The sequence below is a fragment of the Thauera mechernichensis genome (assembly GCF_029588855.1).
In the GTDB taxonomy this organism is placed as follows: Bacteria; Pseudomonadota; Gammaproteobacteria; order Burkholderiales; family Rhodocyclaceae; genus Thauera; species Thauera mechernichensis.
The window spans coordinates 1-48128 of sequence record NZ_JARQZE010000023.1; the positions used below are offsets into that span (position 1 = coordinate 1).

A 48128-nucleotide genomic window follows, 5' to 3' on the forward strand; every position below is an offset into this window, starting at 1 on the left:
TGCTGTTCGCCAAGCGCGCCGAGAAGAAGTACGGCGTGCCCGCGCGCGAGATCCTGGTCGAGATGGGCCGACGCGGCATGGTCGGCGGCCAGGAAGACATGATCGAGGATACGGCGCTCAACCTGGCGCGCGCACGACAGGCATAGCGCGGAGTCCGCAACGGCCATGCACGACACGTCCCCGTCTGCGCCCGCCCCCTTGTCCGCGTGGCGCACGCATGGCCTGCTGTTCCTGCTCGCCTTCCTGTACGCCGACAACTTCATCGGCCGCCAGATCGTCGCGGTGATGATCGAGCCGATCCGGCTCGAGTTCGGCGCCAGCGACACCTCCATGGGCCTGATCTCCGGCCTCGCCTTTGCCGCCGTGTTCGCCGTGCTGGGCCTGCCGGCGGGGCGTCTTGCCGACCGCATGTCGCGCACCCGGCTGCTCGCCCTGTCCAGCCTGTGCTGGGGCGTCGCCACCATCCTGTGCGCACTGTCGGGCAACTTCGTGCTGCTGGTCGCCGCCAGGATGCTGGTGGCGGCAGTCGAGGCCCCCGCCGCACCGGCCGCCCTGTCGCTGATCGCGGATCTGTACCCGCCGCAGCGCCGCGCCTTCGCCATCAGCTGCTTCACCGCCGCCCCCACCTTCGCCGCCATCCTGGCGCTGAGCCTCGGCGCCTGGCTGGTTGACCAGTACGGCTGGCGCACGACCTTCGTCATCGTCGGTACCCCAGCCTTGCTGATCTCTGCCTTGCTTGCCTTCGGTGCGCGCGAACCGGTGCGCGGGGCCTGGGACGGCAGCGCCCGGGTCGAACTCTCCACCAGCCTGCTGGCCACCGTCGGGCAGCTGTGGGCGAACAGGCCGGTACGCTACCTGATCCTCGCCGGTGCGGTGGCAACCCTGGGCGGCAACGCGTTCGGCATGTGGAATGCAAGTTTCCTGGTGCGCTCGCACGGCCTGGAGCTGCGCCACGCAGGGCTGCTGACCGGACTGATCGGCGGCACCGCCGCCGGCCTCGGCGTGCTGTTCAGCGGCTGGCTGACCGACCACCTGGGCAAGCGCGACGCGCGCTGGCGCTTCCGCATCCCGCTCGTCGGCCATGTCGTCGGCATTGCTACGCTCGCCGCCTACCTGAGCTGGCCGACGGACGTGCTGACCTCGATCGCAGGCGTGCCGGTTCCCACGGCGATGCTGTGGTGCGGTATCAACGGCTTCTTCATGGTGTGGTGGCTGGGGCCGTCCTTCAGCATGCTGACAAGCCTGGTCGCCCCGGCCAACCGCGCCGTGGCGATGGCCCTGCAGACCATGCTCAGCACCCTGTGCGGCGTCGGCCTGGGCCCGGTGCTCACCGGCGCCCTCAGCGACCTGCTGCAGCCGGCCTTCGGTGTCGAGTCGCTGCGTTACGCGATGTTCCTGAGCTGCACCGCCACCAGCGTGGCGATCGTGCTGTTCCTGGTCATGCGCACAGCGCTGCTGCGCGAGCAGCCTGCGCAGGCCGTCATGACGACGGCCTGACAGCCTACACGGCCAGATCGTCGAAGGCCGCGTACACGGCCTTCAGCCAGCTCTTGACGCGCTGGCGCTCGAGCATGCCCAAGGCATCATCGCCCGCACGCCGGTTCATCGCCGCCCAGAAGCTGGCATCCTGGCGATCGATCTTGCGCATGCTGGCTTCGTGCAGTTCCGGCAGGTTGATCACACGGGCCCCCATGGCTTGTGCGGCAGCAAGCTCGGCCGATGCATCGAGCTGGGAAAAGTCGCTGCCACGGCCATGGTTCTTGACCACCACATAGCGCGGACCTTCGCCGTAGGTGTCGAGCAGCGCGCCCAGCAGGTCGACAGAATCCTTGCCGGCATCGGCCAGGTGCCAGAAGTTGACCTGCACGCCGAGTTCGGCAAGCAGTTCCAGCAGTTCGGACGTCTTGATCCAGCGCGCCAGCGGTGCGGCCGTCTGTGCTGCAAGATCGACAATCACACTGTGGCCGATGCCCTCTTCTGGTGCGTCCTCGAACGGCAGCGCGATCTGGTCCAGCCCCTCGTAGCGGTCCACCACCACGGGGGCGGCATAGTCGGCGTAGAAACGGGCGAAGGTCGTGTGCGAGCGATCGGTATCGAAGCCGGTGAAGGGCCGGCCCTTGTCGATGTAGTACTGGGCCAGGGCGCGAGCAACAACCGACTTGCCCACGCCGCCCTTTTCGCCGCCGATGAAGTTGAGGGAACGCATTGTGTGTCCTGAGTGAATTACGCGGTGCTCCGCTTGCTGGCAAAGGCGCCATGCCAACGGCTACAAGCAACGATCGGGCCACAATGAGAGCATCGCAAGGATGGGGCAGCGAAGCGACTTCAGCCCCACGCGCACAGGACACGATTTCCGTACGGATCAACGCAAAGCAAAATGGGCCAGGTCCGTTAAGACCTGACCCATTGAATTCTCTGGCGCGCCCGAGACGATTCGAACGTCCGACCCCTGCCTTCGGAGGGCAGTACTCTATCCAGCTGAGCTACGGGCGCGCGGTGTGCGTGGAAAGACGTCCACGCAAGGCCGGGAAGCATAGCCGCGTTTGCAGGCAAAGTCCATGCCGCACTGCCACAATGGTTTTTACACAGCTATAATCGCGGCTTTAGATCTCGTCTTGCGCCACCAGTCAAAGGACCCAAGCATGTCGAACCAACGCAACCAGCGCCCCGTCCGCCTCGCAATGCCTGTCGTCGCCATGGTCGCAGCCGCGCTGCTGGCGGGCTGTGGCAAGCAGAGCTCCGTCGATCCGGAGCTCACGGCGACCCTGATCCAGCCCGTCGCCCGCGTCGAGATCCAGGCGGTCACGATTACCCCGGGGACGCGGACCGGCGAGCAGATCTACAAGTCGATCTGCGCAGCCTGCCACGACTCGGGCGCCGTGGGCGCACCGAAGACGGGTGACGCCGCTGGCTGGAGCGATCGTCTCGGCCTGGGCTTCGAGGGCCTGACCGCCTCGGCCATCGCCGGCAAGGGTGCGATGCCCGCACGCGGCGGCGGCAGCGACCTGACCGATACCGAAGTCGCACGCGCAGTGGCCTATCTGGCCAACACGGTCGGCGCCGGCTACACCGAGCCGCCGGTCGAGCAGTAAGACCCGCAGCGGCACCCGACTCGGGACACGCACCGCAGCAACTGAAAGGGCAGCCTCGCGCTGCCCTTTTTTGTTGATGTCGCTGCGCGCGCAGCCGGTTCAGGCCTTGCCGTCGCGGTTCTCGAACATCGCCATCAGGTTGGCCAGCCGCGCCTTTCCCTCTTCTTTCGACACCGGCTGGGCGGTCTTGCGGTCGTTCATCTTGATGTCGCCGCCCATCTCCGCGATGAAGCGGCTCGGCTCGCAAGGGCGGAACTCCTTGCCCGACTTGCGCCGCTCGCACCAGGTGATGTTGAGGCTGCGCTGGGCGCGGGTGATGCCCACATACATGAGCCGGCGCTCTTCCTCGACCTTGTCCTCGTCGATGCTGCTCTGGTGGGGCAGCAGGCCTTCCTCGACGCCAACCAGGAAGACGTGGGGAAACTCCAGGCCCTTGGAGGCGTGAAGGGTGGCCATCTGGACGCCGTCGAAGTCGGGGTCTTCCTTGTCGAGCATGGACATCAGCGCGATGGTCTGGGTGAGCTCGAGCAGGTTCTTGCCGTCCTCCTCACCCTTGCGGCCCAGCCAGCCGACGAAGTCGCGCACGTTGCTCCACTTGGATTCGGCCTCGCGCGTGTCGCAGTGCTCGAACAGCCAGGCCTCGTAGCGGATGGCGGCCAACAAGTCTTCGAGCAATTGCGCCGCGGGCTCGCGCGGGGCACGGTACTGCAGGCGGTTGATGTAGGCGGCAAACTCCTGCACGCCCTGCAGTTGTTTGGCGTTGAGGTGCTGGGTCAGCCCTTCCTCGAACACTGCGGCGAACAGGCTGGACTGGCGATGCCCGGCATAGGCGCCGAGCGCCTCGATGGTGGCGGCACCGATGCCACGGCGCGGGGTGGTGATGGCGCGGATGAAGGCGAGGTCGTCGTCTTCATTGACCAGCAGGCGCAGCCAGGCGATCAGGTCGCGGATCTCGGCCTTGTCGAAGAAGCTCTGCCCGCCCGACATCACATACGGGATGCGGTGGTTGCGCAACTGCTGCTCGATGATGCGCGCCTGATGGTTGCCGCGGTAGAGGATGGCGTAGTCCTTGAAGCGGGTGCGGTGCTCGAACTTGTGCGCGGTGATCTTGGTCGCCACCCATTCGGCCTCATGCTCGGCGTCGCGGCAGTTGGTGACGACGATCTGCTCGCCCTGGCCGTGCTCGGACCACAGGCGCTTGTCGAAGAGCTTCTCGTTGTTGGCGATGACGGTGTTGGCGGCCTCGAGGATGCGGCGCGAGGAGCGGTAGTTCTGCTCCAGCTTGATGACCCTGAGCTTGGGATAGTCCTGCTGCAGCAGCTTCAGGTTCTCCACATCCGCGCCGCGCCAGGCGTAGATGGCCTGGTCGTCGTCGCCGACCGCGGTGAAGGCGCCGCGCACGCCTGACAGCAACCTCAGCAGCCGGTACTGGGCACGGTTGGTGTCCTGGTATTCGTCCACGAGCAGATAGCGCAGCTTGTTCTGCCAGCGCTCGCGCACCTCGGGGTGCTCGTCGAACAGGCGCACCGGCAGCGAGATGAGGTCGTCGAAGTCCACTGCCTGGTAGGCGCGCAGGGTGCGCTCGTATTCCTTGTAGAGCTTGGCGGCGACCGAAGCGATCTCGCTGTCGGCGAGCTGCGCCGCCTCCTCGGGCGTGATCATCGCGTTCTTCCACGACGAGATCTGCCACTGCATCTGCTTGGCGATGCCCTTGTCGTTGTCGCCGGCAACGTCCGACACGATCTGCACGGTGTCCGAAGCATCGAGGATGGAGAACTGCGGCTTCAGCCCGCAGTGCTTCGCCTCCTGGCGGATGATGCGCACACCGAGCGCATGGAAGGTGCATACCGTAAGCCCGCCCGGCGCCCGCCCGCCCATGATGTGGGCGACGCGTTCCTGCATCTCCTTGGCGGCCTTGTTGGTGAAGGTGATGGCGGCGATGTTGGACGGGTTGAGCCCGCACTCGTTGATCAGATGCGCGATCTTGTGCGTGATCACCCGCGTCTTGCCACTGCCGGCGCCGGCCAGCACCAGGCAGGGGCCGTCGAGATAGCGGATCGCTTCGCGCTGGGGCGCGTTGAGGAGGGCGGACATCGTGGCGGCACGGCAAAAAACGAAGCCACCCGGGCGGGTGGCGGAGGCCAATTCTAGCCGATCGCACCCGCCAAGAGCGCCATCGTTACAGATCGAGCGGGACGATCACGTCAAACAGGCACCAAACCTCGGCCAGCCACGCGCCCGGGTCGACAAACGGCTTGTCGAACCCGCATGATCCCGTACTGTCGTACCCAGGGCGGCGTTCCGCTGCCATCTACAGCCCTCCATCATCACCAGCCACTGCCCATGCCCACGACCCGCGCCGTGCTGTTCGCCGCCCTCTCCGCAGCGGCCCTGCTCACCCTGCCACCGCCCGCCGAAGCCCAGCGCGCCGGCAACGTCGGTGGCTGCGACATCCGCCGCGGCACCCTGTGCACCAACATGAACCTGAACGGCGCCGAGCTACCCGGGGTGAATCTCGCCAACTCGCAGTTCACCCGATCGGACCTGTCAGGCGCCAACCTGCGCGGCGCCACGCTCAACGAGGCGAACTTCTCGCAGGCCGAGATGGGCGCGATCGCCCTCGACGGGGCCTCGATGCTGCGCACCAACCTGCGCGGCGCCCGCCTGGGCGATGCCAGCCTCAAGGAGGCGAACCTGCGCAACGCCATCCTGCAGAACGCCGATCTACACGGTGCGGACTTCAGCGCGGCGCAGCTTGGTGGCGCCGACCTGACCAATGCCCGGGCGGAGGGCGCCCGCTTCGACGGCGCCGACCTGCAGCGCGCCAACCTGCGCGCGGCCAAGCTGTCGGGCGCGTCTTTCGCAGGCGCCAACCTGCAGGGCGCCAACTTCACCCGCGCCCAGCTCACCAACGCCGACCTGAGCGGGGCCAACATCGAGCAGGCGATCTTCCTCAACGCCCAGACCGACGGCTGCAAGGGTTGCCCGTGAGCAAGCGAGGAACGACCACCGCGCTGAGCGGGGGACAACTCAGTCGAGCGTGAACTCGAAGGTGCTGACCACGCGCAAACGCTTGCCGATGGTGCGCGAGCTGTCCATCTCCGAGCCGTCGTCGTCGAGGATGCGGATCGTGCCCTGGTTGGCACTGCGCAAGGCACCGAGCCTTGCGCCAGCATCAGCGGCAAACTTGCGTGCCTGTTCGCGGGCGCTGAGGGTGGCCTCCTCGAGCAGCATCGGCTTGACGTCGTTGAAGCCGCGCAGCTGATACAGCGGCGCGCCGTCGCCGCCTTCTCCGCCAAGCTGGATGCCGGCCTCGATGAGCGGATCGACCCGGTTCGACGACGCCGCCACCAGGTCTACGCGCGCCGACTTGACCACCACCTGTCCGCGGCCGTTGAAGCGCAGGGCAACCTGATCGGGACCATACTCGCGCGCGAGCAGGTCCTGCACCTGCAGGGGGCGGGCGTCGATCTCGTCGTCGGTGAAACCCTGCGCGCGCAGGAAGGCGAGCACGCGCTCACGATCGGCGGTGAGTGCCTGCTGCACGCGTCCGAAGTCGTTGTCGGCGCGGCGGAAGGCGAGGGTCCACACCGCAAAGTCGCTCTTGACGTCGCGCTCGGCGAGACCCTTTACGGTGATGGTGCGCTCGGCCATGCGAAAGCGCTCGATGCCCTTTGCCACCTGCATGCCGGCAAAGCCAATGCCGATGGCCAGGATCAGCGCCGGGAGGACCCCGATCCGGCTGTCGGCCATGATTACACCACGCCTGCGCCGTGCGCCTGCTGGTCGGCCCAGTAGCTCGAACGCACCATCGGACCGCAGGCGGCGTTCTTGAAGCCCATCTTCAGCGCTTCGGTTTCGAACATCTTGAAGGTGTCTGGATGCACGTAGCGCAGCACCGGCAGGTGGCCACCGGAGGGTTGCAGGTACTGGCCGATGGTGAGCATCTCGACGTCGTGGGCGCGCATGTCGCGCATGACCTCGAGGATCTCGTCGTCGGTCTCGCCCAGGCCCACCATGAGCCCGGACTTGGTCGGCACCTCGGGATGACGGGCCTTGAACTCCTTGAGCAGCTTGAGCGAGTAGGCGTAGTCCGAGCCGGGGCGCGCCTGCTTGTAGAGCCGCGGCACGGTCTCGAGGTTGTGGTTCATGACGTCGGGCGGGGCGGCGTCGAAGATGTCGAGTGCGATCTCCATGCGGCCGCGGAAGTCCGGCACCAGCACCTCGATGGTGGTCTTGGGCGACACCGCACGCGTCTCGCGGATGCAGTCGACGAAGTGCTGGGCGCCGCCGTCGCGCAGGTCGTCGCGGTCCACCGAGGTGATGACGACGTAGTTCAGGCGCATCGCGGCGATGGTGCGGGCCAGGTCGGTCGGCTCGTTCGGATTGAGCGGGTCGGGACGGCCGTGGCCGACGTCGCAGAACGGGCAGCGCCGCGTACAGATGTCGCCCATGATCATGAAGGTGGCCGTGCCCTTGCCGAAGCATTCATGGATGTTCGGGCACGAGGCTTCCTCGCATACGGTATGGAGCTTGTGCTCGCGCAGCGTTTCCTTGATCTCGTTGAAGCGCTCGGCTTCCTGGCCGGCACCGAGCTTGATGCGGATCCAGTCGGGCTTCTTGAGGCGTTCGGCGGGGACGATCTTGATCGGGATGCGGGCGGTCTTGTCTGCGCCGCGCTGCTTGCGCACTGGGGTTTCCATGGTCGCTGTTCTCTGTGGGTTCGGCGTGGGACGCGCTGGGGGAGCGGGAGATTATGAACCGGAGCGCGTCGCTTAGACAGCCTGCTCGGCGCGATGTGCAGTATCGGCGGCGCCAGCGGTATCCGCCAACGGCGGCAGCAGACGCTGCAGATGAGCGAGCAGGACTTCGCCGACCTCCTCCACGCTGGCCTCGATGCCGAAATCGCGCATGCGGATCGTCTTCAGGCCTTCGTAGCCGCAAGGGTTGATCCAGCCAAAGGGGGCGAGGTCGGCATCGACGTTGATGGCGAGGCCGTGGTAACTGCAGCCGTTTCTGACCCGCAGGCCAAGCGCGGCGATCTTGTCGCCTGCGACGTACACACCGGGCGCGCCGTCCTTGCGCTCGGCATGCAAGCCATAACCGGCCAGAGTGTCGATGATGGCCTGCTCCATCAGGTGCACCAGTTCGCGCACCTTGAGCCGGCGCCGGTGCAGGTCCAGCAACAGGTAGGCTACCAGCTGGCCGGGACCGTGGTAGGTGATCTGCCCGCCGCGGTCGATGTGCACCAGCGGGATGGCGGCCGGATTCTGCAGCAGATGCTCGGGCTTGCCCGCCTGGCCCAGGGTGTACACCGGCGGGTGCTGCAACAGCCAGATCTCGTCGGGGGTGTCGGCGCCGCGTTCGGCAGTGAACACGCGCATGGCCTCGAGCGCCGGCGCGTACTCCACCAGGCCGAGGCGCTTGACGATCACAGCACCACCTTGACCATCGGGTGCGAGGTGAGCTCGCGGTACAGGGCGTCGACCTGCGCCTGGGACACGGCACGGAAGGTGCAGGTCACGGCCAGGTAGTTGCCCTTGCTCGAGGGCCGCATCTCGGCACCTGCGGGGTCGAAGTCGGGCGCATGGCGCAGCACGACATCGGTGACCGCCTGGGCAAAGCCATCCACGCGCGCACCCATCACCTTGATGGGGAAGCTGCAGGGGTATTCGATCAGGGTCTGGCGCGTCTGCGCGCCGGGAGCGTCAGCCATTTCGCATCACCGTAAGCTTGAAGTCCTGGTACCAGGCGTACATCTGGCGGCCCATCGGGCCAGGCTCGCCGCTGCCCACCGGGCGGCCGTCGAGCGTGGTGATGGGCAGCACCTCCTTGGTGGAGGAGGTCATCCACAACTCATCGGCGCTGCGCACCTCGGCTTCAAGCACCTCGCGCACCTCATGCCGCATGCCGCGGCTGCGGGCGAGTTCAAGCACCACGTCGTAGGTAATGCCGGGCAGCATGAGGTGGCTCTTGGGCGGCACCAGCAGCACACCGTCCTTGCACACGAAGATGCTGGAGGCGGCACCTTCGGTGAGGAAACTGTCGCGGAACAGCACGGTCTCCGCGCAGCCATTGTCGATCGCGTGCTGGCGCAGCAGACAGTTGGCCAGCATCGATACGGTCTTGAGGTCGCAGCGCAGCCAGCGGATGTCGGCCGCGCTCACCGCCGCGACACCGCGCGCGAGCTGCTCGGCGCCCGGCGTGACCAGCGGCTCGCTCATCAGGAAGACGGTGGGCTGGACTTCGGGGCCGGGGAAGGCGTGGTTGCGCTTGCTGTCGGCGCCGCGCGTCACCTGCAGGTAGACCGACTGGTCCTCCCACGGGTTGCGGGCGACGATCTCGCCGATGATCGCCTTCCAAGCCTGTGCCGTATGGGGGTTGTTCAACCGCATCGCCGCCAGCGTGCTGGCCAGGCGGGTGATGTGCTCATCGACGCGGAAGGGCCGCCGCGAGTACACCGGGATGACCTCGTAGGCGCCATCGCCGAACAGGAAGCCGCGGTCCATCGGCGACACACGCGCCTCGGCAAGCGGGAGGTACTGGCCATTGACGAAAGCCGTCACCATCGTGGGGTCTCCAACTGAGAGGCTCGCGCCGATCACAGGCGCTTGAACAACATCACGATCGCATCCCACAGGCGACCGAAGAAACCGGCCACCGGCACGTCCTGGAGGGCAAGCACAGGGTACTGGCCGATCTGCTCGCCATCGATCCGCAGCGACAGCACGCCCACCTCCTGGCCCTTCTCGATCGGCGCGACGAGCGGCTGGCGGCTCTCCAGCGTGACCTGGATCTTGTCGGCCGATTCCTTGGGCAGCGACATCACGAAGTCGGTTGTGAAGCCCACCGGCAGCTCGTTCACCTTGCCCTTCCAGACGCGGAACTGCGACAGCGCCTCCTCGGCCTTGTAGAGCTTGACCGTGTCGTAGAACTGGAAGCCGAAATTGAGCAGCTTGAGCGACTCCTGCGCGCGCACGGTGTCCGAGGCGGCGCCGAGCACGACCGCCACCAGGCGGCGGGGGCCGCGCTCGGCAGTGGACACCAGGCAGTAGCCGGCCGTGCTGGTGTGGCCGGTCTTCATGCCATCGACGGTGGGGTCCATGTACAGCAGGCGGTTGCGGTTGGGCTGGCGGATGTTGTTGTAGGTGAACTCCTTCATCGAGTACAGGCTGAAGTACTCGGGGAAGTCGCGGATGATCGCGCTCGCCAGCAGGGCAAGGTCGTTCGCGGTGGTGTAGAGCTGCGGATCGGGCAGGCCGGTGGAGTTGGTGAAGTTGGTGTTGCGCATGCCCAGGCGCTGGGCCTCGCGATTCATGAGCGCCGCGAAGGCCTCCTCGCTGCCGGCGATCAGCTCGGAGATGGCGACGCAGGCGTCGTTGCCCGACTGCACGATGATGCCCTTGATCAGCTCATCGACCGTGACCTCCTTGCGCGGCTCGATGAACATGCGCGAGCCCTCCATGCGCCATGCACGCTCGGACACCGGCACCACCTGGTCGGCGCTGATCGTGCCCGCCTTGAGCGCCGAGAAGGTGAGATAGGCCGTCATCAGCTTGGTGAGCGAGGCCGGCTCGATGCGGGTGTCCGCATCTTTGGCGACCAGGGTCTGGCCGGTGGCGTGGTCCGCCAGGACCCAGGCGTTGGCGGCCAGCACCGGCGGCGGCACGGACTGCGCAAGTGCAGTCAACGAAAACAGCGAGACAAGAACGGCGATCAGAAAACGCATGACGAAACCCGGGGAATGGAAGAAGGAAGACGCGGGGCGGCACGAGCGGCTCGGCGCGGGGCCCTGTCGGCCCCACTGGCTGGCCAGCCCCGGCGCAGCGGCCCAATTATAGGCGCCGGTCGATGACAGACCCAAAACGAAAGGCTTTGTTGCATCCCGCCTGCCGCGCTGGCTCAGCGCACCACCACGAAGGGCTTGAGCTTGAGCAGGCTGCCCATGCGCTCGGCGGCGCTGCGTGCCGCATCGACCGACTCGTAGGGACCGGCATGGAGCCGGAAGCGTTCGCCGTCGGCGAGCAGCTCGAAGCGCTCGGCCAGCGCCGCCGCCCTGCCCTGCACGGTGTCGCGGAAACCCTCGGCGTTGGCGTAGGACGCGAAGGCGCCGAGCTGCAGGAAGATGCCGCCGCTGGCCGATGCGATGGGCGGCACCAGCCCGCCGGCGCCATCGGCCGTTGCGAGTGCGGCGGACGTCGGCGCCGGCGCTGTGCTGCCCTGCATGTCGACCGCTGACGCGGCCGGCGCGGGCAGGGGCTCGAGCGCACGTGCGGCCAGCGCCGGTTCGCCGGCAGCGACCACGCCCTCGTCGGCGCGCGCAGCGAGCGGCGGTACCGGCCGCGTGCTCGCCACCAGGGGAGCCTCGTCGGGCAGGATCTGCTCGACCTCCACCTGCGCGCTGCCGGCGTTGATATAGCCCAGACGGTGCGCAGCAGCGTACGACAGGTCGATGACACGGCCGCGCAGGAAGGGGCCGCGGTCATTGACCCGCACCACCACCGAACGCCCGTTGTCGAGATGGGTGACGCGCACGTAGCTCGGGATCGGCAGCGTCGGGTGCGCAGCGGTCATGGCGTACATGTCGTAAGGCTCGCCGCTTGAGGTCGGCCGGCCGTGGAAGCGCCGCCCGTACCAGCTCGCGTGGCCGCGCTGGCGGAAAGGGCGCACTTCGGTCACCGGCACGAAGCTCTGCCCCATCACGTGGTAAGGCCTGTTGGCAAAGCGGTGCAGAGGCTCCGCGCGAGGCTCGGCATCAGGGATGTTGTCGAGGTCGTCGGGCAACACGTCGTCGGGACCGTCGTCCAGGTAATAGCCTCCGCCACGCGTCGCGCGCGCCGGTGCTGGCGCGCGCGCAGCCGGCTGCGTCGTCGGCGCGCTGGCGACCGGTTCGTCGCCCTGTCTGGGGGTCGAGCCGCAACCGGAGAGCAGGCCGGCGAACAGGGCCAGGCAAAACGACAGGGGCAGGAGCCGGCTGCCGGCAGCGTGCACGGCACCGGCAGGGGAGGTCGAAGGCGTCGGATTCATCTTTCCGTCCGAAGGTCAGGTCTTGTCTGCAAAGCGGCTGCGCTGGATGCTCATCAGGATACCGATGCCCAGACAGAGCGTGACCAGTGCAGTTCCGCCATAACTGATGAAGGGCAGTGGCACGCCCACCACGGGCAGGATGCCGCTGACCATGCCCATGTTCACGAAGGCGTAGGTAAACAGGATCATCGTGATTGCGCCGGCCAGCAGCCGCGTCGCATGGGTCGGCGCGTTGGCGGCAATGTGAAAGCCGCGCAGCAGCATAAGCACGTACACGACGAGCAGGGCCACCGCACCGATCAGGCCGAACTCCTCGGCGAGCACGGCGAAGATGAAGTCGGTATGGCGCTCGGGCAGGAAGGCGAGGTGGGTCTGGGTGCCATCCATCCAACCCTTGCCCATGAGGCCGCCCGAGCCGATCGCGATCGTCGACTGGATGATGTGGAAGCCCTTGCCGAGCGGGTCGCGGGTGGGGTCGAGCAGGGTGCACACACGCTGCTTCTGGTACTCGCGCAGCACCTGCCAGTCCACTTCGGGCTGGCACAGCGTGTCGCCGAAGGCGACGATCGAGCCCAGGCCGATCACGCCGGCGACCACCAGCGGAATGATCAGCTTCCACGACAGCCCGGCGAAGAAGATCACGAAGATACCCGAGGCCGCCACCAGCAGGCTGGTACCCAGGTCGGGCTGGATCACGATCAGCGCCACAGGGACCACGAGCAATGCCGCCGCCACGAAAAAATCCAGCGCCCGCGTCTGGGCCTCGCGCTGCTGGAAGAACCAGGCCAGCATCAACGGCATGGCGATCTTCATCAGTTCCGAGGGCTGGATACGTGCCACGCCCAGGTCCAGCCAGCGCTGCGCACCCTTCGACACCTCGCCGAACAGGTCCACCGCGATCAGCAGCAACACGCCCAGCACGTAGAGTGGCACCGCCAGCGCGAGCAGGCGCTGCGGCTTGAGCAGCGCCAACGCCCACATGCCCAGCAGCGCGATGGCGAAATGGGTGAGTTGCGAATCGACACGCTCGGGCGAGGCGCTCTGCATCAGGATGTGGGCGCTCGCCAGCAGCACGGCGAGCAGCACCAGCAGCACCGGGTCGAGCGGGCGAACGGCGGCGCGCAGCAGCGCGAACGGATTGAAGCGGGTCTCGTTCATCGCGTCACCCTCGTCGGCTGCCCAGGCACCAATGCTGCCTGCGGCACGGCGGGCGCAGCAGGTTCGCGCGGCGGCGGATCACCCTCGCCGGTACGCGCCGGCGCTGTGCCATTGGCCGCATCCTCGGACTCGGTGGCGTTGTCGTCTTCCGCTGCAGGCGCACCTGCGCGCTGGTCGAGCAGGTAGTAGTCGATCACCTGGCGGGCAATGGGTGCAGCCGACTGCGAGCCGAAGCCGCCGTTCTCGACCAGCACGGCAAGCGCGATCTTGGGGTTCTCGGCGGGCGCGTAGGCGACGAACCAGGAGTGGTCGCGCAGGCGCTCGCGCACGTTCTTCTCGACATAGCGCTGGCCGCGCAGCGAGAACACCTGGGCGGTACCGGTCTTGCCGCCAACGCTGTAGGGCGCACCCTGGAAGGCCCGCCGCCCGGTGCCGCTCTTGTTTACATCCACCATGGCGTCCAGCACGGCCTTGAGATGCGCCTGCTTGAGCGGGATCTCGCGCAGCGGCTCGGGCTCGATCGCCCGCCGCTCGCCGGTACGCGAATCGACCACGTACTTGACCACGTGCGGGCGGAACAGCTTGCCGTCATTGACCAGGGCTGCCATCGCGTTGGCGAGCTGCAGCGGCGTGAAGGCGTTGTAGCCCTGGCCGATGCCGACCGAGATGGTCTCGCCCGCGTACCAGCGCTGTTGCTCGGGCTTGCGGAAGCGGTTGCGCTTCCATTCCGGGGACGGCAGTACACCGATGGCTTCGCCCGGCAGGTCGATGCCGGTGCGGTCACCGAAGCCGAAGGGCGCCATGAAGCTGGCGATGCCCTCGATGCCGAGCTCGTTGGCGAGCTGGTAGTAGTAGGTGTTGCACGACACCACGATCGACTTGTGCAGGTCGACCATGCCGTGGCCGCCGATCTTGTCATCCATGAAGCGATGGCCGCCGAAGTTGAAATAACCGACGTCGTGGATTGCCTGCCTCGCCGTGCGCTTGCCGGTTTCCAGCCCGGCCAGCGCCATGAAGGGCTTGAAGGTGGAGCCTGGCGGATAGGTGGAGTAGATGGCGCGGTGCAGCAGGGGATGGTCGGGCGACTCGTTGAGCGCGCGCCAGTCCTGCGTGGAGATGCCATCGACGAAGAGGTTGGGGTCGTAGGTCGGCATCGATACCAGGGCGAGCACGCCGCCGGTGGAGGGCTCGATCGCCACCAGCGCACCGCGGCGGTCGCCGAAGGCAGTCTCGGCCACCCGCTGCAACTCGATGTCCAGGGTAAGCTCGAGATCGTTGCCCGAACTGGCCGGGGTGTGGGACAGCGCGCGCACCGCACGCCCGCTGGCGTTGACTTCGACCTGCTCGACGCCGGTGGTGCCATGCAGCTCGGCCTCGTAGGACTGCTCCAGGCCGGCCTTGCCGATGTGCAGGGTGCCGCGATAGTTGGCGGTCTGGCCGCGCTCCTCGATGCGCTCGACGTCGCGCTCGTTGATGCGGCCGATGTAGCCCACCACATGCGCCGCGGTCGTGCCCTGGGGGTAGTCGCGCAGCAGGCGGGCACGCACATCCACCCCGGGCAGGCGGTAGCGCTGAGACACCACACGCGCCACCTCCTCGTCGGTGAGCCGGCTGCGCACCGGCACGCTCTCGAAGTTGCGGCTCTCCTCGAACAGCTTGCGGAAGCGGCGCAGGTCGCGGGGCTCGATCGGCACCAGGGTGGAAAGCTCGGCCAGCGTCCCCTCGAGGTCGCGCACCTCGGAAGGCATGATCTCCAGCGTGTAGGTGGCGTAGTTGCGCGCCAGCACGACGCCGTTGCGGTCGACAATGGTGCCGCGGTGCGGCACCACCGGCAGCAGCGCGATGCGGTTGTCTTCGGCGCGGGTCAGGAAGTAGTCGTGACGCTGGACCTGCAGGAAGTGGAAGCGTGCCGCGAGCAGGCCGAGGCAGATGAGGACGAACACGGCCGCCACCACTACACGCAGCCTGAAGCGGGCAAGATCGGCGGCCGGTGTGCGAAACTCGGTCATCGGCGCCCCGCCTCAGATGGGGCGATTGTCATCGCGCTCCACCGGCTGGTATTGCGGCAGCAGCAGCAGGAAGGACAGCGGCGCCCACAGCAGCGCACTGCTGAAGCTCGACAGGAAATAGGACCAGCCGGGGAACTCCCCTCCCGCCAGCAGGCGTACCGCCATCATCAGGAGCTGCGCCAGCAGCAGCAGGGGCAGCACATGCAGCGCCTGCTGCCACGACGGGAACCACAGCACGCGGCGCGCCAGAGTGTTGGCAAGGTAGGCGAGCACCACGTAGGCCAGCGCATGCTGGCCCATGGCCGCGCCCAGGCCGACATCGACCAGCAGGCCAAACACGAAGCCCACGCCCATGCCGATGCGCAGCGGCTCGCGCACACACCAGAAGGCGAGCACCAGCGCCACCCAGTCGGGCAGGCCGGGGGTGCGGCCAGTCGGGATGTATTCGAGGCCCAGTGCCGCGAACAGGCTCAGGTAAACGAACCAGAGCTTGACCGGCAGCAGGATGCGGCTGGAGCGGTTGGTCGGCTGCATGGCTCAGCGCCTCCCTTCGGGCTCGGAGGCCGGGGGCGGAGGCGGATACGCCGCACGCCCCACCACCAGCACCTGCACACTGCGCTCGATGGCGGCGAGCGGTTCGCAGTCGATGCGGGCAAAGGCATCGGCCTCGCGATTGACGCTGAGCACCTTCGCCACCGGCAGGCCCGGCACATAGACGCCGTCCAGGCCGGACGTCACCAGCTGGTCGCCGGGCTGGATATCGACGTCGGCCAGCACATGGCGCATCTCCAGGCTGCCGCGACCGGTGCCGTAGAGCACGCCGCGCACGCCGTTGCGCACCACGCTCACCGGAATCGACTGGCGACGGTCGGTGAGCAGCGTCACCTCGGACTGGATCGGATGCACACGCGTGACCTGCCCGATGACGCCCTGGGCATCGACCACCGCCAGCCCCGGCTCCACGCCCTGCTGCGCGCCGCGATCGAGGATGACCTTGCGTGCGAAGGGGTCGGGTGCGTTGTAGAGGATGTCGGCTGCGACGCTGCGTACGGCGATGCGCTGCGACATCTCGAGCAGGCCGCGCAGCTCGGCGTTCTCGCGCTCGAGATGGTCGAAGCGCAACAGGCGCTCACCGACGTCGAGCTGGTGGCGGCGCAGCTCGGCGTTCTCGAGCTGGACGTCGATCAGGGTGCCGAAGTAGCGCGCGGCATTGCGCACCACGTCGGCCGGCGTGGAAGCCGCCATCTGCAGCGGATAGGTGATCACCGACAGGCCGTTGCGCACCACCTCGAGGTAGCGGAAGCGCAGGTCGGCCACCAGCAGCACCAGGCACAGGGCGACGAACATGAACAGGCGCGCCAGGGGGGCCAGGCCGCGCTTGAAGATCGGAGGAGGCTGATGGCCGACGAAAGACATCCGCTAGAAACCAGGGCCGTCAGGTTGAGGCGCGAAGCCGGGCCCCGGCGCGCAGGCCGGGGCGGGGCATCACTCGGAGGTGAAGATGGAAGCGAGCTGGTCCATCTTGTCGAGCGCCATGCCGCAGCCGCGGGCGACGCAGGTCAGCGGCTCCTCGGCCACGACCACCGGCAGGCCGGTCTCTTCCATCAGCAGGCGGTCGAGGTCGCGCACCAGGGCGCCGCCGCCGGTGAGCATCATGCCGCGCTCGGCGATGTCGGCACCGAGTTCGGGCGGGGTCTGCTCGAGGCCGATCTTGACCGCGGACACGATCTGGTTCATCGGCTCGGTGAGCGCCTCGAGGATCTCGTTGGACGAGATGGTGAAGCTGCGCGGAATGCCCTCGGCCAGGTTGCGGCCCTTGACCTCCATCTCGCGCACCTCGGAACCGGGGAAGGCGGAGCCGATTTCCTTCTTGATGTTCTCGGCGGTGGTCTCGCCGATGAGCATGCCGTAGTTGCGGCGGATGTAATTGACGATGGCTTCGTCGAACTTGTCGCCACCGACACGCACGCTGCCTGCATAGACCATGCCGCCGAGCGAGATCACGCCGACCTCGGTGGTGCCGCCGCCGATGTCGACCACCATCGAGCCGGTGGCGTCCGACACCGGCAGGCCGGCGCCGATCGCCGCCGCCATGGGCTCCTCGATCAGGAATACCTGCGAGGCGCCGGCCGCCAGGGCCGCGTCGCGGATCGCGCGGCGCTCGACCTGGGTCGAACCGCAGGGCACGCAGATGATGATGCGCGGACTGGGCGACAGCAGGCGCGAGTCGTGCACCTTCTTGATGAACTGCTTGATCATCTGCTCGGTGACGACGAAATCGGCGATCACGCCGTCCTTCATCGGCCGGATGGCAGTGATGTTGCCGGGCGTCTTGCCGAGCATGAGCTTGGCCTGGTGACCGACCGCCTGGATGGAGCGCTTGGCGTTGGGCCCGCCCTCGGTGCGGATCGCCACCACCGAGGGTTCGTCGAGGACGATGCCCTTGCCGCGCACGTAGATCAGGGTGTTGGCGGTGCCGAGATCGATCGCGAGATCGTTGGAGAAGTAGGAGCGGAGAAAACCGAACATGAATGGTTCCGAAACCGGTGGAGTGGTCGAGCCGCGTGCCGCATCGCCTGAATCCCGCAGCAACACGAAACCCCGCCCGTGCTGCAATGCAGTGCAGCCCCAGGCGGGGCAAAGATGATTATGATAACCTACAAACCTTTGTGGATTCAGCAGGTTTTGTTACCTCATGTCGCTGTCCAATGATCAAGTCGGGCACATCGCCCGCCTCGCGCGCATCGCGCTCTCCGACGCCGAACTGGACGCCACCCGTGCCAAGCTGAACGGGATCTTCGAGCTCATCGAGCAGATGCAGGCGGTCGACACCAAAGGGGTCGAGCCGATGAGCCATCCGCAGGAGCTCGCCACCCGCCTGCGCCCCGACCTCGTCACCGAGCCAGACCGCCGCGACGCCTTCCAGAAGGTCGCACCGCAGACCGAAGCCGGCCTCTATCTGGTGCCGAAAGTCATCGAATGACCCGCCCCGCGGTCCTGCCCCCGTCGTTGGCCGCCACCGCGGCATCCACCTGCCCGCCCAGACCATGATCAACGCCTCCCTTCCGGAACTGCGCCGCGCACTCGATACGCGGCAGCTCTCCGCCGTCGAGCTTGCAAGCCTGTTCCTCGACCGCATCGACGCACACAACCCGGGCCTCAATGCCTTCATCACCGTCGACCGCGACGGTGCGCTCGCCGCGGCCCGTGCCGCCGACGAACGCATCGCTGCCGGTACGGCCGGCGCCCTCACCGGCATCCCGCTCGCGCACAAGGACGTGTTCTGCACCGAAGGCGTGCTGACCACCTGCGGCTCGAAGATGCTCGGCAATTTCGTCAGCCCTTACGACGCCCACGTCGTCAGCCTGCTCAAGGCCGCCGGCGCCGTGTGCCTGGGCAAGGCCAACATGGACGAATTCGCGATGGGTTCGTCCAACGAGAACTCGGCCTTCGGCGCAGTGAAGAACCCCTGGAACACGGCGCGCGTGCCCGGCGGCTCTTCGGGCGGCTCCGCCGCTGCCGTGGCCGCGCGCCTGGTGCCGGTCGCCACCGGCACCGACACCGGCGGCTCGGTGCGCCAGCCGGCCGCCTTCTGCGGTATCACCGGCATCAAGCCCAGCTACGGCCTGGTGAGCCGCTACGGCATGATCGCCTACGCCTCCTCGCTCGACCAGGCCGGGGCCTTCGGCGCCAGCGCCGAGGACTGCGCGCTGCTGCTGTCGGCGATGACGGGCTTCGACGAGCGCGACTCCACCAGCCTGGAGCGCCCGACCGAGGACTACGCCGCTGCACTTGCCGCCCCCGCGGCGGCAAAGCCGCTGGAGGGCCTGCGCATCGGCCTGCCGCGCGAGTTCTTCGCCGAGGGCATGGCCGACGACGTGCGCGCCGCCATCGAGACGGCGCTCGACCAGTACCGCGCGCTCGGCGCGACAACGGTCGAAGTGTCGCTGCCCAACGCGAAGCTGGCGATCCCCGCCTATTACGTGATCGCACCTGCCGAGTGCTCGAGCAACCTGTCCCGCTTCGACGGCGTGCGCTACGGCCACCGCGCCGCAGACTACGGCGACCTCGCAGACATGTACAGCAAGAGCCGTGCGGAGGGCTTCGGCGCCGAGGTCAAGCGCCGCATCCTGGTCGGCACCTACGTGCTCTCGCACGGCTACTACGACGCCTACTACCTGCAGGCACAACGCCTGCGCCGCCTGATCGCACAGGACTTCCAGGCTGCACTGCAGCACTGCGACGTGATCGCCGGCCCGACCACGCCGACCACCGCCTGGGCCCTGGGCGAGAAGTCCGACGACCCGGTGCAGATGTATCTGTCGGACATCTACACCATCGCAGTCAACCTCGCCGGCCTGCCCGGGCTGTCTCACCCGGCCGGCTTTGGCGCCGATGGCCTGCCGGTGGGCCTGCAACTGATCGGCGACTACTTCGCCGAGACGCGCCTGCTGCAAGCTGCGCACCGCTTCCAGCAGGCCACCGACTGGCATGCCCGCCGGCCGGCGGGCACTGCCTGAGCCTCGGAGCGGGTATGCAGCGGCGGCAGCCTGCAAGCCGGATCGCAGCGCTGGCAGCAGCGATGCTGCTGGGCGCATGCGCCCAGCCTGGTACGCCGCCTGCCGACGCCGTGAGTGACGAGGTGCTCGCCAGCCCGAGCTCGGCCGGAGCACGCCTGCGACCGATGCCCTGGCGCCCGCTCGAGGTGCGCACCGACTGCAGCTTCCGCGACGAGGCCGGCTACGCGACGCGCATCACGCTGACCGTGGCGCAATCGCGGGTGGAAACGTTCAGCGCCGTGGTCGATATCCCGCAGCGCGGCCGCTGCAGCTTCCACGGCCCGTTCGTGCAGACGCGCGAAAAGCCGAGTGTGCGCCTGCAGGCAGACGACGGCTGCACGGTGGACATCTTCGAGCAGGGCAACGCCGTCACCGTGGGCTTTGCCAACTGCGCCGCACGCTGCACCCGCGGCGCCTTCGATTACCTGTGGCCGATCATCGTCGATCGGTCCAACGGCCAGTGCCACTGACCCCCGGTGGCGGGCCGCACGCAACACGAGAACACACCATGAGCCGATCCGATTGGGAAGTCGTCATCGGGCTGGAAGTCCACGCCCAGCTCAACACCGCCAGCAAGATCTTCTCCGGCGCCAGCACCGCCTTCGGCGCCGAAGCCAACCGCCAGGCGAGCGCGGTGGACATCGCCCTGCCCGGCGTGCTGCCGGTGCTCAACCGCGGCGCGGTCGAGCGCGCGATCCGCTTTGGCCTCGCGATCGGCGCCGAAGTGGCCGAGAAGAGCGTGTTCGCGCGCAAGAACTACTTCTACCCCGACCTCCCCAAGGGCTACCAGATCAGCCAGATGGACCTGCCTGTGGTGGTCGGCGGCGAGATCACCATCCGCGTCGGCGAGGGCGAGGCGGCCTACGAGAAGACGGTGCGCCTGACCCGTGCCCACCTCGAGGAAGACGCCGGCAAGAGCCTGCACGAGGACTTCCACGGCATGACCGGTATCGACCTCAACCGCGCCGGCACGCCGCTGCTCGAGATCGTCTCCGAGCCCGACATGCGCTCCGCTGCCGAAGCCGTGGCCTACGCCCGCGCGCTGCACGCGCTGGTACGCTGGATCGACATCTGCGATGGCAACATGCAGGAGGGCTCGTTCCGCTGCGACGCCAACGTGTCGGTGCGCAAGAAGGGCGCGACCGAATTCGGCACCCGGCGTGAGATCAAGAACCTCAATTCCTTCCGCTTCCTGCAACAGGCCATCGACTTTGAAGTTCAGTGGCAGATCGACACCCTGGAGGACGGCGGCCGCATCCAGCAGGCCACGGTCCTGTTCGACCCCGACACGGGCGAGACGCGCATGATGCGCAGCAAGGAAGACGCCCACGACTATCGCTACTTCCCCGACCCCGACCTGCTGCCGCTGATGATCTCCCCGGACTGGAAAGCGCGCGTGCAGGCCGCGATGCCCGAATTGCCGGTGGCGATGAAGGCGCGCTTCATGGACGACTGGGGTCTGTCCGCCTACGATGCCACCACGCTCACCGCGTCCAAGGAAGTCGCCGACTTCTACCAGGCCACGGTGTCGGCCGCAGGCACGGCGCTGGCCGCTCAGCTGCCCAAGCTCTGCGCCAACTGGGTGATGGGCGACCTCGCCGCCCGCCTCAACAAGGCCGAGCTCGACATCACCGACTCACCGGTGTCGCCCGCGCAGCTGGCCGGGCTGGTCGCGCGCATTGCCGACAACACCATCTCCAACGCCATCGGCAAGAAGGTGTTCGAGGCGCTGTGGAACGGCGAGGGCGCTACGGCTGACGAAGTCATCGACAAGCAGGGCCTCAGGCAGGTCACCGACAGCGGCGCGATCGAAGCGATGATCGACGAGGTTCTCGCCGCCAACCAGAAATCCGTGGATGAGTTCCGCGCTGGCAAGGACAAGGCCTTCAACGCGCTCGTGGGCCAGGTCATGAAGGCCAGCAAGGGCAAGGCCAGTCCGGCGCAGGTCAATGAGCTGCTCAGGAAGAAGCTCGGCGGCTGACTTCGAAGGCTGACGAGAACGGAGGGTTAGACGATGTGCCAGTTGCTGGGCATGAACTGCAACGTGCCGACCGACATCTGCTTTTCGTTTTCGGGCTTTCGCGCGCGCGGCGGCCTCACCGACCACCACCGCGACGGCTGGGGCATCGCCTTCTTCGAAGGGCGTGGGGTACGCGTCTTCCTCGACCCCGCCCCCAGCGCACACTCGCCGGTGGCGGAGTTGGTCAAGCACTACCCGATCCGCTCACTGAACGTCATCGCCCACATCCGCAAGGCGACGCAGGGCGAGGTGCGGCTGGAGAACACCCACCCCTTCCAGCGCGAGCTGTGGGGCCGCTACTGGATCTTTGCCCACAATGGCAACCTGAAGGACTTCGCCCCGTCGCTGTCCGGACGCTTTACCCCCGTCGGCACGACCGATTCGGAACTCGCCTTCTGCTTCATCATGGACACGCTGGCCCAGCGCTTCGGCGACGGCGCACCGACACCCGAGGCGCTGTTCGCGGCGCTGCGCGAGCTGGCTTGCGAGATCGGCCGCCTCGGCGAGTTCAACTTCCTGCTCTCGGACGGCGACTGGCTGTTCGTGCATTGCTCGTCGCGCCTGTGCTACATCGTGCGCCAGGCGCCATTCCCGCTTGCACACCTGTCCGACGAGGACCTCACGGTCGACTTCAACGAGGTGACCACGCCCGAGGACCGCGTCGCCGTCATCGCCACCACTGCACTCACCGACAACGAGGCGTGGACCGACATTCCCGCCGGCACGCTGATCGCGTTCCAGAACGGCCATCCGGTCGAACTCGGCCCGGGCGCGACGGTCGCTCAGGACTATCCGCGCACGGCGGCAGGCGACAGCTCCCATAACGCGTAACAGTTCCTCGTCCATAATCATGGCGACGGGTTAAAGTGTAGGTCCGTGACTCCAAATTCCAGGATCGAAGACGCGCATGGACTGTCCTCTGTGCTCCCTGCCCCCGGAGCAAGTCGTCTGGGAAGACGATCGCTGCCGGGTCATCCGTGTCGATGACGCAGCCCACCCCGGTTTTTGCCGCGTGGTGTGGCGTGAGCATGTGGCCGAGATGACCGACCTCATGCCCGCCGACCGCCAGCACCTGCTCGACATCGTGATGGCGACCGAGAGTGCGCTGCGCGGGCTCCTTCACCCGGACAAGATCAACCTCGCGAGCTTCGGCAACATGGTGCCGCACCTTCACTGGCACGTCATACCGCGCTACCGGGACGACCGCCATTACCCCGAGTCCATCTGGGGCGCTCCCCAGCGCGAAGGCATCGCACATGCGGGCGCCGAGGCGGTCGCACTGGCGCGTGCGATCGAGGCGGCGCTGGGCCCGCGGTCCCACTGACTACCCAGCCGTGCATATCGAATCCGACCTCATGGACTACACCCAGCCCTCCTTCTGCCTGGAGCAGTTGCGGAATCTGCGCACAGTCGACGTCCACGCGACGCATGAAACGCTCGGCCTGATCATTCGCGGCCTGCTCGAGGGCAAGCCCGCCCCCAACCAGCACCTCGAGGTTCTGGAGGCTGCGCGCGAAGCGCTCGACTTCGTCCAGACCGAGCTGGGGGGGCGCTATGCGGCCCGCCCGCTGCCGCCGGACGGTGACGAGAACCGCACCCTGCACGAGGTGGTTGCGCTGTGGCAGGACGTGGCGCGGTCGTATGCGCACATCGCCGAACGTGACGCCGACGAGGGCACCCTGGAGGACCAGCGCCCGCTCCTCGCGGAACGCCGGATCTTCTACGCCGGCCTTGCCCTGTTCGAGTACTTCAGGGCGCACCGCGCGCTCGAGCCCGGCATGTGGCACACCGTGCACGAGGCCTATGGCGCGGCACTGCATGCGGGGCTCGCCGAGATCCGCGTTGCCGAGCCGCTCAACGAGACCTGGCACGCCCAGAGTCCGCGCGAAACCTACGTCGCGATCCTCCTCGTCGACCTGGCAAATCCCTATGGCCGCAGTGAACGGGAGCTCAGGTGGGTGCTGCGCTGGGCGCAACGCTTTGCCCCCTACTGCACGCTCGATGAGCACATCGACGAAGCCAAATCAACAACCTACGGTGTGGAGCTCGACTCCGACCTGGGCCTGCGCCCGCTCGGCCTGCTTTCGCGCACCGCAACCCTGCTCCGCTTCGACGGCTCGACACTGGCGACACAGATTCAGGCCGTGATGGCGCAGTTCCGCCATGGCGCCAAACCCGCATCACTCGGCCTCGGCAAGGACTGCTCGACGGCCGACGCCGGCCGGCTGCTGCTGTCGCTCTACCGGCCGTGGGGGCTGGCCAGCGCAGGGCGGCGCTTCCCGCGCCGCAACAAGACGGGCGAGGTGGCGCTGTCCGGCGACTGGCTGGCCATGGGCTACCTCATCCAGGGCGAAGTCTTCCAGCAACCGAATGGTGGTCGCCACATCGGGGCACTGCGCGACGACATTTCGCTGCTGACCTTCGGCGAACTCGTTCCCGAGATCGACACCCCGGAAAAGCTGGCCCGGCGCCGCCGCGAGCAAGCCGCCCTGCTTGGCCTGGAGGCGGCATCGTGGACCCTCCTCGACCAGTCCGTCGGCGGCTTCAGACTCCAGCTGCTGCGTGACGGCGACCAGGCCCGCCTGGAACATCATCAGCTCGTCGCCATCCGGCCGCCCGACGGACAGGCTTTCCTGCTTGCCGACATCTGCTGGATGATGTTCCGCGACGACGGCGCGCTGGAACTCGGCATCAACGTGCTGGCGGGCATGCCGCGCGTAGTCGCCGCACGACCTTCATCGGCCGCGAGCAGGGACCCCTACCACCAGGCTTTTCTGCTGCCGGCCACGCCTGCGCTCAAGGCCGCTGAGTCGGTGGTACTGCCCGCACAGTGGTTCCGCAAGGCGCGCGTGGTCGAACTGCGCGATGGCGCAGCCACCCGCATGATCGAACTCGACAAGCTGCTGCTGCGCGGCCCCAACTTCGACCAGTGCAGCTTCACCGACGTTACGGGCGCTGCATCCTGAGTCGCGGCGCAGGAAAACGCATCGCGAAGCGGCTGCCCTTGCCGAGTTCGCTATCGATGACGAGCTCGCCCTGGTGCCGGGTCACGATGTGCTTGACGATCGCCAGTCCGAGTCCGGTTCCGCCCGTCTCCCGCGAACGCCCGCGATCGACGCGATAGAAGCGTTCGGTCAGGCGCGGGATATGAGCCGGATCGATACCGATTCCGTCGTCACGAACCCAGTACTCACCGCACTCCAGCCCGGCGCGCCAGCCGATCTCTATATGTCCTCCGGCCGGGGTGTAGCGTACCGCGTTGCTTGCCAGGTTGGAGAACGCACTGTGAAGCTCCTTGCGGCTGCCAAGCAGGGCTGCCTCGCCTTCGACCACCAGACTCAGCGTGTGGCGCCCGGCCGACAGCAGTTCGGCCTCGGCCGCCACCTCACGCACCAGGCCCACCGCATCGACCGGCTCGTCGTCGATCTGGGCCGGCGCGCCGGTCTCGAGTGCGGACAGGGTGAGCAGCTCCTCGATGAGACGCTGCATGCGCGTGGATTGCTCGCTGGCCAGGGTCAGGAAGTGGATGACGTCTTCGCGTGAAAAATCGTCGAGGCCATCGATCAGCGTCTCGAGGAAGCCCCCCACCACGGTCAGGGGCGTGCGCATCTCGTGCGAGACGTTGGCCACGAAGTCGCGGCGTACGTTCTCCAGGCGCTCGAGCTGCGATACATCGCGCGACAGCACCATGCGCTGCTTGCCCGCGAACGGAATGACCAGTACCTGGAGAGTCCCATCCCGTCGCCGCAGGGCATGCAGCACGAGAGGTTCGGAATAATCCCTGGACGCAAGATAGGCTGCGAACTCGGGCTGGCGGACCAGGTTGGGCAGCGGGCTGCGCAGATCCTTGCGACGATCGAGCCCGAAATGCTGCTCGGCCATCGGGTTCATCCACTCGATGGCATCGTCCTCATCGAGATACAGCACCCCATCGGGCATGGCCTGCGCGGCGTGCTGGAAGCGGGCCAGTTCGGCCGACAGCTTCTCCTTGACGTCGCATTCGCGCTGCAGGCGCTCGCCGATCTCGGCGAATACCGTCCCCCACAGCCCTTCGCCCTGTGGCGGTGGCGTACCGACCGGCTGGCGCGCCCACTCGACGAGGAGGCGCAGGTTGCGCGCGAGCAGCATAGCCGCAGCCACAAAACCGATCATGAGCAGCGCCAGCGCGGCATCGCTGCCGCGCAAAGCCGCAGCGAGCATCGCCAGTACGAGCACGGCGACGAATGGCGCCACCGCGGCCACCCCGATGTTTCGAGTCGATCGATGGATCACGCCATTCCCACGCGAGAGCGAAGGCACGATTATGACGCGTTCGATGCCAGCGGCGCATGCACCGAGAAGCGGTAGCCGCTTCCGCGCACGGTCTGGATCAAGGCGTCGTGGGCGGTCGGCTCGAGTGCGCAACGCAGGCGCCGGATGTGGACATCCACCGTGCGCTCCTCGACGAAAACATGGTCGCCCCAGACCTGGTCGAGCAGCTGGGCACGGGAGTGGACACGCTCGGGATGCGTCATCAGGAAATGCAGCAGGCGGAACTCGGTCGGGCCGAGTGAGAGTGCGGTTTCACCCGCACTGACGCGGTGCGTGGCCGGGTCCAGGCGCAAGCCGCCAAGCTCCACCGCATCCTCGGTCGCCTGCGGTGCGCGCCGGCGCAGCACCGCCTTGATGCGGGCGACGAGTTCGCGCGGACTGAAGGGCTTGGTGATGTAGTCATCAGCACCGGTCTCGAGGCCGGTCACCTTGTCCTGCTCCTCGCCACGCGCGGTGAGCATGATGATCGGAATGTCGCGGGTGCGCTCCTCGGCACGCAGGCGGCGGGCAAACTCGATCCCTGAAGCGCCCGGTAGCATCCAGTCGAGCAGCACGAGATCCGGCAAGGCCTCGCGCACGATACGATGCGCCGTCTCGGCGTCCGCGGCGCGCACCACATGGTGCCCCGCACGGCTCAGGTTTGCCGCGATGAGCTCCTGAATCGCCGGTTCGTCTTCCACAAGCAATATGTTCGCTGGCATGCCTGAACTCCCTGTTAGCAGCAGCGGCAGTGTATTGCAGCTCTTTGACGCTTTCATGACACGTCATCGCAATGCAATACCCGCACCCACGATCCCGCGCCCCTCACGCAAGCCAACCCCGGAACGAGCAGCCTCCGATTCGGGTATGATTGTGACCCCATAATCGGGATTCAAGCCATGGCCGGACTCGACCAGAACACGCCGACTCCCACCGACATCACGGTACACCGCAAGTCCAGGACGCTCGAGATCGCCTTCGACGACGGCAGCCGCTTCCAGCTGCCCTTCGAGTTCCTGCGCGTCTATTCCCCTTCTGCCGAGGTCCGCGGCCACGGACCCGGCCAGGAGACGCTGCAGCAGGGCAAGCGCGACATCGATATCGTCGACATCTCGCCGGTCGGAAACTACGCGATCAAGCCGGTATTCTCGGACGGCCACGACAGCGGCCTGTACTCCTGGGACTACCTCTACGGCCTCGGACGCGAGCAGGAGGCCCTGTGGGCGGCCTACCTCGAGCGCCTCGAGCAACAAGGCGGCACGCGCGACCCCGCCCTGGTACCGGCAGCTGCTCCCAAGGCGGGCGGCTGCGGCCATCACCACTGAGAACGGCATGAGCGACAAGACCACGCACTTCGGCTTCGAAACCGTCGCCGAGGAACAGAAGGAAAAGAAGGTCGCCGAGGTGTTTTCCTCGGTTGCCCAGAAGTACGACATCATGAACGACCTGATGTCGCTCGGACTGCACCGCGTCTGGAAGCACTTCGCCATTCAGGTGTCGGGCGTGCGCGAAGGCGACCGCGTACTCGACGTTGCCGGCGGCACCGCAGACCTCTCGCTGGCGTTTTCGCGCAAGGTCGGCCGCAAGGGCCAGGTCTGGCTCACCGACATCAATCACGCGATGCTCTCGCGTGGCCGCGACCGTCTCGTCGACAACGGATTCGCAATGCCCGTGGCGCAGTGCAACGCCGAAAAGCTTCCCTTCCCCGACGACTGGTTCGACTGCGTCACCGTCGCCTTCGGCCTGCGCAACATGACGCACAAGGACGTCGCGCTCGCCGAGATGCGCCGCGTGCTGCGTCCGGGCGGCCGCCTGCTGGTACTCGAGTTCTCGCGGGTGTGGAAGCCGCTGTCACCGTTCTATGACCTGTACTCCTTCAAGCTGCTGCCCTGGATGGGGCAAAAGGTGGCGAACGACGCCGACAGCTACCGCTACCTGGCCGAATCGATCCGCATGCATCCTGGCCAGGAAGAATTGAAGTCGATGATGGAACAAGCCGGGCTCTCCCGGGTCGACTACTTCAACCTCAGTGCAGGCGTCGTTGCGCTGCACCGCGGATACAAGCTTTGAAACCGGAGACCACGTACCAATGAAATCCTTCTTCATGACCCTCGTCCTCGCGATCGCCTCGTTTGCCTTCGTGATCCCTGAGGCGGAAGCCAAGCGCCTCGGCGGCGGCAGCAGCTTCGGCATGCAGCGCCAGGCCACGCCGCCGGCCCAGCCGCGCCAACCCGCCGCCACGCAACAGGCGCCGCGCCAGGGGGCCGCTGCACCGGCCGCGCAGAGCCGCTCTTGGATGGGCCCGATCGCCGGCCTCGCCGCCGGTCTCGGCCTGGCCGCCCTGTTCTCGCACCTGGGCCTGGGCGAAGGCTTTGCCAACTTCTTCATGATCCTGCTGCTGGCTGCTGCCGCCTTCTTCATCTTCCGCATGATCTTCCGCCGTGGCGCGGCTACCGGTACGCAACCCAACCGCATGCAGTACGCAGGCGCCTCCGCCGGCGCTGCGGCCAGCCCGGCCGGCACCACCGCCTTCCAGGCCCAGCAGCCCTTCGGCGGCAGCGGTGAAGGTGGATCAGTCGCAGCCAGCGGCCTCGAAAAGGCCGTCGCCTCCGGCTTCGACGCCGATGGCTTCGCCCGTCAGGCCAAGCTGAACTTCATCCGCCTGCAGGCAGCGAACGACGCCGGCAACCTGGACGACCTGCGCGAATTCACCACGCCCGAGGTGTTCGCCGAGTTGTGCATGCAACTCAACGAGCGCCGCGGCGCCGAACAGCGCACCGACGTCGTCGAGCTCAACGCCGAGGTCATCGATGTGGAGGAGGCCGACAACCGCTACGTCGTGAGCGTGCGCTTCACCGGCTTGCTGCGCGAAGAGGCTGACGCCGCACCTGTGGCGTTCGACGAGATCTGGCACCTCACCAAGCCGATCAGCGGCGAAGGTGGCTGGCTGATTGCTGGCGTCCAGCAGACGCAGTGATCGGCAACTGATCTCACACCCGTGACTGGAGGCACCTTGGCGTGCCTCCTTTGCTTTTGGGGCTTCCCATGCTGTCAAGCGTCTTCCTGACCGCCACCAACCACCTTCTCTCGCAGGCAGGATGGGCGCGTGCGCGCCTGCAGGCCCACGCGGGACAGACTGCACGCCTGTCGGTGCAAGCTCTGGGCGACATCGATTTCTGTATTGCAGCGGACGGCTATCTGGCCGAATGGAGCGCCGCCCAGGCGCCGGATGTCAGCCTTCACCTGTTGGTTGGCGAGCTTCCACGCCTACTGGTCGACGGGCTGGAGACCGCCATGCGCCATGTGCGCATCGAGGGCAACGCCGAGTTTGCCGAAGCGCTCGGCTTTGTTTTCCGTCATTTACGTTGGGACGCCGAGGAAGACCTGGCACGCCTGTTCGGCGACATTGCCGCCCACCGCCTGGTCGAAGGCGGCAAGCAGCTGATGGATCAAGGTCGGCGCTCTGCACAGCGCGCGGGCGGTACGCTGGCCGAGTACCTCACCGAAGAGGCGCCCCTGCTGGTATCGCGTCATGCCCTGCCAGAACATGCGCAGGCGCTCATCGCACTGCGCGACGATCTGGCCAGGCTGGACAAGCGGTTGCAGCGCCTCGAAAGCCGCCGTCGGCCTTGAACAGCCTTTGCGCCTGCGCGGCGCTCATGGCGCAGAAAGCAAAAAAGCAGCTCCGCAGAGCTGCTTTTTTGTTGTCCGGCGCCCTGTACCAAGGTACAAGGCAAGCCCGCTTAGTGCCCGCGCTTGCGCAGACGCTGGATGGCGGCAAGTTGCGCCACCGCTTCCATCAGCTCGGCCTGGGCCTTGGCATAGTCCAGACGCGCGGTCTGGTTGGCCATGGCTTCCTCGGCCTTGCGCTTGGCTTCGAGCGCCTTCGCTTCGTCGAGATCCTTGCCGCGGATCGCGGTGTCGGCAAGCACCGTCACCAGACCCGGTTGAACTTCCAGCAGGCCACCCGCAACGAAAACCAGTTCGTCTTCGGTTGCGTTCTGGGCACGCACACGCACGGCGCCCGGCTTGATCCGGGTCATGAGCGGCATGTGACCAGGCAGGATGCCGAGTTCACCCGTCTCGCCAGGCAGCGCGACGAATTCCGCCAGCCCGGAGAAGATCTGCTCTTCCGCGCTGACGATGTCGACGTGAACCGTCATAGCCATAGTGTTTCCCCTTGATGTCCCGCGCACCACACACGTGGCGCGCGGGCAGCCTCGTTACTGGAGCTTCTTGGCCTTCTCGATGGCCTCGTCGATGTTGCCGACCATGTAGAAAGCCTGTTCCGGCAGGCTGTCCAGTTCGCCGCTGACGATCATCTTGAAGCCACGAATGGTCTCTTGCAGCGTCACATACTTGCCCGGAGAACCAGTGAACACTTCCGCAACGTGGAACGGTTGCGACAGGAAGCGCTGGATCTTGCGCGCACGAGCCACGGAGAGCTTGTCTTCCGGCGACAGCTCGTCCATACCCAGAATCGCGATGATGTCACGCAGTTCCTTGTACTTCTGCAGCGTCATCTGAACCTGACGCGCCACATTGTAGTGCTCCTCACCCACGACCAGCGGATCAAGCTGGCGCGAGGTGGAGTCGAGCGGATCGACCGCCGGGTAGATACCCAAGGCGGCGATGTCACGCGACAGCACGACGGTGGAGTCGAGGTGCAGGAAGGTGGTAGCGGGCGACGGGTCGGTCAAGTCATCCGCCGGCACATACACGGCCTGGATCGAGGTGATCGAGCCAACCTTGGTCGAGGTGATGCGCTCCTGCAGACGGCCCATTTCTTCGGCCAGCGTCGGCTGGTAACCCACCGCGGACGGCATACGACCCAGCAGCGCGGACACTTCGGTACCGGCCAGGGTGTAGCGGTAGATGTTATCCACGAAGAACAGGATGTCGCGGCCTTCGTCACGGAAGCGCTCGGCCATGGTCAGACCGGTCAGCGCCACGCGCAGACGGTTACCCGGGGGCTCGTTCATCTGACCGAACACCATCGCAACCTTGTCGAGAACGTTGGAGTCCTTCATCTCGTGGTAGAAGTCGTTGCCCTCACGGGTACGCTCACCCACGCCAGCGAACACCGACAGACCGGAGTGCTGCTTCGCGATGTTGTTGATCAGCTCCATCATGTTCACGGTCTTGCCGACGCCGGCGCCACCGAACAGACCCACCTTGCCGCCCTTGGCGAACGGGCAGATCAGGTCGATAACCTTGATGCCGGTTTCGAGCAGCTCGACCGACGGCGACAGCTCGTCGAACTTCGGCGCCTTCTGGTGAATCGCGCGCAGCTCGTCGGTCTCGATCGGGCCGGCGTCGTCGATCGGGCGACCCAGCACGTCCATGATGCGACCCAGCGTGCCCATACCGACCGGCACCGAGATCTGTTTGCCGGTGTTGGCAACCTTCATGCCGCGGCGCAGGCCGTCGGAAGAACCCATAGCAATCGTACGTACCACACCATCACCGAGTTGCTGCTGAACCTCGAAGGTCAGATTTTCTTCGGCAAAGGAGTCGGCCACGTCCTCGAGCTTCAGGGCGTCATACACCTTGGGCATCGAATCACGCGGGAACTGGATGTCCACCACCGCGCCGATGCACTGAACGATCGTACCTTGACTCATCGTCGTTTCCTTAATTCAATAATCCGTTACACCGCGGCGGCGCCGCCGACGATTTCCGACAGCTCTTTGGTGATCGCGGCCTGGCGGGTCTTGTTGTAGACCAGCTGCAGCTCGCCAATCACGTTCTTGGCATTGTCGGAAGCGGCCTTCATTGCCACCATGCGCGCGCTCTGTTCGGATGCCATGTTCTCGGCCACCGCCTGGTACACCAGTGCCTCGACGTAACGTACCAGCAACTCGTCGATGACGACCTGCGGATCCGGCTCGTAAAGGTAGTCCCACGAGCTCTCGGGCGTGCCCAGCTTTTCGCCGCTCAACGGCAACAGCTGTTCGAGCACCGGCTCCTGCTTCATCGTGTTGATGAAGCGCGTGTAAGCCACGTAAACCGCGTCGAGCTCGTCGTTCTGGAACGCATCGAGCATCACCTTGACCGGACCGATCAGCTTTTCCAGGTGCGGCGTGTCACCGAGTTGCGTGACGTTTGACACCACCTTGGCACCCATGCGCTGCATGAAGCCCAGACCCTTGTTGCCGATGCAGCAGGCCCGGATCTCGGAGACGCCGTTGGCGTCCCAGTCCTTCATGGCAGTCAGCGCAATACGCTGGACGTTGGTGTTGAGACCACCGCACAAACCCTTGTCGGTGGTCACCAGGATCAGCCCCACCCTTTTTACCTGATCCTTACGGCCCAGGAAGGGGTGCTTGTAGTCGGTCACATTGGCCTGGGACAGGTTCGCGGCGAGTCGGCGGATCTTTTCGGCAAAGGGGCGGGCAGCGCGCATCCGTTCCTGCGCCTTGCGCATCTTGGACGCGGCCACCATCTCCATGGCCTTGGTGATCTTGCGCGTGTTTTGCACGCTCTTGATCTTGGTACGGATTTCCTTACCGCTAGCCATATTCCGTCTCCCTCGCCAGTCTTAGGCCCAGCTCTTCTTGAACTCGGCGATCGCGGCAGCCAGGGTCTTTTCGCCGTCGGCGTCCAGTTCCTTCTTGCTCAGGATCGAGGAGACCAGGTCAGCCTGCTTGGTCTTGACGAACTGCAGCAGCGCGGCTTCGAACGGCAGCACGCGAGCGACATCGACATCGTCGAAGTAGCCGTTGTTGACCGCGTAGAGCACGATGGCCATGTCGGCGATCGACATCGGTGCGTACTGGGCCTGCTTCATCAGTTCGGTCACGCGGCGGCCACGCTCGAGCTGCTTGCGGGTCGCATCGTCCAGGTCGGAAGCGAACTGAGCGAAGGCAGCGAGCTCGCGGTACTGCGCGAGGTCGGTACGGATACCGCCGGACAGCTTCTTGACGACCTTGGTCTGCGCAGCACCACCGACGCGGGACACCGAGATACCGGCGTTGATCGCGGGACGGATACCGGCGTTGAAGAGGTCGGTCTCGAGGAAGATCTGGCCGTCGGTGATCGAGATGACGTTGGTCGGCACGAACGCGGAGACGTCGCCGGCCTGGGTCTCGATGATCGGAAGGGCGGTCAGCGAACCAGTCTTGCCCTTGACTTCACCGTTGGTGAACTTCTCGACGTAGTCGGCGTTCACGCGCGCGGCGCGCTCGAGCAGACGGGAGTGCAGGTAGAACACGTCGCCCGGGTAGGCTTCACGGCCCGGCGGACGGCGCAGCAGCAGGGAGACCTGACGATAAGCCCAGGCCTGCTTGGTCAGATCGTCATAAACGATCAGCGCGTCCATGCCGCGGTCGCGGAAGTACTCGCCCATGGTGCAACCGGCGTAGGCGGCCAGATACTGCATGGCGGCCGATTCCGACGCGGTAGCGGCGACGACGATGGTGTACTCCATCGCGCCGTTCTCTTCCAGCTTGCGCACGACGTTGGCGACGGTCGAAGCCTTCTGGCCGATGGCCACGTACACGCAGTACATGTCCTGGCCCTTCTGGTTGATGATCGCGTCAACCGCAACCGCGGTCTTGCCGGTCTGACGGTCGCCGATGATCAGCTCGCGCTGGCCGCGGCCGATCGGCACCATGGAGTCAACCGACTTCAGGCCGGTCTGCACCGGCTGCGAAACGGACTGGCGGGCGATGACGCCCGGCGCGACCTTTTCGATCTTGTCGGTGAGCTTGGCGTTGATCGGGCCCTTGCCGTCGATCGGCTGACCCAGGGCGTTCACGACGCGACCGACCAGCTCGGGGCCGACGGGCACTTCGAGAATGCGGCCAGTGGCCTTGACGGTGTCGCCTTCGGTGATGTGCTCGTATTCGCCGAGGACCACCGCGCCAACGGAGTCACGCTCGAGGTTGAGCGCCATGCCGAAGGTGTTGCCAGGGAATTCCAGCATTTCGCCCTGCATGACGTCGGTCAGGCCGTGGACGCGGCAGATGCCGTCGGTCACGGAGACGACCGTGCCCTCGTTACGCGACGTGGCGGCGAGCTGCAGGTTCTGGATCCGGCTCTTAATCAGATCACTGATTTCAGAGGGGTTGAGTTGCATATATGTATGCTCCTAGTTCTTAAGCGCAGCGGCCATGTTCGCGAGCTTGCCGCGGACCGAGGCGTCGATGACTTCGTCGCCGACGGCAATGCGGACCCCACCGATGAGTTCGGGGTCCAGGCTGACAGTTACGTTGATCGCGGCCTTGAAGCGAGCTTCGAGGTCCGCCTTCAACGCAGCCAGCGCTGCATCGTCGAGCGGGAAGGCAGAGGCGATCTCCGCCTCCAGGACGCCTTCGTGTTCGTTCTTGAGTGCAACGAACAGGTCACGGATCTCCGGAAGCACCAGCAGGCGTTCGTTGTCGATGAGGACACGAACGAAGTTCTGCTGTTCGGCGGTCAGTTCACCCGTGACTTCCTGCATCAGCTTGTCGAGCTGTGCGGCAGAAAGGTTGGGGTTCTTGAAGCACGCCTGCATGTCGGGATCGGCCGCCACGGAGGCGAGCCGATCCAGCGCTTCCGACCAAGGCCCCAGCGCACCTGCCCCGCGAGCCAGCTCGAAGGCGGCATCGGCATAGGGGCGCGCGATGGTGACGTTCTCGGCCATGACTTATTGCAGTTCCTGTTTCAGGTTGGCAAGCAGTTCGGCGTGCACCTGGACGTTGATCTCGCGGCGCAGGATCTTCTCGGCACCGGCAACCGCCAGATGGGCGACCTGGTCGCGGAGAGCTTCCTTGGCACGTTGCGCTGCGACGCCGGCTTCGGCTTCGGCAGCTTCACGCGCTGCGGCAATGATGCGACCGGCTTCGGCGCGGGCTTCGTCGATCAGCTGGCTCGCCTGCTTTTCAGCAGAGGTACGCACGTCACCCGCGGATTCGCGGGCCTTGCGCAGTTCCTCGACGACCTTCTTCTCGGCGAGTGCCAGATCGGCCTTGGCCTTGTCCGCAGCTGCCAGCCCGTCTGCGATCTTCTTCGCACGCTCATCCAGTGCCTTCACGATGGGCGGCCACACGAATTTCATCGTGAACCACGCCAGAATGAAGAACACAACGAGCTGGGCTATCAGAGTTGCGTTCAAATTCACGGTTCTTGGCCCTCAGGTTGGTTCAAAAAAGGATGAACTCGAACCGATCAGAGCTGGAACGGGTTGGCGAAGGCGAACATCATGGCGATACCGACACCGATCAGGAACGCGGCGTCGATCAGGCCGGCCAGCAGGAACATCTTGGTCTGCAGGGCGTTCATCAGCTCGGGCTGGCGCGCCGAGGCTTCGAGGTACTTGGAACCCATGATGCCGATACCGATACAAGCACCGATGGCACCGAGACCGATGATCAGACCAGCAGCCAGAGCAACAAAACCCAGAACGTTTTCCATGACGACTCCTTAGTGGGGAAGGTGAGTTTAAAAACTAGGTACTGCGTTGAAGATGAAACCGAAACTTAGTGGCTCTCGTGCGCCTGACCGACATACACCAGGGTCAGCATCATGAAGATGAAGGCCTGGAGCAGGATGATCAGGATGTGGAAGATCGCCCAGATGGAACCCGCGATCACGTGACCAACGAAGCCGAACACGGTGGCGGTGCCGCCGAGCAGCGCGATCAGGATGAAGATCAGCTCGCCAGCGTACAGGTTGCCGAAGAGTCGCATGCCGTGCGAGATGGTCTTGGCGAGGAACTCGATGATCTGCATCGCGAAGTTGATCGGGTAGAGCACCGGGTGGCTGCCGAAAGGCGCGGTGAAGAGCTCATGCACCCAGCCGCCAAGACCCTTGATCTTCACGTTGTAGTACAGGCAGAGCAGCAGCACGCCGCAGGACATGCCCAGAGTGGCGGACAGGTCGGCAGTGGCCACGACGCGCATGTAAGCGTGGGCAGGATCACCGCCTGCGGCGGAATAGATGCCGGTCCAGAGCATGGGGATGAGATCGACCGGCACGAGGTCCATCGCGTTCATCAGGAAGATCCACACGAACACGGTGAGCGCGAGCGGGGCAACGAACTTGCGCGACTCCGGGCTGTGGATGATGCCCTTGGCCTGGTCTGCGACCATCTCGACCAGGAGCTCGATGAAACCCTGGAAGCGCCCGGGGACGCCGGAGGTCGCCTTGCGAGCGGCCAGCCACAGGATGAAGATGGTCAGCAAACCGAGTCCGATCGAAAACACCATCGAGTCGATATTGATGATGCTGAAATCGACGATGTTTTCCTGGGGGTGCCCGGAATTGTTGAAGTGTCCGAGGTGGTGGGTCACATACTCGGATGCGGTGGGAGCGTTTCCAGCCATGGTCAGGTCTTCACCAAAAATGCAAATAAATTCGCTTTCAGCGCCAGAACGAGCCCGATCAGCATGCCCCCCCAGTGGAGGTCAGGATAAACGGCCCACACCAGCACCAACAATCCCACTATCGAGGCGACCTTGATGAATTCGCCTGCGACGAAGGCAGCCACCGTCGCCGACCCGGTCTTGCGCGTCATGGCCGTAAGGCGCATGGCGAACATCCAGCTCGGCAATACACACGCCAGACCCGCTGCTGCTGCCGAGATCGCCCCGGCAACTCCGAACAGCGCGGCAGAAATCAGCGCGGCGAGGAGTGTAGCTAGCAACTGCAGTATGACGGCTTTAAGCATCGGTGTAACAGCTCCTGCGTCAAACGCGCGCAGGCGACCGCCCAAAATCCCGCGGATGGTAGGGGTTAACCGCAGTAAAGTCAAACCTCGGTTGCATCGCAGCAAGCACTTCCCGAAGCGTCGTGTATCTTATAGAAGTTGTATCACCAGCGGGGGCCGCAATGAACCGATCTGCGACAGTTCGCGCCGCCCGCCCCCAGTCACCTGCACTGCAGCCACAGCCCCCGCACAATCATGATCCGTACCCGCAAGGCCAGTCGCAGGGAGATCTTCGGCTGGTGCATGTTCGACTTCGCAAACCAGGCCTACACACTACTGATCATCACGGTGGTGTTCGGCGACCTGTACACCCGGGTGATCGTTGGCGACGCCCCCGATTACAGGCTCGGCAACCTGCTCTGGAGCCTTGCACTGTGCATCAGCTATGCCATGGTCGTGGTGAGTGCGCCGCTGCTCGGTGCGGTGATGGACCACGCGCAGGCCAAGAAGCGCATGCTGCTGGCGAGCTACCTCGTCACCGTGGCGAGCACCGCCATGCTCTACCTGGTCAGCCCGGGATACGTGTGGCTGGGGTTCGCGCTCATCGTGATCTCGAACACGGCCTACTCCGCAGGAGAGTCCTTCATCGCCAGCTTCCTGCCTTTCCTCGGCGACAGCCACGAGATGGGGAAGATCTCGGGCCTGGGCTGGGCGCTCGGCTACGCGGGCGGCCTGGTGTCGGCCGGGTTCGTGCTGCTCTTCCTCGGCGAGGTGAGCGCGGAAAACTTCGAGCGCATGCGCTGGGTCGGCCCCTTCGCCGCGGCCTTCTTCCTGCTCGCCGCCATCCCGACCTTCCTGTGGGTACGCGAGCCTCGAGTGGGCCACCATCGCCGGCTCGACGCGGCGGTGCTGCACGGCGCCTATGCGCGCCTGCTGGCGACCTTGCGCTCGGTATCGCAGTTCCCGGACCTGGGTCGGCTGTTCATGTCCATCCTGTTCGCGATGGCCGGGGTCTATGTGATCGTGGCCTTCTCCTTCATCTACGGCGCCCAGGTGATCGGATGGAGCGAGGCCACGCGCAACCTGATGTTCATCGTCGTGCAGATCACCGCCCTGCTGGGGGCGCTGCTGTTCGGCGCGCTGCAGGGGCGGCTCGGCGGACGTCTGACCTATTCGCTCACCCTCGTGCTGTGGATTGCAGCCATCCTGGCGATCTACTTCGTCGGCGAGCTGACCGCAGGCCTCAACAGGCAACTCGGTATCGAACTGAAGGTCGAGGAGGTATTCCTGTTCGCCGGGCTGCTGTCCGGCCTCAGCCTGGGTTCGAGCCAATCGGTGGGACGCGCCCTGGTGGGCATGTTCGCACCTGAGCAACGCGCGGCCGAGCTGTTCGGCTTCTGGGGCCTGTTCAGCAAGCTGGCGGCGATCTTCGGCATCTTCGGCGTCGGCCTGCTGCAGTGGCTGTTCGGCCTGCAGGGCGCAGTGCTGTTCTGCATCCTGCTGTTTGCGCTGGCCTTGCTACCGCTCGCAGCGATCGACGAGGCGCGCGGCATCGCCGCCGCGCAGCGCGCAGACGCGCCTGCGCCCTAGCGCAGGCGGCCGAGCAGGCCGTCGAGCTGGTCGAGGCTGCCGAAGCGGATCGTGACCTCGCCGGCCCCCTTCTTGTTGGCCTTGATCTTCACCGTCGCGCCAATCGCGTCCGACACCTCTTCCTCGAGCCGCAGCAGATCGCGGTCGGGCTGGGGCGCAGGCTTCTTCTGGCGCGGGTTGAGGATCTGCTGCACCAGGCGCTCGGTGTCGCGCACCGACAGCTGACGGGCGGCGACCTGGTTGCCGAGCTGGATCTGGCTGGCGCCGTCGAGCGGCAGCAATGCGCGCGCATGACCCATGTCGATGTCGCCCGCCATCAGCAGTTCCTGCACCGGCTTGGCAAGGTTGAGCAGGCGCAACAGGTTCGACGCCGCCGGACGCGAGCGGCCGACCGCATCCGCGGCCTGCTGGTGGGTCATGGCGAACTCGTCGATCAGGCGCTGGATGCCGCCGGCCTCTTCGAGCGGGTTGAGGTCCTCGCGCTGGATGTTCTCGATCAACGACATCGCCAGCGCGGCTTCGTCGGGGATCTCGCGCACCAGGCAGGGCACTTCGGCGAGGCCGGCAATCTGCGAGGCCCGCCAACGGCGCTCGCCGGCGATGATCTCGTAGGCATCGTCGCCTACCGGGCGCACCATGATCGGCTGCATGATGCCCTGCGCCTTGATCGACGCCGCGAGCTCTTCGAGCGAGCCGGGGTCCATGCGTGTGCGCGGCTGGTACTTGCCCGGCTGCAGCGCGATCGTGGGCAGCGTCTGCAGCTCGCCCTTGTCGGCTTCGTCTTCCTGGTTGGCTGCGAGCAGCGCATCGAGGCCGCGGCCAAGGCCCTTGAGTCTGGGTTTGTTCATGTCGGTTCCGGTCTTCAGAAGGTCTTCGCGCGTTCGATCATCTCGTGCGCAAAGGCCATGTAGGCCTGCGCACCCTTGGCCGCCTTGTCGAACACCACGCCCGGCATGCCGTGACTGGGCGCCTCGGCCAGGCGCACGTTGCGCGGCACGATGGCTCGGAACACCTTGTCGCCGAAGTGGCCCTCGAGCTGGGCGGAGACCTGTTGCTGCAAGGTGACGCGGGGGTCGAACATCACCCGCAGCAGGCCGATGATCTTGAGGTCGCGATTGAGGTTGGCATGCACCTTCTTGATCGTGTTGACCAGGTCGGACAGACCCTCGAGCGCGTAGTACTCGCACTGCATCGGGATGATGACGCCGTTGGCGCAGCACAGGCCATTGAGGGTGAGCATCGACAGCGAGGGCGGGCAGTCGATGAGGACGAAATCATAGTCGGCATCGAAGGCAGCGAGCGCGTTGCGCAGGCGTTTCTCACGCTGATCCAGATTGACCAGCTCGACCTCGGCACCGGCGAGGTCGCGGTTGGCCGGCAGCACGTCGTAGCCGCCGGTGGGCGAGGGCACGCGGACGCCGGCGAGGTCTACCATGCCCACGAGCAGGTGATAGACCGAGCTCTTCAAGCCGCGCTTGTCGACCCCGCTGCCCATGGTCGCGTTGCCCTGCGGGTCGAGGTCGATCAGCAGCACGCGCTGTCCGGCCTGGTGCAGGGCAGCAGCGAGATTGACGCAGGTGGTGGTTTTGCCCACCCCGCCCTTCTGGTTGGCAACGCAGAAAATCTTGGCCATGTCGGTTCAGGCTGTTCCGTATGCAGGGATCGCACGCAGGGTGCGAGTCCCGGAGTGTACTTCAATGCGGCGCCGCAGCAGACGCCCCTCTTCAGGGCTCAGTATCAGGCACGACGGATGACCAGCAGGTGACGCTCGGCATCCAGCCCGGGCACCACGAGCGCGTGGGTCTCCGCCACCACCCACCCGGCGGGCAGCGCAGCGATCTCGTCAGCCGGGTGGGCGCCCTTCATCGCGTACAACGCACCCCCCTCTGCGAGCAGATGGCCCGAAAGGTTCACGAAATCGGCCAGACTCGAGAACGCCCGCGAGATCACGCCTTCGGCCGCACCGCCGGGCAGGCCTTGGGCCTGCACCTGTTCGACGCGCTTGTTGAGCACGCTGAAGTTGCCCAGCCCGAGCTCGATCTTCGCCTGTTGCTGGAAGCTCGCCTTCTTGCCCACGGTCTCGATCGAGCTGACCACCAGACCCGGACGCACGATCGCCAGTGCCACGCCCGGCAGCCCGCCACCGGAGCCGATGTCGGCCAGCCTGCTCACGCGCTCGAGGTGCGGCAACACCGCCAGCGAATCGAGCAGATGATGGGTGATCACCTCCTGCGGGCTACGGATCGCGGTGAGGTTGTAGACCTTGTTCCACTTGAGCAGCAGCTCACCGAAGGCGAGCAGGCGATCGACCGTTTCCTGCGGCAGGGCAAGTCCGAGAGCGGCGACCCCATCGCTGAGCTGTGCCGCCCAGGGCTGCAGGCGGCCGCTCATGCCGCAGGCCTCCGCGCCGCCTCGTCCGCGGCCACACCGGTGCGCGCCGCCAGGTCGCGGCGCTTGAGCCACACCAGCAGCAGCGAGATCGCCGCCGGGGTCACGCCTTGAATGCGGCCGGCCTGGCCGATGGTTTCCGGCTTGTGCAGGTTGAGCTTCTGCTGCACTTCCTTGGACAGGCCGCGCACCTGGGCATAGTCGAGTTCGACCGGCAGGCGGGTGGCCTCGGCCTGGGCCTGCTTCGCCACCTCCTCCTGCTGGCGGTCGATGTAGCCCTGATACTTGGCGGCAATCTCGATCTGCTCGATGACCTGCGCGTCGGTCTCGCGCTCTTCCGGCGCTCCAGGCAGGCTCATCAGCGTCTCGTAGCTGGTCTCGGGCCGGCGCAGCAACTCGAAGTAGCGCTGCTCGCGCTCGAGCGCCTTGCCGAGCACGCGTTGCTGGTCCTCGGCGGGAATCGCCTCCGGTCGCGCCCACGCCGCCTTCAGTTGCGCGGTGCCGCGCTCGATCGCCTCGCGCTTGGCACAGAAGGCGGACCAGCGTTCGTCATCCACCAGGCCAAGCTCGCGGCCCTTCTCGGTCAGGCGCAGGTCTGCATTGTCCTCGCGCAGGCTCAAGCGATACTCGGCACGCGAGGTGAACATGCGGTAGGGCTCGGAAACGCCGCGGGTGATCAGGTCGTCCACCAGCACGCCGAGATAGGCCTCGTCGCGACGCGGACACCATGGCTCGCGACCCTGTACCTGCAGCGCCGCGTTGGCGCCGGCGAGCAAGCCTTGCGCAGCGGCCTCCTCGTAGCCGGTGGTGCCGTTGATCTGGCCAGCGAAGTACAACCCGCCGATCGACTTCGTCTCCAGGCTGGACCTGAGGTTGCGCGGGTCGAAGTAGTCGTACTCGATCGCATAGCCGGGGCGCAGGATGTGAGCGTTCTCCAGGCCGCGGATGCTGCGCACGATCTGCAGCTGCACGTCGAAGGGCAGCGAGGTCGAGATGCCGTTGGGGTAGATCTCGTGCGTCTCCAGCCCTTCCGGCTCGAGGAAGATATTGTGGCTGTCCTTGTCGGCGAAACGGTGGATCTTGTCCTCGATCGAGGGGCAATAGCGCGGCCCCACGCCCTCGATCACGCCCGAATACATCGGCGAGCGGTCGAGGTTGGCGCGGATCACGTCGTGCGTGCGTTCGTTGGTCTGCGTCATCCAGCACGGCAGCTGACGCGGGTGCTGGGCGGCGTTGCCGAGGAAGCTGAACACCGGCACCGGATCGTCGCCCGGCTGGATGCTCATTACCGAGAAGTCGATGGTGCGCGCATCCAGCCGCGGCGGCGTGCCGGTCTTGAGTCGGCCCTGCGGCAGCTTGAGCTCCTTCAGGCGCGCGCCGAGCGAGATCGCCGGCGGATCGCCCGCGCGCCCGGCCGAGTAGTTCTGCATCCCGACGTGCACCAGGCCGTTGAGGAAGGTCCCTGCGGTCAGCACCACCGCCGGCGCCTCGAAGCGCAGGCCGATCTGGGTGACCACGCCGGTGACGCGGTCGCCGGCCACGGTGAGATCATCCACCGCCTGCTGGAACAGCCACAGATTGGGCTGGTTCTCCAGCCGACGCCGGATCGCCGCCTTGTACAGCACGCGGTCGGCCTGGGCGCGGGTGGCACGCACCGCCGGGCCCTTGGAGGCGTTGAGGATGCGGAACTGGATGCCGCCCTCGTCGGTGGCCGCCGCCATCGCGCCGCCGAGCGCATCGACCTCCTTGACCAGGTGGCCCTTGCCGATGCCGCCGATCGAGGGGTTGCAACTCATCGCCCCCAGCGTCTCGATGTTGTGGGTGAGCAGCAGCGTGGCTGCGCCCATGCGCGCTGCGGCAAGCGCAGCCTCGGTCCCGGCGTGACCGCCGCCGACCACGATGACATCGAAACGAGTGGGATAGAGCATGGCGCGCTCCGGGCTGCAATGCGTGAACAAGGGGCGAGATTCTACGCCTTCAACGCCCGAGCGGCCAGGCATGCGCCCCATGTTTCACGAAATTACGCATTTTAAACAGCTGCTTATCACTTACCGTCGGGCAAGACCCAAGAGAGGCGACCACCCACCCGCCTTGCTCCGTCCCCGTCCGAGCGGTCCAACAAAGGCATCCGCACGCTAAAGTCCTCGCGCCAAGCCCCCGTTAATATCCCCAACGATTGGACTACAGTAACGACATTCGCTTCGAAGTGTGACATGGTTCGCGGAGCAGCCCGTGTAGGGACGAGGTTTGTAGACCTTGATCAAAGCCCAGTTCGCTGCTCGATGATGTCATGCCGGTGCCCTTCCCCATCATCAAGACCGACCCGGTTAACTCACAATGAAAACCATCTTCCTCGTCGATGACTCCGCCACCATCCTGCTGTCGATCTCCGGGATCCTGAGCAAGGCTGGCTACGCGGTAGAGAAAGCGCCGAGCGCGCTCGACGCCCTCAAGAAATTCCAGGGCGGCGTCAAGGCAGACCTGCTGATCACCGATCTCAACATGCCGGGCATGAACGGCATCGAGTTCATCAAGGAGGTGCGCAAGCTGCCCGCGTATCGCTTCATGCCGATCCTGTTCCTGACCACGGAGTCGCAGCAGTCCAAGAAGGCGGAGGCCAAGGCGGCAGGCGCTTCCGGCTGGATCGTCAAGCCCGCCTCGGCAGACGAACTGCTCAATACGATCAAGCTCGTCATGCGCTGACCATGAACTCCTCGATCTTCCTGCGTCGGTCACTGGTGATGCTGGGCGCCATCGCGCTCGCGGCCGGCGTCACGGTGTTCCTGTTCAACGAGTGGTTCAACGCCAGCTTCCTGCCGGCGCTGGGCATACCCCAACCGCTCGGAAACGCGATCGGCGCAATGTTGATCGTCTTCGCGGCCTATCTCGGGGTGCGCCTGGTATCGCTCGCCGTCTTTCGCGACGCAGCATTCGGCCAGGAGATCACCCTCGACACGCTGCAGAACAACCGCGAACAAGCCAGCCAGGTCTGCCGGGAAATCGCCGTCGAGCTACGTGCCGTGCCGGCTTTCAGCGACGTGCTGCGCAAGCAACTCGACAGCGTCGTGCAGCAGACCGAACAGGCTGCCTACGACATCGGCGAGCGTCTGCAGACGATTGACGACGTGGTCAATCGGCTCAACACCTTCGTCACCGAACAGTCGAACGAGTCGTCCGAGAGGGTGCATAGCTCGGAATCGCGCATCGCCAACAACCAGAAGCTCATCCGGCGCATGCAGCAGTACATCGACCATCGCATCCAGGAAGCCCGGCAGGACCAGGAGCGCGTCGCCCAGGTGGTCCGCGAGGCACGCTCGCTGGAGTCGCTGACCAAGCTGATCAAGGACATCGCGGCACAGACCAACCTGCTCGCACTCAATGCCGCGATCGAGGCAGCGCGGGCGGGCGAAGCCGGTCGCGGCTTTACGGTCGTTGCCGACGAGGTTCGCAAACTATCGACCGAGACGGAAAATGCCGTGCAGTCGATCAACCTTGGCATCCAGAGCGTGGCCTCGACGATCGAGACCCAGCTCAAGGAAAAACTGGCCGCCACCGATCTCGACGACGAACGTGACGCGCTAGGCCAGTTCGCCGTGCAGCTCGCCGAACTCGGCCAAAGCTACGAAGACATCCTGCAGAATCAATCCAGCGCAATGGACACGGTGCGCCAGAGCAGCAACGAACTGGCAGCGATGTTCATGGATGCGCTGGCGAGCGTCCAGTTCCAGGACGTCACCCGGCAGCAGATCGAACACACGGCCGAATCGCTCAGTCGCCTCGACCAGCACCTGGGCGTACTCGCCGAGCGGCTCGATCAGAGCGACAACCCCAGCTTCAGCTACACCCCGCTCGCAGAGCACCTGGAAGAGATCTATGGCCGTTACGTGATGGAGCAACAGCGCCAGACGCACGAGCAAGTCACCGGCAAGACATCGTCAGGTACCGTAGCGGCAGCAAATCCAAAGATCGAACTTTTCTGAGTACGACCATGCCTGCGCGCAAGAAAAAGACCGGGGATCGCATCGCCATCGCCGAGGACATGAGCATCTACAACGCTGCAGCACAGAAGCAGCAGCTCATCGACGCACTGCACCACGCAGCCGAGCGCCTTGAGATCGACCTCTCCGGCGTCGCCGAAATCGACACCGCCGGCTTCCAGCTTCTGATGCTGGTCAAGCGCGAGGCACGCCGACTCGGCAAGGAGGCACAGATCATCGCGCACAGCGAGGCAGTACGCGACGTGCTCGATTTCTACAACATGGCAGCCGAGTTCGGCGATCCGCTGCTTATCCCGGCAAACCAGGCCTGATTCCGGACGCGCAGAACCATGGACGAGATCACCACCGTATTCGTCACCGAGAGTCGCGAACAACTCGCAACCCTCGAGTCGGCCCTGCTGCAACTCGAGAACAGCCCCGACGACGACGACACCCTGAACGCGATCTTCCGTAGCGCGCACACCATCAAGGGGGGCGCCGCGGTCATCGAATGCGGCTACATCGTCGCCTTCACCCATGTGGTCGAGAACGTACTCGACAAGTTGCGCAACCGCGAGATCAAGCTCGACTCAGACCTCATCGCGCTGCTGCTGGGCTGCGGCGACCACATCGGCAATCTGCTCGGCGTGCTCGAATCCGCTGCCAGCAGCCCCGACCCCGACCTCGCCGCCGAGGGCGAAGGGCTGCTCGCCCGCCTGCAGCGCGACTGGCTGTCGGAGACGAAGGCCGACTCGAGCTCGGGGCCGCCAAGCGCCATGCCGCCACCGATCGAGAGCAGCGGTGGCGGCATGGTCGAAACCGATTGCTGGCATATTTCGCTGCGCTTCGGCCCCGACGTGCTGAGGAACGGCATGGACCCGCTGTCCTTTCTGCGCTACCTCGGCAGCATCGGGCGCATAGAGCGCCTGGAGACCATTGCCGACGCGATGCCGAACGCGGAGGACATGGATCCCGAGGCCTGCTACCTCGGCTTCGAGATCAGCTTCTCGTCCAATGCCGACAAAGCCGCCATCGAGCGCGTCTTCGACTTCGTGCGTGATGACTGCAGCCTGCACATCCTGCCGCCGCACAGCCGGCTGGACGACTACCTGGCGCACATAAACGCCCTGCCCGAAGACCCGATGCGCCTGGGCGAGATCCTGGTGAAGGTGGGTGCGCTGACCCAGGCCGAACTCGACGAGGGGCTCAGGCTGCAGCACGCAGACGACGGCGAAACCGTGCTGGCCGAGGCTCAGGACGCTCCCGCCGAGCCCCACCCGATCGGCGAGATCCTCGTCGAGCACAAGGTCGTCCAGGCCGAACTGGTCGATGCCGCGGTCGCCAAGCAGAAGCAGGTCACCGAAAAGAAGGTCGCCGAGGCGCGCCTGATCCGCATTCAGGCCGACAAGCTCGACCGCCTCATCGACCTCGTCGGCGAGCTCGTCATCGCCGGCGCCAGCGTCAGTCTTCTCGCCAGTCGCAGCGGCCTGGGCGAGCTGGTCGAAGCCAACTCCATTACCAGCCGCCTGGTCGAGAGCATTCGTGACGCTGCGCTGCAACTGCGCATGGTGCAGATCGGCGAGACCTTCAACCGCTTCAACCGCGTCGTGCGCGACACCGCACGCGAGATGGGCAAGGACATCGAGCTGGTGATCAGCGGCGGTGAAACCGAGCTCGACAAATCCATGGTCGAGAAGATCGGCGACCCGCTGATGCATCTGGTGCGCAATGCCATGGACCATGGCCTGGAGCAGCCTGCCGCGCGCGAGGCCAAGGGCAAACCGGCGCGCGGCCGGCTCGAACTCAACGCCTTCCACGACTCGGGCAGCATCGTCATCGAGGTGGCAGACGATGGCGCCGGCCTCAACCGCGACCGTATCCTCGCCAAGGCGATCGAGCGCGGACTCGCCCAGCCTGGCCAGGCCCTGTCGGACGCCGAGATCTACAACCTGATCTTCGAGCCCGGCTTTTCCACCGCCGAGAAGGTCACCAACATTTCCGGCCGTGGCGTCGGCATGGACGTCGTCCGCCGCAACATACAGAGCCTGCGCGGCAGCGTCGAGGTCAGCTCCGAGATCGGCAAGGGCTCGCGCTTCGCCATCCGCCTGCCGCTCACGCTGGCGATCATCGACGGCTTCCTCGTCGGCATCGGCGATGCCGCCTACGTCATCCCGCTCGACAGCGTGGTCGAGTGTGTCGAGCTCTCGGTGGATGGCTTCACCCGCGACTACGTCAACCTGCGCGGCGAAGTCCTGCCCCTGGTGCGGCTGCGCCAGATGTTCGACATGGCGGGCGAGGCACCGGCGCGTCAGAACGTGGTCGTCGTACAGTACGCCGGGATCAAGTCCGGCATCGTGGTCGATCAGCTGATGGGCGAATTCCAGACCGTCATCAAGCCGCTCGGCAGCATTTTCCGCCACATCAAGGGGATTGGCGGCTCAACCATCCTCGGCAGCGGCGAGGTCGCACTCATCCTCGACGTGCAGGCATTGGTTCAGCGCTGCGCTTCGAGCGAGGAGCAACGCGCCGGCGGCCACGCCACCACGCGCGCACCCGCCTTGGCAGCCCGCAACTGACGGCGACCTGGCTCGCATCGATTTTTCCTGGAGTACATCATGAAGAACCTGAAGATCGGCATCCGGCTCGGCATCGGCTTCGCCATCGTGCTGCTGCTGCTGGTCGCCATCGCGGCCGTGGGCAGCCTGCGACTGAGCAACCTGCAGGCCGAAATCACCGACATCGTCAGCGACAAGAACGTCAAGCTGTCGACCTCGAACGAGATGATCTCATCGATCAACCTGATCGGGATGTTGCACCGGAACATGCTGATCATGCGCGGCGAGCAGGACCTGCGCGACTTCGCGCAATCAACAAGCGCAGAACGCGCCAAACTGCTGCGCAACCTGGAAGCCCTCGACCGCCTGAACTACAGCGACGAAGGCAAGCGGCAGCTCGAATCCATCAAGTCCACCCGGCAGGCTTTCATCGGTCTGCAGCAAGAGTTCGAGGGGCTGATCCAGCAGCGCGACTTCGACACGGCGACCGCCATGTTCTCGGCGACCTATCGCCCAGCCTTCCTCGCCTATCTCGACGCGCTCAACAAGTTCATCGCCTACCAGACCGCGCTCACGCAACAGATCGGTGGCAATGCCGAAGTGCTCGCCGAGCGTTCCGTTACCGTACTGATCGGGCTGGCGATCGCCGCGCTGCTGGTCGGTATCGGCTTTGCCATCTTCATCACGCGCTCGATCACGCGCCCGGTGGGCGAGGTGAGCGCCGCTGCCGAGCGCATGGCCAGGGGCGACTTCGCCTTCGACCTCCAGTCCGACGCCAAGGACGAGGTGGGTAGCGTGGTGCGTGCAGTGGCCGGCGTCCAGACCAGCGTCAA

At 65.9% G+C, this 48128-nt stretch carries 49 protein-coding genes, 1 tRNA gene and 1 pseudogene; 21 read left to right on the forward strand and 30 right to left on the reverse strand.

What is annotated here, in order from left to right; genetic code table 11:
• Together P7F68_RS18240 and P7F68_RS18245 are read left to right on the forward strand one after the other, a co-directional pair.
• Positions 1 to 146: pseudogene (locus P7F68_RS18240) on the forward strand (4-hydroxy-2-oxovalerate aldolase); the annotation flags it as partial.
• 19 nt (positions 147 to 165) lie between these two features.
• Complete coding sequence (locus P7F68_RS18245) at positions 166 to 1497, forward strand: spinster family MFS transporter (RefSeq protein WP_277835289.1); 1332 nt, start codon at positions 166 to 168, stop codon at positions 1495 to 1497.
• 4 nt (positions 1498 to 1501) lie between these two features.
• On the opposite strand, the gene P7F68_RS18250 is transcribed toward P7F68_RS18245, so the two are convergent.
• Together P7F68_RS18250 and P7F68_RS18255 are read right to left on the reverse strand one after the other, a co-directional pair.
• Positions 1502 to 2206 (reverse strand): P-loop NTPase family protein, encoded by a 705-nt coding sequence (locus P7F68_RS18250; protein WP_002925369.1) that lies wholly within the window; start codon positions 2204 to 2206, stop codon positions 1502 to 1504.
• A gap of 210 nt (positions 2207 to 2416) precedes the next feature.
• Positions 2417 to 2493 (reverse strand) — tRNA-Arg (locus P7F68_RS18255).
• Positions 2494 to 2642: 149 nt separating this feature from the next.
• Between P7F68_RS18255 and P7F68_RS18260 the strand changes: the two genes are divergently transcribed.
• Positions 2643 to 3092 (forward strand): c-type cytochrome, encoded by a 450-nt coding sequence (locus tag P7F68_RS18260; RefSeq protein ID WP_002925370.1) that lies wholly within the window; start codon positions 2643 to 2645, stop codon positions 3090 to 3092.
• 99 nt (positions 3093 to 3191) lie between these two features.
• Here the strand turns inward: P7F68_RS18260 and P7F68_RS18265 are convergent, their stop codons facing one another.
• Positions 3192 to 5186, reverse strand: a complete 1995-nt coding sequence (locus P7F68_RS18265) for a UvrD-helicase domain-containing protein (RefSeq protein ID WP_002925371.1) — start codon at positions 5184 to 5186, stop codon at positions 3192 to 3194.
• A 249-nt stretch (positions 5187 to 5435) separates the two neighbouring features.
• Here P7F68_RS18265 and P7F68_RS18270 point away from each other — a divergent pair, with 249 nt between their 5' ends.
• Positions 5436 to 6083: a pentapeptide repeat-containing protein gene (locus P7F68_RS18270; RefSeq protein WP_002937673.1), complete on the forward strand. Its 648-nt coding sequence runs from the start codon at positions 5436 to 5438 to the stop codon at positions 6081 to 6083.
• 39 nt (positions 6084 to 6122) lie between these two features.
• Here P7F68_RS18270 and P7F68_RS18275 read toward each other — a convergent pair whose 3' ends face one another.
• The 12 genes from P7F68_RS18275 to P7F68_RS18330 form a co-directional block, all read right to left on the reverse strand.
• On the reverse strand, positions 6123 to 6845 hold the full coding sequence (locus P7F68_RS18275; protein WP_002925373.1) for an SIMPL domain-containing protein: 723 nt from the start codon (positions 6843 to 6845) through the stop codon (positions 6123 to 6125).
• A gap of 2 nt (positions 6846 to 6847) precedes the next feature.
• Positions 6848 to 7795: a lipoyl synthase gene (gene lipA / locus P7F68_RS18280; RefSeq protein WP_277835293.1), complete on the reverse strand. Its 948-nt coding sequence runs from the start codon at positions 7793 to 7795 to the stop codon at positions 6848 to 6850.
• A gap of 72 nt (positions 7796 to 7867) precedes the next feature.
• On the reverse strand, positions 7868 to 8527 hold the full coding sequence (lipB, locus tag P7F68_RS18285) for a lipoyl(octanoyl) transferase LipB (protein ID WP_277835295.1): 660 nt from the start codon (positions 8525 to 8527) through the stop codon (positions 7868 to 7870).
• The gene (locus P7F68_RS18290) at positions 8524 to 8808 is read right to left on the reverse strand and encodes a YbeD family protein (RefSeq protein ID WP_270068953.1); all 285 of its coding nucleotides are present in this window, start codon (positions 8806 to 8808) and stop codon (positions 8524 to 8526) included. Before P7F68_RS18290 ends, lipB begins: the two co-directional genes overlap by 4 nt.
• The gene (locus tag P7F68_RS18295) at positions 8801 to 9661 is read right to left on the reverse strand and encodes a D-amino acid aminotransferase (protein WP_277835298.1); all 861 of its coding nucleotides are present in this window, start codon (positions 9659 to 9661) and stop codon (positions 8801 to 8803) included. Before P7F68_RS18295 ends, P7F68_RS18290 begins: the two co-directional genes overlap by 8 nt.
• Positions 9662 to 9693: 32 nt before the next feature.
• A complete protein-coding gene (locus P7F68_RS18300) occupies positions 9694 to 10821 on the reverse strand; it encodes a D-alanyl-D-alanine carboxypeptidase family protein (protein WP_002925385.1) in 1128 nt (375 codons plus the stop codon).
• A 173-nt stretch (positions 10822 to 10994) separates the two neighbouring features.
• On the reverse strand, positions 10995 to 12119 hold the full coding sequence (locus P7F68_RS18305; RefSeq protein ID WP_277835301.1) for a septal ring lytic transglycosylase RlpA family protein: 1125 nt from the start codon (positions 12117 to 12119) through the stop codon (positions 10995 to 10997).
• Positions 12120 to 12134: 15 nt separating this feature from the next.
• Positions 12135 to 13277, reverse strand: coding sequence for a rod shape-determining protein RodA (gene rodA / locus P7F68_RS18310; RefSeq protein ID WP_277835303.1), 1143 nt, complete (start codon positions 13275 to 13277; stop codon positions 12135 to 12137).
• Positions 13274 to 15286: a penicillin-binding protein 2 gene (gene mrdA, locus P7F68_RS18315; protein WP_002925393.1), complete on the reverse strand. Its 2013-nt coding sequence runs from the start codon at positions 15284 to 15286 to the stop codon at positions 13274 to 13276. Before mrdA ends, rodA begins: the two co-directional genes overlap by 4 nt.
• Before the next feature lie 12 nt (positions 15287 to 15298).
• Entirely contained in the window at positions 15299 to 15820 is a 522-nt protein-coding gene (mreD, locus tag P7F68_RS18320; RefSeq protein WP_002925394.1) for a rod shape-determining protein MreD, read from the reverse strand.
• Between the two features lie 3 nt (positions 15821 to 15823).
• Entirely contained in the window at positions 15824 to 16702 is an 879-nt protein-coding gene (gene mreC / locus P7F68_RS18325) for a rod shape-determining protein MreC (RefSeq protein WP_002925397.1), read from the reverse strand.
• Positions 16703 to 16771: 69 nt separating this feature from the next.
• Complete coding sequence (locus tag P7F68_RS18330; RefSeq protein ID WP_002925399.1) at positions 16772 to 17815, reverse strand: rod shape-determining protein; 1044 nt, start codon at positions 17813 to 17815, stop codon at positions 16772 to 16774.
• 166 nt (positions 17816 to 17981) lie between these two features.
• On the opposite strand from P7F68_RS18330, the gene gatC reads away from it, so the two are divergent.
• From gatC to P7F68_RS18365, 7 genes are all read left to right on the forward strand, one after another.
• A complete protein-coding gene (gene gatC, locus P7F68_RS18335; RefSeq protein WP_002925403.1) occupies positions 17982 to 18269 on the forward strand; it encodes an Asp-tRNA(Asn)/Glu-tRNA(Gln) amidotransferase subunit GatC in 288 nt (95 codons plus the stop codon).
• Positions 18270 to 18333: 64 nt separating this feature from the next.
• Positions 18334 to 19806: an Asp-tRNA(Asn)/Glu-tRNA(Gln) amidotransferase subunit GatA gene (gene gatA / locus P7F68_RS18340; RefSeq protein WP_002937667.1), complete on the forward strand. Its 1473-nt coding sequence runs from the start codon at positions 18334 to 18336 to the stop codon at positions 19804 to 19806.
• Between the two features lie 14 nt (positions 19807 to 19820).
• Entirely contained in the window at positions 19821 to 20315 is a 495-nt protein-coding gene (locus P7F68_RS18345) for a hypothetical protein (RefSeq protein WP_277835309.1), read from the forward strand.
• Positions 20316 to 20353: 38 nt separating this feature from the next.
• Positions 20354 to 21826, forward strand: a complete 1473-nt coding sequence (gatB, locus tag P7F68_RS18350; protein WP_270068950.1) for an Asp-tRNA(Asn)/Glu-tRNA(Gln) amidotransferase subunit GatB — start codon at positions 20354 to 20356, stop codon at positions 21824 to 21826.
• A 33-nt stretch (positions 21827 to 21859) separates the two neighbouring features.
• Positions 21860 to 22696 (forward strand): class II glutamine amidotransferase, encoded by an 837-nt coding sequence (locus tag P7F68_RS18355; RefSeq protein WP_277835311.1) that lies wholly within the window; start codon positions 21860 to 21862, stop codon positions 22694 to 22696.
• A 76-nt stretch (positions 22697 to 22772) separates the two neighbouring features.
• A complete protein-coding gene (locus P7F68_RS18360; RefSeq protein ID WP_002925418.1) occupies positions 22773 to 23189 on the forward strand; it encodes an HIT family protein in 417 nt (138 codons plus the stop codon).
• Between the two features lie 31 nt (positions 23190 to 23220).
• Positions 23221 to 24831, forward strand: coding sequence for a hypothetical protein (locus tag P7F68_RS18365; RefSeq protein ID WP_002925419.1), 1611 nt, complete (start codon positions 23221 to 23223; stop codon positions 24829 to 24831).
• On the opposite strand, the gene phoR is transcribed toward P7F68_RS18365, so the two are convergent.
• Both phoR and phoB read right to left on the reverse strand, forming a co-directional pair.
• Positions 24812 to 26107 (reverse strand): phosphate regulon sensor histidine kinase PhoR, encoded by a 1296-nt coding sequence (phoR, locus tag P7F68_RS18370; RefSeq protein WP_277835356.1) that lies wholly within the window; start codon positions 26105 to 26107, stop codon positions 24812 to 24814. The genes P7F68_RS18365 and phoR overlap by 20 nt on opposite strands.
• A gap of 59 nt (positions 26108 to 26166) precedes the next feature.
• Positions 26167 to 26877, reverse strand: a complete 711-nt coding sequence (gene phoB, locus P7F68_RS18375) for a phosphate regulon transcriptional regulator PhoB (RefSeq protein WP_002925421.1) — start codon at positions 26875 to 26877, stop codon at positions 26167 to 26169.
• A 177-nt stretch (positions 26878 to 27054) separates the two neighbouring features.
• Between phoB and P7F68_RS18380 the strand changes: the two genes are divergently transcribed.
• The 4 genes from P7F68_RS18380 to P7F68_RS18395 all read left to right on the forward strand — a co-directional run bounded on the left by P7F68_RS18380 (position 27055) and on the right by P7F68_RS18395 (position 29788).
• Complete coding sequence (locus P7F68_RS18380; protein WP_002925422.1) at positions 27055 to 27480, forward strand: gamma-butyrobetaine hydroxylase family protein; 426 nt, start codon at positions 27055 to 27057, stop codon at positions 27478 to 27480.
• Between the two features lie 7 nt (positions 27481 to 27487).
• Positions 27488 to 28225 (forward strand): bifunctional demethylmenaquinone methyltransferase/2-methoxy-6-polyprenyl-1,4-benzoquinol methylase UbiE, encoded by a 738-nt coding sequence (ubiE, locus tag P7F68_RS18385; protein ID WP_277835317.1) that lies wholly within the window; start codon positions 27488 to 27490, stop codon positions 28223 to 28225.
• A 19-nt stretch (positions 28226 to 28244) separates the two neighbouring features.
• Positions 28245 to 29132 (forward strand): Tim44 domain-containing protein, encoded by an 888-nt coding sequence (locus tag P7F68_RS18390; RefSeq protein WP_277835318.1) that lies wholly within the window; start codon positions 28245 to 28247, stop codon positions 29130 to 29132.
• 68 nt (positions 29133 to 29200) lie between these two features.
• Positions 29201 to 29788, forward strand: a complete 588-nt coding sequence (locus P7F68_RS18395; RefSeq protein WP_277835320.1) for a ubiquinone biosynthesis accessory factor UbiJ — start codon at positions 29201 to 29203, stop codon at positions 29786 to 29788.
• Positions 29789 to 29898: 110 nt separating this feature from the next.
• Here P7F68_RS18395 and P7F68_RS18400 read toward each other — a convergent pair whose 3' ends face one another.
• The 9 genes from P7F68_RS18400 to P7F68_RS18440 all read right to left on the reverse strand — a co-directional run bounded on the left by P7F68_RS18400 (position 29899) and on the right by P7F68_RS18440 (position 36806).
• On the reverse strand, positions 29899 to 30324 hold the full coding sequence (locus P7F68_RS18400) for a F0F1 ATP synthase subunit epsilon (RefSeq protein WP_002925429.1): 426 nt from the start codon (positions 30322 to 30324) through the stop codon (positions 29899 to 29901).
• Positions 30325 to 30378: 54 nt separating this feature from the next.
• Entirely contained in the window at positions 30379 to 31779 is a 1401-nt protein-coding gene (atpD, locus tag P7F68_RS18405) for a F0F1 ATP synthase subunit beta (protein WP_277835322.1), read from the reverse strand.
• A gap of 26 nt (positions 31780 to 31805) precedes the next feature.
• Positions 31806 to 32675, reverse strand: coding sequence for a F0F1 ATP synthase subunit gamma (atpG, locus tag P7F68_RS18410; protein ID WP_277835324.1), 870 nt, complete (start codon positions 32673 to 32675; stop codon positions 31806 to 31808).
• 21 nt (positions 32676 to 32696) lie between these two features.
• Entirely contained in the window at positions 32697 to 34235 is a 1539-nt protein-coding gene (gene atpA / locus P7F68_RS18415; RefSeq protein WP_277835326.1) for a F0F1 ATP synthase subunit alpha, read from the reverse strand.
• Positions 34236 to 34247: 12 nt separating this feature from the next.
• Positions 34248 to 34781: a F0F1 ATP synthase subunit delta gene (locus P7F68_RS18420; protein ID WP_277835328.1), complete on the reverse strand. Its 534-nt coding sequence runs from the start codon at positions 34779 to 34781 to the stop codon at positions 34248 to 34250.
• Positions 34782 to 34784: 3 nt separating this feature from the next.
• Complete coding sequence (locus P7F68_RS18425) at positions 34785 to 35258, reverse strand: F0F1 ATP synthase subunit B (RefSeq protein WP_037982477.1); 474 nt, start codon at positions 35256 to 35258, stop codon at positions 34785 to 34787.
• Positions 35259 to 35305: 47 nt separating this feature from the next.
• Complete coding sequence (gene atpE / locus P7F68_RS18430; RefSeq protein WP_002925444.1) at positions 35306 to 35551, reverse strand: F0F1 ATP synthase subunit C; 246 nt, start codon at positions 35549 to 35551, stop codon at positions 35306 to 35308.
• Between the two features lie 65 nt (positions 35552 to 35616).
• The gene (atpB, locus tag P7F68_RS18435; RefSeq protein WP_002925446.1) at positions 35617 to 36462 is read right to left on the reverse strand and encodes a F0F1 ATP synthase subunit A; all 846 of its coding nucleotides are present in this window, start codon (positions 36460 to 36462) and stop codon (positions 35617 to 35619) included.
• A 2-nt stretch (positions 36463 to 36464) separates the two neighbouring features.
• The gene (locus P7F68_RS18440; RefSeq protein ID WP_002937654.1) at positions 36465 to 36806 is read right to left on the reverse strand and encodes an ATP synthase subunit I; all 342 of its coding nucleotides are present in this window, start codon (positions 36804 to 36806) and stop codon (positions 36465 to 36467) included.
• 234 nt (positions 36807 to 37040) lie between these two features.
• On the opposite strand from P7F68_RS18440, the gene P7F68_RS18445 reads away from it, so the two are divergent.
• Entirely contained in the window at positions 37041 to 38375 is a 1335-nt protein-coding gene (locus tag P7F68_RS18445) for an MFS transporter (RefSeq protein WP_277835343.1), read from the forward strand.
• On the opposite strand, the gene P7F68_RS18450 is transcribed toward P7F68_RS18445, so the two are convergent.
• The 4 genes from P7F68_RS18450 to mnmG form a co-directional block, all read right to left on the reverse strand.
• Complete coding sequence (locus tag P7F68_RS18450) at positions 38372 to 39223, reverse strand: ParB/RepB/Spo0J family partition protein (protein ID WP_002925451.1); 852 nt, start codon at positions 39221 to 39223, stop codon at positions 38372 to 38374. The genes P7F68_RS18445 and P7F68_RS18450 overlap by 4 nt on opposite strands.
• Positions 39224 to 39237: 14 nt before the next feature.
• Positions 39238 to 40008, reverse strand: coding sequence for a ParA family protein (locus P7F68_RS18455; RefSeq protein ID WP_002925454.1), 771 nt, complete (start codon positions 40006 to 40008; stop codon positions 39238 to 39240).
• A 104-nt stretch (positions 40009 to 40112) separates the two neighbouring features.
• Positions 40113 to 40766: a 16S rRNA (guanine(527)-N(7))-methyltransferase RsmG gene (gene rsmG / locus P7F68_RS18460; protein WP_270068946.1), complete on the reverse strand. Its 654-nt coding sequence runs from the start codon at positions 40764 to 40766 to the stop codon at positions 40113 to 40115.
• Positions 40763 to 42691 (reverse strand): tRNA uridine-5-carboxymethylaminomethyl(34) synthesis enzyme MnmG, encoded by a 1929-nt coding sequence (gene mnmG / locus P7F68_RS18465; RefSeq protein ID WP_277835348.1) that lies wholly within the window; start codon positions 42689 to 42691, stop codon positions 40763 to 40765. The genes rsmG and mnmG overlap by 4 nt, the downstream gene beginning before the upstream one ends.
• A 409-nt stretch (positions 42692 to 43100) precedes the next feature.
• On the opposite strand from mnmG, the gene P7F68_RS18470 reads away from it, so the two are divergent.
• The 5 genes from P7F68_RS18470 to P7F68_RS18490 form a co-directional block, all read left to right on the forward strand.
• Positions 43101 to 43466: a response regulator gene (locus P7F68_RS18470; RefSeq protein ID WP_002925461.1), complete on the forward strand. Its 366-nt coding sequence runs from the start codon at positions 43101 to 43103 to the stop codon at positions 43464 to 43466.
• A 2-nt stretch (positions 43467 to 43468) separates the two neighbouring features.
• Positions 43469 to 44743: a methyl-accepting chemotaxis protein gene (locus P7F68_RS18475; protein ID WP_277835350.1), complete on the forward strand. Its 1275-nt coding sequence runs from the start codon at positions 43469 to 43471 to the stop codon at positions 44741 to 44743.
• An 8-nt stretch (positions 44744 to 44751) separates the two neighbouring features.
• Positions 44752 to 45072 (forward strand): STAS domain-containing protein, encoded by a 321-nt coding sequence (locus P7F68_RS18480; RefSeq protein WP_277835352.1) that lies wholly within the window; start codon positions 44752 to 44754, stop codon positions 45070 to 45072.
• 18 nt (positions 45073 to 45090) lie between these two features.
• Complete coding sequence (locus tag P7F68_RS18485; RefSeq protein WP_002925467.1) at positions 45091 to 47316, forward strand: chemotaxis protein CheA; 2226 nt, start codon at positions 45091 to 45093, stop codon at positions 47314 to 47316.
• A 39-nt stretch (positions 47317 to 47355) separates the two neighbouring features.
• The coding region (locus P7F68_RS18490) for an MCP four helix bundle domain-containing protein (RefSeq protein ID WP_277835354.1) at positions 47356 to 48128 on the forward strand (773 nt) is incomplete at its 3' end.

What these genes read in the sequence shown, in the direction of transcription:
- P7F68_RS18390 (WP_277835318.1), top strand. Translation starts at nt 28,245, where the DNA reads ATGAAATCCTTCTTCATGACCCTCGTCCTCGCGATCGCCTCGTTTGCC.
- atpB (WP_002925446.1), bottom strand. Translation starts at nt 36,462, where the DNA reads ATGGCTGGAAACGCTCCCACCGCATCCGAGTATGTGACCCACCACCTC.
- P7F68_RS18485 (WP_002925467.1), top strand. Translation starts at nt 45,091, where the DNA reads ATGGACGAGATCACCACCGTATTCGTCACCGAGAGTCGCGAACAACTC.
- atpD (WP_277835322.1), bottom strand. Translation starts at nt 31,779, where the DNA reads ATGAGTCAAGGTACGATCGTTCAGTGCATCGGCGCGGTGGTGGACATC.
- P7F68_RS18345 (WP_277835309.1), top strand. Translation starts at nt 19,821, where the DNA reads ATGCAGCGGCGGCAGCCTGCAAGCCGGATCGCAGCGCTGGCAGCAGCG.
- P7F68_RS18330 (WP_002925399.1), bottom strand. Translation starts at nt 17,815, where the DNA reads ATGTTCGGTTTTCTCCGCTCCTACTTCTCCAACGATCTCGCGATCGAT.
- lipA (WP_277835293.1), bottom strand. Translation starts at nt 7,795, where the DNA reads ATGGAAACCCCAGTGCGCAAGCAGCGCGGCGCAGACAAGACCGCCCGC.
- P7F68_RS18245 (WP_277835289.1), top strand. Translation starts at nt 166, where the DNA reads ATGCACGACACGTCCCCGTCTGCGCCCGCCCCCTTGTCCGCGTGGCGC.
- rsmG (WP_270068946.1), bottom strand. Translation starts at nt 40,766, where the DNA reads ATGAGCGGCCGCCTGCAGCCCTGGGCGGCACAGCTCAGCGATGGGGTC.
- atpE (WP_002925444.1), bottom strand. Translation starts at nt 35,551, where the DNA reads ATGGAAAACGTTCTGGGTTTTGTTGCTCTGGCTGCTGGTCTGATCATC.
- P7F68_RS18420 (WP_277835328.1), bottom strand. Translation starts at nt 34,781, where the DNA reads ATGGCCGAGAACGTCACCATCGCGCGCCCCTATGCCGATGCCGCCTTC.
- P7F68_RS18480 (WP_277835352.1), top strand. Translation starts at nt 44,752, where the DNA reads ATGCCTGCGCGCAAGAAAAAGACCGGGGATCGCATCGCCATCGCCGAG.
- P7F68_RS18395 (WP_277835320.1), top strand. Translation starts at nt 29,201, where the DNA reads ATGCTGTCAAGCGTCTTCCTGACCGCCACCAACCACCTTCTCTCGCAG.
- P7F68_RS18270 (WP_002937673.1), top strand. Translation starts at nt 5,436, where the DNA reads ATGCCCACGACCCGCGCCGTGCTGTTCGCCGCCCTCTCCGCAGCGGCC.
- atpA (WP_277835326.1), bottom strand. Translation starts at nt 34,235, where the DNA reads ATGCAACTCAACCCCTCTGAAATCAGTGATCTGATTAAGAGCCGGATC.
- mrdA (WP_002925393.1), bottom strand. Translation starts at nt 15,286, where the DNA reads ATGACCGAGTTTCGCACACCGGCCGCCGATCTTGCCCGCTTCAGGCTG.
- gatB (WP_270068950.1), top strand. Translation starts at nt 20,354, where the DNA reads ATGAGCCGATCCGATTGGGAAGTCGTCATCGGGCTGGAAGTCCACGCC.
- P7F68_RS18300 (WP_002925385.1), bottom strand. Translation starts at nt 10,821, where the DNA reads ATGCGTTTTCTGATCGCCGTTCTTGTCTCGCTGTTTTCGTTGACTGCA.
- P7F68_RS18275 (WP_002925373.1), bottom strand. Translation starts at nt 6,845, where the DNA reads ATGGCCGACAGCCGGATCGGGGTCCTCCCGGCGCTGATCCTGGCCATC.
- P7F68_RS18470 (WP_002925461.1), top strand. Translation starts at nt 43,101, where the DNA reads ATGAAAACCATCTTCCTCGTCGATGACTCCGCCACCATCCTGCTGTCG.
- mnmG (WP_277835348.1), bottom strand. Translation starts at nt 42,691, where the DNA reads ATGCTCTATCCCACTCGTTTCGATGTCATCGTGGTCGGCGGCGGTCAC.
- P7F68_RS18250 (WP_002925369.1), bottom strand. Translation starts at nt 2,206, where the DNA reads ATGCGTTCCCTCAACTTCATCGGCGGCGAAAAGGGCGGCGTGGGCAAG.
- P7F68_RS18365 (WP_002925419.1), top strand. Translation starts at nt 23,221, where the DNA reads ATGGACTACACCCAGCCCTCCTTCTGCCTGGAGCAGTTGCGGAATCTG.
- P7F68_RS18445 (WP_277835343.1), top strand. Translation starts at nt 37,041, where the DNA reads ATGATCCGTACCCGCAAGGCCAGTCGCAGGGAGATCTTCGGCTGGTGC.
- P7F68_RS18360 (WP_002925418.1), top strand. Translation starts at nt 22,773, where the DNA reads ATGGACTGTCCTCTGTGCTCCCTGCCCCCGGAGCAAGTCGTCTGGGAA.
- P7F68_RS18355 (WP_277835311.1), top strand. Translation starts at nt 21,860, where the DNA reads ATGTGCCAGTTGCTGGGCATGAACTGCAACGTGCCGACCGACATCTGC.
- P7F68_RS18400 (WP_002925429.1), bottom strand. Translation starts at nt 30,324, where the DNA reads ATGGCTATGACGGTTCACGTCGACATCGTCAGCGCGGAAGAGCAGATC.
- P7F68_RS18455 (WP_002925454.1), bottom strand. Translation starts at nt 40,008, where the DNA reads ATGGCCAAGATTTTCTGCGTTGCCAACCAGAAGGGCGGGGTGGGCAAA.
- P7F68_RS18450 (WP_002925451.1), bottom strand. Translation starts at nt 39,223, where the DNA reads ATGAACAAACCCAGACTCAAGGGCCTTGGCCGCGGCCTCGATGCGCTG.
- gatC (WP_002925403.1), top strand. Translation starts at nt 17,982, where the DNA reads ATGTCGCTGTCCAATGATCAAGTCGGGCACATCGCCCGCCTCGCGCGC.
- phoB (WP_002925421.1), bottom strand. Translation starts at nt 26,877, where the DNA reads ATGCCAGCGAACATATTGCTTGTGGAAGACGAACCGGCGATTCAGGAG.
- mreD (WP_002925394.1), bottom strand. Translation starts at nt 15,820, where the DNA reads ATGCAGCCGACCAACCGCTCCAGCCGCATCCTGCTGCCGGTCAAGCTC.
- P7F68_RS18260 (WP_002925370.1), top strand. Translation starts at nt 2,643, where the DNA reads ATGTCGAACCAACGCAACCAGCGCCCCGTCCGCCTCGCAATGCCTGTC.
- mreC (WP_002925397.1), bottom strand. Translation starts at nt 16,702, where the DNA reads ATGTCTTTCGTCGGCCATCAGCCTCCTCCGATCTTCAAGCGCGGCCTG.
- P7F68_RS18265 (WP_002925371.1), bottom strand. Translation starts at nt 5,186, where the DNA reads ATGTCCGCCCTCCTCAACGCGCCCCAGCGCGAAGCGATCCGCTATCTC.
- ubiE (WP_277835317.1), top strand. Translation starts at nt 27,488, where the DNA reads ATGAGCGACAAGACCACGCACTTCGGCTTCGAAACCGTCGCCGAGGAA.
- P7F68_RS18440 (WP_002937654.1), bottom strand. Translation starts at nt 36,806, where the DNA reads ATGCTTAAAGCCGTCATACTGCAGTTGCTAGCTACACTCCTCGCCGCG.
- P7F68_RS18380 (WP_002925422.1), top strand. Translation starts at nt 27,055, where the DNA reads ATGGCCGGACTCGACCAGAACACGCCGACTCCCACCGACATCACGGTA.
- atpG (WP_277835324.1), bottom strand. Translation starts at nt 32,675, where the DNA reads ATGGCTAGCGGTAAGGAAATCCGTACCAAGATCAAGAGCGTGCAAAAC.
- gatA (WP_002937667.1), top strand. Translation starts at nt 18,334, where the DNA reads ATGATCAACGCCTCCCTTCCGGAACTGCGCCGCGCACTCGATACGCGG.
- P7F68_RS18290 (WP_270068953.1), bottom strand. Translation starts at nt 8,808, where the DNA reads ATGGCTGACGCTCCCGGCGCGCAGACGCGCCAGACCCTGATCGAATAC.
- rodA (WP_277835303.1), bottom strand. Translation starts at nt 13,277, where the DNA reads ATGAACGAGACCCGCTTCAATCCGTTCGCGCTGCTGCGCGCCGCCGTT.
- P7F68_RS18475 (WP_277835350.1), top strand. Translation starts at nt 43,469, where the DNA reads ATGAACTCCTCGATCTTCCTGCGTCGGTCACTGGTGATGCTGGGCGCC.
- P7F68_RS18295 (WP_277835298.1), bottom strand. Translation starts at nt 9,661, where the DNA reads ATGGTGACGGCTTTCGTCAATGGCCAGTACCTCCCGCTTGCCGAGGCG.
- P7F68_RS18305 (WP_277835301.1), bottom strand. Translation starts at nt 12,119, where the DNA reads ATGAATCCGACGCCTTCGACCTCCCCTGCCGGTGCCGTGCACGCTGCC.